Source organism: Bacillus cereus group sp. BceL291 (assembly GCF_051776705.1).
Taxonomy (GTDB): domain Bacteria; phylum Bacillota; class Bacilli; order Bacillales; family Bacillaceae_G; genus Bacillus_A; species Bacillus_A cereus.
On sequence record NZ_JBPWAP010000014.1, the window covers coordinates 1 to 57,671 of the forward strand.

Here is a 57,671-nt window from a genome sequence, read left to right on the forward strand (position 1 = left end):
GGTCGGCAACACTCTATCTACAAATTTAAGTATCTCATAAAAATAGATACTCTTGGGTTTATAGGTACATCCCGTCCCTAAAAAACCTAACTTAATCATACGAGGAGGTGATACACATGGCAATTGAAACAATCGTAATGGATTTAACTTTACGTCTTGTCTTAAACAACGGATTAGATAAGAACGGCAAAACAGTTTTCAAGAGCAAACAATTTAAACGTGTTAAAACAAATGCGAGCTTAGATCAAGTACACAATGTAGCTCATGCTCTAGCTTCCTTACAAGCATCACCACTTCACGCTGTACAACTTGTAAGCACATCAGATCTTTCTAAACTATAAAGTAAAACTCGGATCAGTGGGGATTTTATTCATCCCCGCTGATTATTAGCCCGCAATTTAACCGGCAGACCCAAATCCCGTAAATAGCGGGATAAATACAAAGGAGGGAATAACACATGCAAGTACTAGAGTTGATTTTCGCGAAGGAAGATGGAAAAACAGTCGTTTTTTCTATCGATACGCCCATCACACCAATCGATGCACAAGTCGTAAATCAAGTAATGGATACAATCCTTGCCTCATCTGTATTTTCATCCATTGATGAAAATACAAGAAAAAAGGGAGCTCGCCTTGTAGAAAAAAATGTATCTGAAGTTCCCATTACTCTATAAAATGAAAAAGACGAATCTGCATCATTTTGCAGATTCGTCTTTTTTCTTCGGCATTTCAATCGGGATAAAAATCTTTGAAAAACCGACGCATACATACTTATAATGTTCTTCCCCTATATCAAACTCAGTCGTATATGTTGAGAAGAATATATAATCATTTCGCTTCGTATAATGATCAATTAATAACCCAACTTGTGGCTCAACATACTTTTTCGCTAACTTTTTACCGGCCGATGCCAAGTCGCCAAGGAGACCCTCTTCATTCTCTTTTTGAACTTCATCTAGCTTCTTACTCACATCATTACGCTTCATAAACTGTTTCGCTGCCCATTCTGTATATTCGCCCTTACTCGGATTACTGTTTGCTAAATATACTAGGAGAACGACAACTAAAGCCATAATAATATACTTTTTCTTCATACTATATCACCGCCTACTCTTTTCTATTTTCATATATATGTACAAGCGATGCAAATTAGAAAGACTATCACCTATTGATTGTAAACGAATAGACAAAATTTACAATATGAAATAGAATATTAACAGTAAATTTACTTAATTTATATATAATTATATTCGGAATAAAAATTATAAGGGAGGATATAGAATTATGGATAATGAAAACAACATTTTTATTTCTAGTTCTACAATGATGCTTGAACCATGTAAACACCCTTATTACCGCACAAAAATTATCGACAGTAGCGGGAACCATCTTTACTCCTGTCAAACTGCTCTCCAACTTATACAGAAATCTTGTCTAACAAATATTCATTCTACTTATCAAGGGAGACGTAATGCCGTAAAAACAAAATTTAAATTCAAACAAAACGTTCCAATTCCGATCAATCATAGAGAATATATTTGTGCTTTCCCAACAGAATCTCCTGCTTCTCCAAATTGCATTTGGCTTTTCTTCAAACATGTTCATACAATAGAGTTTTTCAAAAAAGCTAAACAAGCTAAAATTCATTTTTCAAATGGAGCTACCGTAACGATACAAATTAGTCCCCATAAGTTAAGCCAGCAATTATGGAAAGCTGGATATGTATTATCCCAAATGAACATGCAAGATTCATCACCTTAATAACAAATAGAATGGAAGGTAGTATTTCCTTACCTTCCATTCTATTTTCTATTTTTATCCTTTTACACTATCCCGCATTTTCTCGATTGCTTGCCGATACATCCATCTTACTTGATAATATGTCATTTCCGTCTCTAAAGCGATTTCTCCCATCGTCTTCCCTACAAAAAAACGTTCAAAAATAATATACTTCTCCTTCTCGTCTAACACACTCATAAAATCCTTCACTCTTATTTCAACATCTTCAAAATGAAAGATATCCTCATACTCTCCTACACATACACACCTCTCCTCCACTGCGAACTCTTTCTTCAATCTCTCTAATATATAACCTCGCACCGTTACAACTGCATATGCGGGAAAACTCCCTTTCTCTGCATCATACCTTTCATACGCATACCAAAGACCAATTAAACCACATTGATAATACTCTTCATAATCTTTACGAATACCTAATTTCTTTATTTGATTTACAATCATACCTTCATACAAAACAACTGCCTCTTTAAAAGTCGCTGGCTTCACACAGTACCCGTTTCGAAAAGGTATACCTTTCTAGTATTCCGCGGTACCTTCACAATATAAAAATAAAGAAAAGATTTCATTGTGAGTAATTTTAAATACTACCAACGGAATTTGAAATTACACTAGATAGTATTTGAAATTTTGTTGGTGGTATTTGAAATAGGGGTAAAAATAAAAAAGGTGACTCCTTTAAAGAGTCACCTTTTTATTTTATTTCCTTATTGGAACATACCTTGTAAAGCGCCCATTCCAAGAGTTAAAACAAAGAAAACAATAGTAATAATTGTTGCCTGCTTTTTAGTTAAACCTGCTGTAATTTGAAGACCTAGCCATGTAACTGCATATCCCCAAATTGTAAACACTTCAAATTTACTTACAATGCCTTTTACAACACCACTACTTGAAGCAAAAATTGGCTCTAGGCCAGTGTACATTTCTTGACCTGATCCACCTAAAATATATGCTAAAATCGTATTTATTAATAAACCTAGTAATGAAATAACACTTGAATATACAGTAATCGCTAATAATTTTTTATAAGAAGTATCATTGCTTATAAATACCATTAACACTTTATACACCACGGCACTAAGTAGAAAGACAAATGCCATACTAATAGCAATTACCCCAAATCCCATACCATATGTCATTGCAGCTGAAACAGTAACACCTAATTCCTTATTAAGCTTAATTGCTTCAGGTGTTAGAGAATATACATAAGCAGCAAATCCCCCAACAAGCCCAGCTATTAAAACAAGTAGCCAAAATGCACCCCAAACTGCATTACTCGTCTTCATTCTCTCAAACTGCTCACTTGGAGAAGTAATCATTCCTAATAATGATGGCTTCTTCGCACCTACATCTTGCGTATTAATATTAGCTTCCATTATAACGCCTCCTTCTATTTATATAACCCGTTCTAACGGGCGGTTCACTTCCTCATATAGAGGCTACGAACCGCCCACTAGAACGGTAATGTGTAGTTCTACTACACTATTAATTACTCATAACGCAATGCTTCAATTGGATCTAATTTCGCAGCTTTGTTCGCTGGAATTAATCCGAAAATAATACCGAGTGTCATCGAGAACAGTACGCCTCCAACGACAACTTCCCATGAAACGAGCGGTGGCCATTTCGCGAATGTAGAAACGATATATGCTCCGCCATACCCAAGACCAATTCCGATTAAACCACCTAGAAGTGTTAACATAACTGCTTCAATTAAAAACTGTAATAAAATTTTACTACGCGTTGCTCCAAGTGCTTTACGTACACCAATTTCACGTGTACGCTCCGTTACAGATACGAGCATAATGTTCATAACACCGATACCACCAACGACTAATGAAATACCAGCGATACCACCGATAATCATTGTCATAATACCGGTCATCTTCGAAATACCTTCTTGAATTTCTTTTAAATTCATAACTTCATATTTACCAGTTGCATCAGTTGGTTTACGACTATTTAAAACATCTGCAGCTTTTTTACCTGCTTTTTCTAGATTATCTACATTTTTTGCTTGAACAGAAATATTTTGAATTTCATCTTTTCCATACAGTGTCGGCCATAATGAAATTGGAACTAGCGCTTCTGATGGTCCCATTCCCATAAACTCATTATCTGATTTGTAGACACCAATAATTTGCATCGGTTGACCTTTCATTTCAATAATTTTACCGACTGGATTGGTATCCTTAAACACCTTTTCTTCCATTTGTTTACTAATCATAACAACGTTATTACCTTGATCCACATCTGATTCTTGTAAAGAACGTCCCTTTAACAACTTTACTTTATTTACTGCAAAGTACTCACTATCTAATCCAGTAATACTCACCATTTCTTTTTTATCTTCAATATCAAGTGGTTCCATGGTTGAATTTGTTGTTACCACATGTGCGATTTCTGGAATTTTTTTAATTTCAAAAATGTCTTCTTCAGTTATCTTCGGTGCTTCTACCATTCCCATACCGAAAGGATCGTTTATATCTGCACTATAATGAATCGGAACCGTTTGATTACCTGCCCCAACAAACTGGGATTTCAATGCAGCTTCCCCGCCTTGCCCAATTGCAACGACAGTAATAATCGAACCTACCCCGATAATAATACCGAGCATCGTAAGAGCTGAACGTAGTTTATGAGCTAAAATAGAAGATAGGGCAATTTTTATACTATCTAGTAAACTCATACCGCACACCTTCTATCTTCTGTAACTTTCCCGTCCCGCAGTACAATGCGGCGAGAAGAATACGCTGCTACTTCCTCTTCATGCGTAACCATAACAATCGTCGTACCTTCTGCATTAAGCTTCGTGAAAATATCCATAACTTGCTCACCAGACTTCGTATCAAGTGCACCAGTCGGTTCATCGGCCATAATGAACGTTGGATTATTCGCAATCGCTCTTGCAATCGCTACACGCTGCTTCTGTCCACCTGATAACTCATTTGGTAAATGATGCACGCGATCTGCCAATCCAACTTTACCTAACGCCTCCAAAGCACGCTTGCGACGCTCCGCTTTCTTCACGCCACCATATACGAGCGGAAGCTCAACATTTTCCACTGCGGAAAGACGAGGTAGTAAATTAAAATGCTGAAATACAAAGCCAATATATTCATTACGAATTAAAGCAAGCTTTGACTCGTCTGCTGTTAAGATATTCACGTCATTCAGCATATATTCGCCTTCTGTTGGACGATCTAAACAACCGATAATATTCATAAGCGTCGACTTACCAGAGCCAGACGGTCCCATAATCGAAACAAACTCACCGCTCTGAATCGTTAAACTAATACCATGCAAAATCGGCACCGCCAATTTTCCTTGATAATACGTTTTAGCAATATTATTTAACGTAATCATTTCTCTTTCACTTCCATTCCGTCATACACATCGTCGGAAGGATTTTTAACCACCTTTTGCCCCACTGTTACGCCTTCTACAACCTCTGTCCAGTCCCCATCAGTAGAACCTTTTTTCACATTTTGTTTACGAAGCTTACCTTTATCCTCAACATAAACAAATGCATCATCGCCTTTTGCTACAATGCTCTTACTTGGGACAGCAATCATCTTCTTATTCTCTAAGTTTACTTGCAGAGAAACGTGGTAACCTGGAGATAAACCGTCTTGGCTATCAAGACTTGCTTTATATGTATATTGAGACATATTTTGAGTTGCTTCACCCATGCCGCCAGCTTGCGCCATCTCTGCACTCGTTGGGAACTCACTTACCTCTGTAATCTTACCTGTCCACTTCTTCTTATTATTTGCTTTCGCCGTTACAGTGAATGTTTGATCTTTTTGAATTTGTGACTTCTGAAGCTCAGTTAACGTACCTTGAACTTGGAATGGATCTTTAGAAGCTACTTGTAAAAACGCTTTTCCTTGACCACCTAACGCTTGAGATGAGCTTTGTGCCGCATCTTTATCTAACTTTTGAACAACACCAGCGAAATTACTATAAATCGTAAGTTCTTTCTGCTTCTTACTTAACTCTTCTTTCTGCAACTTTCCTTTTTCTTTCTCAAGGTCAATTGTTTTTTGCCCTATCTCTAACTCGTTTACTTGCTCGTCCATCGGATCTGTTACTTCTTTCCCAGCTCCGCTATCTTTCGCCTTCTTAATTTCTTTCTTCAACGAATCAATCTTCTTTTTCCCTTGATCGTAACGCATATCTGCCATCTTCTGATCAAGCTCAGCTTGCTTCATTTGAAGATTAATCTCTTCATTATCATAAGAGAATAACTTCGTACCTTTTTCTACCTCTTGCCCTTCTTTTACCTCAATATCTTTCACTTTCCCTTTGGCCGGATCTGCATAGAAGCTTTCAATATTACCAGGCTTCACCTGACCAGAAATTAACTTCGTATTATTCAACTTACGCTCTGTCACTTTCTCAAAACTTACAGCATCAGCATTTGTTGATGCACCCTTCTTTTTACTTTGCATAACAAAAATATTAATTGCCGCTACAATAACAATTAGTGCAATAACCCCAATAATAATCCATTTCTTCTTCTTGTTTGGAGTACGAACCGTATTTGGTAACATATTCTCTCTCCTTTTTATAACTTAATATTTTAATATAAAAATTGTATAAAACTTTCTGAAAATAGATTACATATTATTACATTGTTTTTACAAAGTTTTACACATCCATTTATATTGTAACAAAAATTCCAATGATTAGAAATATGACATTATATCTTTTAAGATAGATTTAAGGAAAGGAAAAAGGATAATTTAAATTGAATTTTCAAGTACTTTTTATATGAATGTAAGCCATCTTTTATTAATAAACTTCTTACCAAGATAAATTATTAAAATCATTTTTGTCATATATATTTGACATTTCATCTATTCAATTATAAAATGTCACATATAAATGACATTTTGGTACACGAGGTCTACAACCATCAATGGGAGGGTTATATTTGAATAACGTTAAACAATATCGAAAATCTGAAGGGCTATCGCAACTAGAGTTAGCTAAAAAAGTTAACGTGGCGAGACAGACAATAAATTTAATTGAAAACAATAAATATAATCCCTCTTTAGCCTTATGTATTGAATTAGCAAAAGCACTAAAAACAGATTTAAATAGTCTATTTTGGGAGGGAGATTAAATGATGAAAATTGAATGGAAAGAAAGAGTTTATAATAGTTTTGTTGGAACACTAAGTGAGAGAGATGAATATCAAAAACAAGAAATCAATAAAGAGTTATCTGTAGCTGGAATTGGTTTATGGTGGTTAAATATGTTGGTAATGCTTATTATGTTACTTGTTGATACTATGAACCACACAATATCTATAGGAACTATATTTATTTTTCTATCTAATATGATTTACGCTAATTATTTAGCCTTTAAATTCAAGAAAAAAGGTTTAAGTGATACTGAATGTGCAACAAAAGAAGAATATTTACAACACAAGAAAAAATTAAGAAAAGCTGGCTTAAAAGCAGGTGTGCTTTGGGGCTTTCAAATGTTTGTTTTTATGAATTATATCCTTCCCTATGTAGGTTCAGAGGAAATCTCTATTTCTTTATTTAAGGTTGTAATTTTCATCTGTGGGGGCGGATTTTTCGGTATAACCATGTATCTATTTGGTTTATGGAATCTAAAAAAATTATATTAATTAACAAAAATCATTTATATATTAAACTGCAATTTTTCATACTGTTTGTTTTTTCTAATATAAAAGCTATCCAATCACACACAATTGGATAGCTTTTCAAACAAAATATTACGCTACTTTAGGATCTTTTCTCTCATGTCCACGTTGAACAATAAATAAGAAGATTGTTGATAAAACCGCACCTGTTAATAGTAAGATGAAACAACCATCCCAGCCAGAACTATCAACAATAACACCAATTGCTGCGTTAGCTACAAGACTTCCGCCTACATAACCGAATAGACCACACATACCAACTGTCGTACCTACTGCAAATTTCGGTACTAATTCCATCGCACTTAAACCGATTAAGAACTGTGGTACATAAATTAAACAACCGATAATAGAAACTGCAATACTTACAACAAGTACGCTAGTTGCTTGCCAATATATAAACGTACCAATAACAACTCCAACCATACTAATAATACATAATGGCATACGTTTTCCTTTAAATAATTTATCACTTAAAAAGCCAACGATTAATGAACTTGGAATTGCCATACCTTCAAAGATTGCATATGCCGCATGCGCTTCTGCTTTTGAAAATCCTTTAACTGTCGTTAAATAAAGTGGAACCCAGTTAATAACACCGAAACGAATTAAATAAACAAAAGCATTCGCAATACATAAGAACCATACAAATTTATTTTTCACTACATACTTCATTAAAATTTCTTTTGGTGACATCTTGTTAGCATTATCTGCTTTTTCAAGATTTTCATAGTCATTACGATACTCATCAATTGGAGGAAGACCTTCAGATTCTGGTGTATCCTTCGCATTGATCCAAACAAGTACTGCAATTACCATTGCGATAATCGCAGGGAAAATAAACACGCCGCCTTGCCAATGATTTTCACCGAAAATACCTACACCAATTCCGACAAGTGGTGGCACAAGCATTCCACCAACGTTATGTGAAATATTCCAAAGGCCTGTTTTCGTACCACGTTCTTTCTTCGAGAACCATTTCGTCATAACAATACTACAAGGTGGTGCTCCCATACCTTGTACAATACCGTTAACAACGAGTAATGTAACAATCATCCCAAATGATGATGCAAAACCGAAACAAATATTTACAAGCCCTGATAAGAATAAACCGACTGCGATAAAGCGCTGGGCGAAAGCTTTATCTGATAAATTACCCATAAAGAACTTACTAAATCCATAAACAATTGCCATTACTGAGCCTAGTAGACCAATTTCAGCTGTACTAAAACCATATTCTTGTACTAAATACGTACTTGATAACGTAAAGTTACTACGAACTAAATAATAAGCAGCATATCCAACTGAAATTCCGATTAACACACGAATACGTAGTAATCGATATACACGGTCGATCATATCCGCTGGCAATCTTTCAATTGCAGGTGCTGGCTTGAGCCATTTAAACATATATTTCCGTCTCCTTTTCTCACTTCAGAGAGAGACGCTGTCTATTCCATATCTCGATTATTCCGCTATTTGATATATTTTGGTTCGTCCTTCTAACCGGCTGTCCTTCTATTTCTTTCTCATTCTTCGCAAACATCGTTGGTACGCCAAACGACACTTTTTCTAAAATATGCCCCGCTTCTTCTGATAAACAATAATCAATAAATAAATCCGCAATAATACCACTCGGTGCACGTTTTAGTTTCGAAATCGCATTAACAGATAACCCTGTTTGCTCAGGTTCGTTACTTAAAATCGGAAAGCCTTGTTTTTGAAGCATTCTCTGATCTCCCATAAAGTTGATGCCTATCATATATTCACCGCTCGCAACAAGTTCTGCTGGGATGTAACCATTCACTGTTACTTCTCCAACTTGTTCTGCCAGATTCTTCACATATCCCTTCGCTTCCTCTTCACCTAACGTATCAATCAGTGATTGGAAAAACGTATATGCTGTACCTGAAACATTTGGATCGGGCATGACAATCTTTCCTTTATATATTGGATTCAATAAATCTTTCCATCTTAATGGATACGAGAGACCGAGCGGCGCTATTTCCTCGTTCCACCGCTCTTTATTAATCGCAATTGCCAGCTTCTCCACTTCATAACCGTACCAATAACCATCTTTATCTTTAACAGTTTTTGAAATACGATTTGCGTGTTGGCTTATCACAGGAATAGAAAGATTTTTTTGCTTCATCATTTGATGCGCATCTACTGTACCGCCAATAATAATATCCGCCTTCGGATTTCCAGCTTCTTCTTCCACTCTACGAAGAAGTTCTTCTGTTGAAAGACGAATAAATTCATACGTACATCCACGTGGTTTACAAAATGATGAAAGTAACGCTTCACCAACTTCCTCACGAGCCGCCACATACGCAACAATATGACGATCATCCAAAATAGGGAGACCATTTTTACTATATTTAATAGAGGTTGTATCTCGAGAGCAACTAGACATCGCTCCTCCAATTACTAGCAAAAAGAAGAAAAAGGCTATCTTTCTCATGACGCATTCTCCTTTACGAATAACTCTGCTAGAGAGCCTTTCATATACATGACATTTCCGTTATTATCACCGAGATATTGCACAACAAAGTACGATGGATACACAGAAATCGTAAGAATATCTTCACGATCATTCTTTACACGCTTACCTGTTTTATAAGCTGTAATATAAGCAATCGGTTCATTCTGCGATTGTAATAACTTCTGAATTTCTCCGTAATCTGTAATTTGCTTTGCGGACCGAATAGAATCAAGTATGTGCGTAAGATTGATAGTACGTACCACATCGCCTTGACGTACTACGACATCCTTTGCTGAAGCAAAGAAATCACTAATACGCTCTGGCGTGTAATACAGGCTTAATAAATACGTTTGAAGTGCTGAAATCATCGGATCCATGCCATTCTTTCCGTATACATTTTCCCCATACTGGAACAAGTCACCTACTGCAAAAGTACGCTTATGTCCATTCAAGTACGTTACTTCTCCAGTAAATACTTGTTCTTGGCTCTTAACGTCCCCTGGCTCTATTCGAATTCGGTCAAAGAATGAAACAATCGTATGCAAACGAACTTCATCCGTTACAACGATTTCTCCCCACTTTTCATGTCTTACTTTCACTTCAATTGGAAGAGATTCATTCACCCTTTGTAAAACGGCTTGTTTATCATTTACAATGTTGATTCGATTATAGATTTGCTTCTCCATAACATAAAACAAAACAAGAGAAACAATCATACAAATGACAAACATAAGAATTTGAAATGATAGCCTTTTCATTTCTGCCTACCTCCAAGATAAAAAAACGTTGTTTCGAAAATACCGCATAATTGTTTCATAAATGTATCATTTAACCGCTTTCAAGTTTTTTATGTCTTCCATCCTTCTCGGAAGCAAAAATGTAATGAATATTGTAGTACCTATTTTTTCACTACTCTCAATCCGCATGCTTCCGCCCTGCTTATTCATAATCTCCTGACAAATATACAAACCATAACCATTCCCGTAACTAGAAGGAAGTGCCTTTCCTTTCGGAGACTCATTCCACTCTGCAAGCACCACTTCATCTATACCGATCCCATCATCATGAACAAAAACCTTCGCCTCATGCTCATTTACAATTACATTCATACGAATGTGCGAAGCATCACTATACTTAATTGCATTATCAAGCACATTTAAGAAAATTTGCTTCGTCTTATCAAAATCCGCAACAACATGTACATCCGTTAACTCATTTATCACTTCAATTTCAAATTGATTTAGGCGAGGTTTCACAATTGAAACTGCTTCTTCTGCCAATTCCTTTATGTTCACAACTGTAGGAGACACTTCAAACGTACTCGTCCCATATTTCGAGGACTTAAGCAGTTCCTCTACAAGTGATAATAAACGCTCACTTTCCACAGCCACATAACGAAGACTTTCCTGTACATCTTCTTTCGATTGTAACTTCGGAATTAAATCAACATAACCGATAATTGCCGTTAGCGGTGTTTTTAGCTCATGCGTAATGCGGTCTAGGAAATCTTTCTGCTTCTCTTTCTCCTCCTGCAATTGCTTAATATGCAGCTCAATTCCATCGGCCATCGCATTAAAAGATGCTGAAAGCTGAGCGATTTCCACGTACTCATTTAACTCAATCTTACTCTTATAATCACCATTCGCGAGCCTCTGTGCCATTTGTCTCAACTGATCAATTGGTTTATGAAGAGACTTCGCCAAACGAATCGCAAAGAAAATACCGGTAGCTACTAGGCAAAGAGACGTCATTAAGAAAGTCCAGCTCACATTTGTTAAAACTTCCTTCTCACCCGTTAACTCATTTATAAAACGAATACTTCCAATGACATCGTTTCCATAATAAACCGGGCTTGAAAACAAAAGAATGGGAGCGGGATCCGCCTCCTCAAAAACATAAGACTTCTTCCCCTTCAAAGAACTCTCAATGTCGATGTTACGGTGAAGCAATGCTCCTTTTTGTGTATCTGCAACAACATCGCCATTCTTCCCAATCATCTGCACACGGACATCCATACGCTTCGCTAAATACGACGCAATTAAAAGGGAATTCGGACCAAGCGTATCCACTTCTGCTTCCTTCTCTAAATAATTCATCGTATAAATTTGTGCTTCTACACTTAACTTTTCTAAAGAATCTGCTGCGTTATGATACATATTCTTTTCTAACGTAATATAAACAACTGCATATAAAAGAACAAAAATCGGAATTAACAGCCCAACTATTCCAAACACCATATTTCGTTTTAAAGACATACCATCACCACTTAACAATCCAGTTTATAGCCAACGCCATAAATTGTCTTAATATATTCTCCGCTCGTCCCAAGCTTCTTGCGAAGTCTCTGCACCATAATATCAACTGCTCTCGTATTTCCGATATACTCAAATCCCCATACTTTCTCAAGTAACTCATCCCTCATAAACACACGCTGCGGATTTGAAACAAATAACTGACATAAATTAAACTCTCGGTACGTTAACTGAATCTCTTGTCCACTCACATGTACCTTTCTTTCCTTAGGACAAATCACTATCTCTCCAGCCTCAATTACTTCATGACTTACAGCCGCCTCCGTCTTCTTTACACGCCGCGCCATATTCTTAACCCGAAGAATAAGCTCCGCATAATTAAACGGCTTCGTCACATAATCATCAGCACCAAGCTGCAAGCCAAGCAACTTATCATTCATCTGACTCTTTGCCGTTAACATCAGCACCGGAATATCCCTATCCCTCTCACGGAACAAACGAAGCAACTCATACCCATCCGTATCCGGAAGCATAACATCCAAAATCAATACATCCGGCCCTTCATTCCATCTCTCTAAAGCTTCTCTCCCATCAGCCGCTGCCAATACTTCATAACCTTCCATCTCCAACTGCATCCGAATCAAATTACGAATACTCGATTCATCATCCACCACAAGTATTTTCATCATTCTCCTCCTTCCACCACGTATTATAGTACAGTTTAGTATAGCAAAAATCCTATAAAAAAAGAGAGGGTATTGTCGAACATATTTTGTCGACGATACCCTCTCTTTCACTTACTATATTTATTTAGCATATCCATTCGGTTGCTTTTGATGCCAATTCCAAGCATGTTCAATGATTGTCTTAACATTTACATAATTAGGATCCCATCCTAACTTCTCTTTCGCTTTCTGAGAAGAAGCAACTAAACGTGCTGGATCGCCCGCACGGCGCGGTGCTACTTCAGCAGGAATTTCATGATTTGTAACCTCACGTACTGCATCAACGATTTCTTTTACACTGAAACCATTACCATTTCCTAAGTTATAGAAATCACTCTCTCCGCCGTTCTGCAAGTCTTTAAGCCCTAAGAAATGAGCCGCTACTAAATCTTCAACATGAATATAATCACGGATACAAGTACCGTCTGGTGTATTATAATCATCACCAAACATCATAATCTTCTCACGTTGACCTAAAGCCACTTGCAACACAAGAGGAATTAAATGTGTCTCTGGGCGATGATCTTCTCCAATAATACCACTTGGAGTTGCACCAGCCACATTAAAGTATCTAAAGATCTTATAACGTAAATTTGAAGCCTGACTATACCAATGAAGCATCTTCTCGATTGCTAACTTCGTTTCTCCGTACGTATTCGTTGGATTGGTCATAGTTTCTTCAGTAATAAGATTCACATCTACCTCACCATACGTTGCTGCAGTAGAAGAGAAAATAAACTTATCTACCTTAAACTCATCCATCACTTCTAACAAGCAAAGGGCACCATACACATTATTATTATAATATTGAAGGGGCTTCTCCATACTAACTCCAACTAAAGAATCAGCTGCAAAGTGCATAACCGCCTCAATATTTTCTTGTTTAAAAACATCCCTTAAAAATGATTTATCACGAAGGTCGCCATTATAAAACTTCGCGCCTTCCGTAATTGCATCTTCATGACCAGTCTGCAAGTTATCTACTACTACTACAGATAAACCTTCGTCTATTAATTTTTTCACAGCGTGAGAACCGATGTAGCCAGCTCCGCCACAGATTAGGATTGAGTTCATTTTCTTCCTACTTTCTATACATCTAACCTTGTAAATTAAGAGTCATTAACTCTAATGGATTAAATCATAAGCATTTAGCTCAACATTTTTTATAATTCACTATCCATGTATCCATTTTTATTATTTGATTGCCATTTCCAAGAGTCAGCACACATTTCTTCTAATCCGCGTGTTGCCTCCCAGCCTAATTCACGCTTTGCTTTCGATGCATCAGCAAAACATACTGCCACATCACCTGGGCGACGCTCTGTAATTTTATAAGGAACTTTCTTGCCCGAAACTTTTTCAAATGCTTCAACCATCTCTAGTACACTATAGCCCATGCCTGTGCCCAGGTTGTAAGCATCTACTCCTGTTGTACTCAGTACTTTCTCAAGCGCCTTTACGTGACCATTTGCTAAGTCCACAACATGGATGTAATCACGGACTCCTGTTCCATCTTTCGTTGGATAGTCATTTCCGAATACGCTTAATTCTTTTAACTTACCTACCGCTACTTGCGTTACATATGGCATTAAGTTATTTGGGATTCCATTTGGATCTTCTCCGATACGCCCACTTTCGTGTGCACCAAATGGATTGAAATAACGAAGTAATGCAATACTCCATTCTGCATCTGCAAATGCTACATCACGCATAATTTGCTCAATCATTAATTTCGTTTGACCATATGGATTTGTTGCACTTAATGGAAACTCCTCCGTAATCGGTGACGTTTCCGGGATACCATATACAGTTGCAGATGAACTAAAGATTATCTTCTTTACATTATGTTTCTGCATTACTTCACATAGCACTAACGTGCTTGTAATGTTGTTGTGATAATATGTTAATGGAATCGCTACTGACTCCCCTACAGCTTTAAATCCTGCAAAGTGAATAACTGCTTCAATTGAATTTTCTTCAAAAATTGCGTCAAGCGCTTCGCGATTTAAAACATCTTCTTTATAAAACTTAAATTGTTTTCCTGTTATTTCTTTCACTCGATTTATAGATTCTACCGAGCTATTCGAAAGATTATCCACTACTATAACTTCGTAACCGCTATTTAGTAATTCTACACATGTATGACTACCAATATATCCTGCTCCACCTGTTACAAGTATTGCCATAATTAAACCTCCAATATTATTAAACCTTAATAAAAAAGAAAACCATTTATCCTTTATTAAAACAAATGATTTTCTTCTCACAGATTTTATTTAGCTATGAAATAATCCGTTACATATTGAGCCCAAACATCATGACCTTTAGCATTTGGGAAACCAAATTCTTCTTGTAAGTACGGTAAAATAGCCTTTGTTGTTGCATCCGGCCATGCTCCCCAATGATCAATATATGTATAATTATTTTGCGTCGCAAATTGTTTTAATGCTTCAATCGATTTCGGATAATTCTTCGCACCATACACTGGATTTGATGGTTGAATCATAATCGTAGCACCCTTTGCACTAGTAGAAAGTGCTTGAACGAACTTCTGTGTATTCACAACAGAGTTCCCATTACCAGTTTTACCATTATCAGTAATAAACGGCGGTTCAAATAAAATCACATCTGGATTCTCTTTCCCAATCTCTTTATCACGTTTATTCGTAATTAACTCTTCTGTGCTTTCACCCTTATATTCCTTTACAGTCACATTCCATAAACCTTTACCATAAGCAGTTTCTAAATTCGCAGTTAACTTAGCTGCCCAAGCACTTTTTTCAGATGAAGAAGCTTCGTCACCAACAATAACAAGGTTTACTGCCTTTTTATCCTCAGCGGCTTTCTTTAACTTCTCTTTCACTGCATCTGGCAAGTTCTTCGCGTATGCCTCATTAAAAGATGATTTCGCATCTTGTTTTTTCTCTTCTTTTTTCTCTTCTTTCTTCGCTCCGCTATCTTTCACTTCATCCTTTGTTTTCGTTACTTCACTCGTTTGTCCTGTTGCATTCGCAATCTTCTGATTCCAGTACAATTTACCGCTCACAATCGAAGCGACAAACAATACAAAAATAACAAGGACAAGTACCGCTTTCTTATTCATCGATTCACCTCATCTATTAATCTCACAATATATAATACTAATATAAATTCACGCAAAAATAAACCCAACTCCTTCCAAAGGAGTTGGGTTGTTACATATTACTTAGTTAATTCAAGATGCGCTTTTAATTTATTCGTTAAATCTTGTTTTGCTGCATCTGGAACATAATAGTACCAAATACCATCGGCGGCTTTGTGGCCGTCACCTGGGATTTGAATCTCTTCACTATTCTGCATGCAATCTTTATAATTCTTTTGAATATCAAACATTTGATCTTGCGTTAAACTTGTTTTTACGTTTTTCTCAATTGCTTTTAATACATCACCGTAACTTGCTAGAGAAGATACACTTGCGCCCTTTTTAATTACAGCTTGAATAACTTGACGTTGGCGCATTTGACGACCGAAGTCACCGCGTGGATCTTCATAACGCATACGAGTATATTTTAAAGCTTTTTCACCATCTAAATGAATTTCCCCTTTAGCAAAGTGTGTATCCCTTGATGTAAAATCTAAATCGTTATTTACATCAACGCCACCAACAGCATCCACAATATCTTTAAAACCAGCCATATTCACTTCAATGTAATGATCGACTGGTACATTAAGAAAATTCTCCATTGTTTTTACAGCCATATCAATACCACCAAAAGCATAAGCATGGTTAATCTTATCTTTTTTACCTTTACCAATGATTTCTGTATAAGTATCACGGGGAATACTTGTAATCTTCATTGATTTCTTTTGAGGATTCAAAGTAAATAACATCAATGAATCAGATCTTGATGTTTCACTTTCTCTTTGATCTGTTCCCATTAATAAAATAGAAATAGGCTTTTTATCTGCAACATCTACTTTTTGATCACGTTTTTCAGACTTATCACGTTCTAGCGGTTTATGCACCGCATCTAAAGTATTAGATACATTAGAATAAACGCTATATGCATATGCACCACCTGCAACGATAAGAACACCAACAATACCTAGAATCCAAAATATAATTTTCTTTTTCATATTTTATACCTTCTTTATATTCTTATAATCCATTTCATATCTTAATTTATCAGTTATCCATTAAAGTAGTCAATCTTATATTGTCAAAATTTATTTACTTCCTCTACGGACCAACATATTTTTTATAATCTGGACACAATCCATAAAATACTTATCCTTAAGTATTCCCAATGAAATAAAATAAAAAATAACACTACCTATTATAGTAAATACAGATGAAAATATCCCTTTAGGGCTAAATATTATATACGGTACTACAATTGTTATAATAGATATAAAGCAATATGATAAGTAATTCTTTGAAAACAACCTAGAATTCATACCCAATCTTCTTAAAAAGAAATAATAAACCACTAACTTAGAGAACTCTGTTAATACAAATGTAATTGCTGCACCAACGACAAAATACTTTGTTGTCAAAATAATATTTGCAATAACATTAATAACTAAGGCTATTATCATGGCATATATGGATATATGTTCTTTGCTAGCAGAATACAAATAATATGCATAAATTGCTACCAGTGGCATTATTACTAAACATACTGATGTAATTTGTGATACTATTATAGCGCCTGAATAAGATTGCCCAAAGAGAGTATTTATTATTAAATCCGAATATAAAATAAAACCAATGCACGCTGGTATTGAAACAATGCCTAAAAAATGTCCACTCTTATTTAAGATTTTCTGCTGTGAGCTATGGTCATCATTGCTATTCAAATAACTAAGCCTTGGTAATAATACAGCAAACGCATTTGAAACAATAGCTACTAACATTGTTGTCATTTTTATACCCACATTATAAACTCCTAGTTTTGCCTTTACAGCAATGGTTCCTAAGAGAACTGAATTTAATTGTAATGTAACTGTACTTATAAACGAAATGACTAATGCTAAAAGCACTGGTTTTAGGTGGTTTTTTAAAGATAATTTTCCTTTTTTCAGTTTAACAAACTTTAATAAATACCAACTGTTTAAAGAGGCCGTCAGCATAAAACTCCCCAAATTTAATACAACATATAATAGGTAATCATTTTTTTCTTTGATGAATATAAATACACAAAGAACAAAAATAATTTTCACCACAAGATCACGTGTTGTAATATATTTGAATTTTTCTATACCCACAAAAAACCATTGAAAAGTAAATAAATTAGTTAACATTGTTAATCCCGTAATAAAGAAGATGAGAAATTCACTTCTCATTTCTGTATTATTAAATAAAAACGCTCCGTATAAACACAACATAATAATTGTCAATACTAGTTGTATAATAAATAATTCTTGAAATTTCAAACTTAGTTTTTCTTTATCATTACTAACTATAGCTATTTCACGTGTTGCATATCCAATTAATCCTGTTCCCGCAAATACGGCAAAAATAGTTACTATACTAGTTGCATAATTAATAGTTCCATAGTTTCCTGGTCCTAATACTCTCGAAATATAAGGAAAAGTTATAAAAGGTATAATTAATAATACTATTTGATTTATAAAACTATAAATTGTATTTCTGGTTAAACTACTCATGATTTATGACACATCTCTCATGTTTAATATTTTCTGCACTTAGTTCTCAATTAAAGAAATTACTTTTTTCATATTTTCTCGATTAATTGTTTCAACCTCTATACTTCCTTTACTTGCCCTACATTTAAAGGAATGAATATCGCTAGTTAACTGCTTTACCCCTTCGATAATACCTTCTGTTGTGTTATCTACAATCAAACCATACTCACTTTCACCAAGTATGCTAACCGTTCCAGTCCTTGTTGACACCACTGGAACCTCTAAAAGAATTGCTTCTGCTACAACTAAGGAATACCCTTCAACTCTCGATGAAGATATAAAAAACTCACTATTTTTAATATACTTATATGGGTTTTCCGTAAAGGGAATAAATACAACATCATTTACAACACCTAAATCAGTAGCTAAATTTTTTAAATTGTTCTCTTCATAACCACTCCCAATAATTACCAACTTTATATCTTTCAATTTCCCTTCTTTACGGAGTAATGTGTATGCTGTAATTAACCTATCAAAACCTTTTTCCTTAACCAACCGTCCCACAGAACAAATATATTTAAAATTCAATTCACATTTCTCTTCAGATAACTTTCTAATACGATCACAATCTATAAAGTTTGGAATAACAAAGCTATTTTTATGATATTCCTTAAAGTAGTTTTTGTATCCATCTTTTGATTGCTCCGAAACAAAAACCATACTGTTTACATTATTATACGTTTCAGTTTCCTTTGAATGGCTTTCAAAAAATTTTTCGGCATGATTATGCCTACTTAAATCTGTATGAATCCAGCCAATGCGTTTTGAAGATTTGATATATTTTGAAGAAGATACTATTTTTATTGGTAATCCCTCAACAAATCCTATTTCGATATCATATGTTCCTTTCACACGTGTACCTATAATTTTCCTTATATAATTTGCACTAATTTTTTCAAGTAATCTAAATAAATTAGTGACCACAATACGATTTAGAATTCTATCACTAATTTTTCTCGATTGTGCATTTATATTGAATAAACTAATATGATTCACCCTTCTGGAGAGCTGATTATCTAGTTTATTTTTACAAAATGTAAAAATTGTTATGGAATACTCTTTATTATTTGATAAGTTATTTGCAACATCTATAAGAACCCTCTCAGCTCCACCTGCTCCTAGTTGTCCAATAACAAATAAAATCTTTTTCAAGAATTTTCCTCCTATAATTCCAACATACTAAATTAATTTTCATTTTAAAAATCCCATTTTGTAATGTTTTTCTCATTTCTTTTTTCGTTAGTAATATTACCACCTAAAGTATAACTTTCATGAAACAAATGATTTTCTTACATTCCTTTTCTGTTTAATAATGAATTTACTTGTTTTACTAATTGCTTTAGCAGAATTCCCAGCAATCATTGTATTAGATGAGATATTCTTATAAACACTTCATAACTACTTCTAAAATCTAATTTTCTTTTAATTTTTCATTTTTTCTTTAAATTTATATTAGACTTTCCCTATAAAGTTTTTTCCACCCTACTTATATTTACTACTATTACATTTTATAACCATTAATTACTTCTATAATTCTTTCTAATTTCTCCTTATTTTCATTTAACACCATCTTTTCTCCCAACAACGCCTTCCTAGCATATACAGAATTCCTATCCATTACTTCTTTAATTCCTTTTATTATTCCATCTGTATTATTTGAAACTACTAATCCAAACTCTCCGTTATTCAAAATACTAGAAGCCCCTGTATCCGTAGCAACAACTATCTTTTTTAGTACCAATGCTTCTAGAACAACTGTAGGATAGCCCTCCACCCTAGAAGATGAAACGAAAAATTCACTATTTTTAATATACTTATATGGATTTTTACTAAATGGTACAAATATAATATATTCTTCTAATTTTAACTTTCTAACAAGTTCATTTAGCTTATTTTTATCTTTTCCACTACCTATGATTAGCAGTTTAAGGTCTCCAATTTCTCCTTCCTTTTTTAATTTATAATAACTTTCAATTAAACGGTCGAATCCTTTTTCCTCACTCAATCTACCTACACTACAAATATATTTAAAATCAAATTCAATTTCCTCTTTAGATAAAGACATAATCCTTTCTATATTTAATATATTTTTTAATACATATAAATTATCTTGATTTCTAATTCCTTCGAAATACTCCAAGTAACCCACCTTAGATGTTTCCGAAACAAAAATTAATTTATTCATACTTGAATAAGTATCCAATTCATTAATTTTATTTTTAAAATACGCTCTACAATAATTAAACCTCTTCAAATCTGTATGAATCCAACCTATTTTCATTGCAGAGCTTTGTGACACAAATTTTATAGGGAATCCTTCTAAAAAAGCTACTTCAATATCAAATGATTCTTTTAAAAAAATACTAATAAACTTTCTCATTTTAGATGGACTTAAAATCTTAAGCAATTTAAGAATTAATCTTATTTTAATTTTTGATATTATATCTTGGTTAGCTAAATCTACATTAAATAATTTCACATGTCTTATTTCTTTATCTAATTGATCATCTAATATACCACTACCAATTGTAAAAATTGTTATATTATATATATTTTTTTTATTTAATGTATTTATTAAATCTATTAGTACTCTCTCTGCTCCCCCTCCACCTAAATAAGGGATTACAAATAATATATTTTTCATTGTCTTCAACCAACCTTATAGAATTAATTTCTATTTTTCGGAAACTACCTATGCAAACTATAATAAATTATTCAATAGATTACCACATCTACGTAAACTTCTATTTTCAATCTATTATTTTATATCTATTTCTTTTAAAAACTCATGAAATCGATACTCTATTTTGTCCCACTCATAATTTTCCACTGTTTGCGACAACTGTAAAATATCATATTTACAAATTTCTTTAGACACTTTTTCTATTCCTTCAACAATACTATTAATGTCCTCATTAATCAGTATCCCATTCCTATCATTAATAATTTCTGCATTGGCTTTTGTATTAGTTCCTATACATACTATTCCATTAATAATATATTCATATGTTTTAGTAGGAGGTTGTACATCATAATAATCCGTAATGGGGACATAAGAGAAACCTACCGCAGCTTCCTTAAAAAGGTTTATTATTTCATCATGATTTTTTCTACCGTGATATTGAATATTCCCCTTATTTTTAACGTTCTCTATTGCTTCCATAACTCTTTGCTGATACTTTTCCGTGTATGCAGAACCAACTACATCCAAGCTAGTTTGAATTTGATTGTCGTTTTTTGTACAAAAAATATCATATGCTTTAATAACATTTTCAAGATTTCTATTTTCAAAAGTCCCTACATAAAGAAATTTTATTTTCTCTGTATTCACTTTTTTCTCCCTAATATCCACAATACGATCTGCGCCTAAGGGTAATAATGTATATTTAGATATCTGTAATTTTTTCGCCAATAAATCTGAAATAACTGTTATATGGTCAAAGAACTTCGTAGACCATTTCATAGCATTATCATAAAAATGCCTTTTCTTTTCACTGGAAAACACCGCTCCAGTTCGAATATCCATAATCCAATTTGCTTTTGAGGTGAATTTTCTCAATAACAGAGGAATACACCCACAGTATTCTATTGTCCCACTAACGATAATCCAATTATATTCTTTTCTATTCTTTAAAATGAATTTAATTATCTCTATATTATATTTTAGATAATTTATTATTCTATTTTTACTAATGTTAATGTACTTAACATTAACATTTTCCGGGAGATTTACTCTCAAACGGTTATTATCAAAACATAAAATATCAACATGGACGTTATGTTTCGATAAATAATTCACCATTTTTAAATAGTCCGTATTATATCCATACTGCCCCTTTGGAATAAGTAACATTTTTTTCATATTTATATACCTCTTGAAATTCCTTACAAATTTTTAATTATACAAAAAGGTAGCAATGAATTATTTTTGCTACCTTTTTGTATAAAAATCATGATTAAATTTCTAAAATCCCTATATTTGATGCGAGCGATTATTTGTTAAATTAATTTTGACTATCAAATAAGATAACCAAAACACAGGAACAATTTCCCAATATAATATATTGTCAACCATAAATAATATTGTAGTGACTAAAAAGAATCCAATTGTTTCTTTGCTAATCTTAAATAAATTATAGAAAATAAGACAATAGATTATTAAGAATAATCCTCCTCCTATAATTCCATAATCAAGAAATTCATTTAAAAATACATTGTGTGCACCTTGGAAATAAATATTTATTTTGTATAAATACCAGTTATCTATTACACCATTAGGATGTTGTCTTAGTAAATCCAATGCACCTTCCCAAATATACTTCCTAGATCCCCAGCTACTTAAATCCCGCACGTCTGCAGTATAATTAAATACTATGAAACTACATATAATTGCTCCTAAAATCGTAACAAGAACAATAAGGTATCTAAAATATTTATTAATTTTTTTATACTCAATAAATGTTACCATTAATACAACCATCGCTCCAATGGACATTATTGAATTTGTCAAAACAACGTTAATAGCTAATATTATTATCCCTATCCAACGTATTTTTACATCTAGATGAGAATTAGTTTTAAGTATAAACATTCCTGTTAAACAATAAAATGCATATTTCGTTTTTTGCGAAAAAACTGATTGAAATCTAACCTCACTAAAATAGTGCATCATTGTATTTTCGTCAAAAACAGTAAAATATGGTGAACTGAATCTGATGCCCAGCCCATAGATTCCTTTTATATATAGAAAAATACCTATTAATCCCATAGCTATAAATGAATAACTCACCATCTTAGACAATTTAATAGAAAAATCATCCGTCCATGAGAAGGTAGTAAGCATAAGTATAAAAGTAAATATATATAAATTATCAAAAAACACCTTATATATTGACTTATTTTCTAATCCTATGTATAAACCTATAAAAAAGGTAAATAACATATATGTTATTAGAAATAGTATCAGAGTCAATTCCCTTTTGGGTAAATTAACTCTTAAACTTCCTACCTTTAATAAATTTAACAAAGTATATGCAATATACATAAAGCATAATATACCAGAAGGGTATATATATGTGTTATTAAATCTATTACCTACTATAAAGAAAAACGAGGATAAAAACACACCGTATATAATTAATTTATTCATTACTATATCCTATCCATTTTATTTTCCTTGAACTATTTTAATTGCGTATAAATTATACTCATATTGTTTCCTTGTTAAAAACAATAAATAATTCTACTTTATAAACGATTTTCAAAGTGAAAAATCTTTTTCATTATTCCTTATCTAATAGTTAACCATATACTTCAGTAATACACCTTTATTTCTAAATACATTATTCTGTTTCTAATAACAAAATTACCATTACTATTTAATATAAATATCCATTTGTTTTAAAAAACCTAATAATGTAACTACTTGATCTTTTTCGAGAGTATTTCCTTCTCTAAATAAAAACTCACAATCTTTTCTTAGGCTTTCTTCAGTTAATAAGTTAATATTTTCATTATATTTTTCCTCATAAAAATCTCTTAGATTTTTATTATTTTGATACCAATAATCCATCGGATGCATATGTTTTTTTGAACTTAACTTTAAGCCTAATTTATTCTTAATTAATTTTACTGCCGCCGCCGGAACGCTCGTCCATGGAACTGGTATGCCTTGAACTGTAATCGTCTTTCGATTAATTTTCCCTTTTACCTTTTCATAAATGAAATCTGCTGCTTCAGGATAAAACTTATTTATCCACTCAATGTAAATCTTATGTCCGCTTCTATACTCTAATGGCAAAGATAAACAAAAATCTAGAAAATCTACATCTAAAAATGGCGATGTTGTTTCTGTATAGAGAAACATAGGTTTTAGTCCTATATTTACTCCTGTAAAACCTCTATTATAAAATTTAAATATCTCTTGATCCTCTAAATGTACAGCTTTCTCTTCAGTGTATTGAACCCTATCCAGCAGTTTAGTGGAATATGCTCCAGATCCAGGTTTGAAATTTTGTTTCCTTCCCTGATCATAAAAAGTACCAATTACTACATCTCCAAGTTGTCCTGTATGAACAAGGCCATATTCTTTTAAATTAAGATTACTAAGCATACTAAGTGTATGAGAAATGGTACATGACTGGCTTCTAGCACCGGATATCTTAACTGATTCATCAAAATACTTGTAAAGATATGTACCATTATCTAAAGCTTTAAACATCCATTCACTTTTTAGCGTATCAGTAATTTCTTTGGGCACCGTCTCGTCTAAATAATCAGTTTGTGAAAACGTGTAATTCAGCATATTGGTGTATCCCATATTATGCCCCACCCAAGCAGTCATTCGAGAATCTAAGCCACCACTTAGAGCAACTAGATGTTTATATCCATATTCCAAATCTTTCTCAAAAACCCTTTTCACAGCATTTCTAAACAAAGTATCCAGCCTAGCTAAAGCCTCTTCTTTTGAAATACTAATAGGAGTATTATCAATGGCATAATAACACTCCTTTTCGATAGTACCATTAGAATATTGAATATAGTGCCCTGGTGTTAACCTATATACATCTTCAAATAACGTTTCATTACATAGTACATGAGAATGTACCATTAAACTATAAGCTGCATTATTATTAATCTTAAACTGTCTACTTGTTTGTTCATGAACCATCTTTATAAGAGATTTAAAATCAGTTGAGAAATAGAAAACTTGGCTTTCCTTACATAGGTAATAAAAAACTTCCTTATCACCAATATGATTTGTAAATACGTTTAATTTATTCGTCTCCTTATCCCAAAAAACTCCTGCAAAAGTCCCCCTGAATTGTCGGAAGAAAGTTTCAGAATCTTCAATTGACATCTTTTTAATTAAGTTTAATATTTCATTTTCACTAACATCATACTTTTCACATAAATCATGCTTGTTTAAAACTACTCCATCAATGGCAATAAGATTCTTCTGATCACTATAAAAAGCTTTATCGAAACTAAACTTATTCACAGCATTCCTAAAAATTTTCCCATATATTCCAGAACCCTGAATTTCAATTTCTTCTTGTATTAAATCACTGCTTTTATCTACAATTTCATACATATCCAGCTCATTATTTAAAACACTTTTATTATTTGAAATAAAACCAAAGAATCCTGGCATCATTTTCAACTCACTTTAATCAAAATTTTATTTATATTTTTTTTTTACAATATCTTCATACAAACCACACATCTTATCTAATGAGTTGTAGACATTATATTTTGTACGTATTTTTTCTGCATTATTTTCGCCTATTTTTTCTATATGTGACTTATTATTTAACAAATAAATAATATTATTAGCCAATGTGCTTATATCTCCCGGTTTTATCACAAATCCATTATCTTCTTCTACAACAGAAGCAATAGAACCAACATCGGTAGATATAACAGGTAAACCGTAACTCATTGCTTCTAATATAGACATCGGCATGCCTTCATTATAAGATGGTAGTACATAAATGGCACTTTTTCGATAAATTTCTTCTATCTTAGTCTCATCTGATATCCAACCTGGAACAACAAACAAATCTTCTAATTCCATTTCAGCAATTTTCTTTTTGACCTTATCGATTTCTCCATCACCGGCTAAAACAAATTTATATTTGTTATCTATTTTTCCTTTTAATTTAGCGCCTACCTCAATCAAATCATATGTACCTTTTCTTTGAGAAAGCACTCCCATTGTTGTGATATAAACTGCATCCTGGGAATTGCTGCTGACGTTTTTCGGAAAAACTGCATTATCTAAAGAAACCACTTTCGCTGTACTAATTGATTTATAGTATTCTTTCCACTGCTCTCCTAAAGCTAATATCACGGTTACCTTGTTTAATGCATCCACAATATCTTTCTTTCTTTTATCCGAACTTTCATTATAAAAATCTTTAAATTGAGAGCCATGCATATGTAATACAATTGGAATACCATTCTTATGCAACATCTTTATAATTTTACTTTTTCGAATAAAACTTCCTCTATACGACATATGAATATGAGCTATATCATATTTCCTTTTTAGTATATTAAGTTTAAAGAACAACTTTACATATTGAATGATAAAATAAACTATATTTACAAAATGATTACTACCATAATAAGTTGGAAAATATTCTAAATCAGTTTTCTCATTAAGGCCCGCTTGTATATAGTTCTTTACCACTCTGGTAATCCCACCTGTTACACGTATGTGAGATCCAATCATGATAACTTTCATTCGCTCACCTATTTCTATATATTTTTAGTTATATGCATCATAGAGTCTTTTTTAAAAACGTCTCAAGTATATCAATAATATTACTAGTATTAGATTGATATTTTTTGAAATTCATTTCTTTCACAACATCTAATGATTTTTCTAGTTCTTTAACATCTGAAATTCCATATATTAAGTTTGAATTTGTGAATTGCTCAATTATTTCAAATTGGTGATTGTCTACATGTTCACCATATTCTACAGTTCGAGGAACACCTATTACTTTCTTTTCTTGTTTTACCCCGTTTATAATAGAACCTGTTCCTCCATGAGTAATCACTATTTCACTTTTAAACATTAAATCCAAAAATTCTTCTTTATTTAAAAATTTCTTGTATGAGTAATAACGTGGTTCGTATGTTGAATAACCAATTTGAGCAAACACTTCATCTGGTTTTATTTTTTTTTCTTCAACTAAACGATCAACTTCTTCTAACAATCTATTAAATTGGAATTTTTGGGAACCTACTGTTACAAAAATCAATATATTCCGCCTCCATAAGTTGCATCTGGATAAAATTGTTTCATATCTTCCCATTGCACTAAGAATAAATCTGCATACTTATACATCAATTTACCTGTAATAGTCGGTGAAGTGATTTTAGAGAAGGATTCTATAAAAATTAATTTCTTCTTAAACAACTTAGCTAATAAACACATGGGCACTGTCGCTAATGCTCCAGTAGAGATAACAACATCCGGTTTCTCTTTCAATAAAATAAATATAGACTGAAAAACTAAAATAATAAATTTAAAAAAGAAGGAGAATTCCCTTCTATTAATTTGAATGACATCATAAGACTTAATGCCTTTTGAATTAAATTGGTAATTTGTCTTCTCTGTCAAAATAAAACTATCATGATCTTTCATCATTGGATGTAGCATCATTAATTGCTCTAGATGTCCCCCTGATGAAGCAGCAAAACATATTTTCAATATTCCCCCTCCTTCATATACCTTATATAATTACTACTAACTTTTTTACAAATCTCTAGTTAAAAATTACAATTTAAACTAAACCCTTACACTGCTTCTTTTAATAGCTTCTCTTCCTACTGAAAAATAGTTTATATCACTATTCTTCACAGCTTCAATTCCAAAACAATTTCTGCCATCATATATATTTGGATCTTTCATTTCCATTCCAAATTTTTCTAATGGTATAGATTTAATTTCATCCCATTCCGTTAAAATAAATACAATTTCTGTATCTTTAATCGCTTCTATTACTTCATTCACATATTCTATTGTACTAGGTAAGATTTTCTTTGCATTATCAATTGCTATTGGATCATAAGCTTTTACATGCGCACCCATTTCTATAAGTTCTGGGATAATAACTAATGAAGCTGCTTCTCGCATATCATCTGTATTAGGCTTAAAAGTTAGTCCTAATATACCTACTTTTTTTCCTTCTAATGTCCCAAAATCCTTTATAGCCTGATCAAGTAACTTCCTTTGTTGCTTATTGTTAAATTGAATAACCGAACTTAACAAGCTAAAATCATAGTCTACATTTTCTGCGATTTTTTTAAGTGCCTTTGTATCTTTTGGGAAACAAGAGCCCCCATAACCAATTCCAGCTTTTAAGAATTGATTACCAACACGGCTATCTAATCCCATTCCAAGGGCTACCTTCTCTACATCAGCACCTACTTTTTCACATACGTTAGCAATTTCATTAATAAAACTAATTTTTGTAGCTAAAAATGCATTAGAGGCGTATTTAATCATTTCAGCACTACAAATATCGGTTTCATATATAGGAATACCAAAAGGTTTATTAACCTTACGCATTACTTCTAATGCTTCATCACATTCAGCACCAATTACAATACGATCACCGTTGAATATATCATAAACGGCAGATCCTTCTCGAAGGAACTCTGGATTTGATACTACCTCAATTTTAATACCTTCCACTAATAACTCTTTTAATCTACCTTTAATATAATGATTAGTTCCTACAGGTACTGTACTTTTTGTTACTACTATAATATCTCGTTTTACATTTTGAGCAATTTGTTCTATAACTTGATTAACATAAGTTAAGTTTGCTGTTCCATCTTCATTTTCAGGAGTACCTACCGCTATATAAATGACTTGAGCTTCCTTAAATGCTGTTAGATGGTCTGTAGTAAAATTTAAGCGTCCAGCCTCGATGTTTTTCAGCATTAACTCATCTAAACCAGGCTCATAAATTGGTGATTGTCCATCTTGCATTTTCTCCACTTTTTTTTCATCCATATCAATACAAGTAACACTATGTCCTACTTCTGATAAACCTACACCTGTCACTAGACCTACGTATCCAGTCCCTACTACCGCTATATTCATATTAAAAATCTCCCTTGCAGACATTTTATACTTAAATACAAGTTAGTGTACCAACTACCACTTTTTAAATCTGACCTATTAATTGAACTATTCATCAATAGGCATCTTTTGAACCAACTAAAACTAATACCGTCTTTAATATTAACTTACAATCAAACCTAATATTACGCTTTTTAATATAAGTTAAATCTAATTCCACCATCTCTGCAAAACCAACACTATTTCTCTCTGTAACTTGCCATAGTCCTGTACAACCTGGTGTAACAAGCAATCTCTGTTTATCATACAAAGTATATTCTTTTACCTCTCTTGGAAGCGGTGGACGCGGTCCAACTAAACTCATTTCACCTTTTAGTACATTTAATAATTGTGGTAATTCATCGATACTCGTTTTCCGAATAAACTTGCCAATTTTCGTGACACGGGGGTCTTCTTTCATTTTAAACATTGCCCCTGATACTTCATTATGTTCTAATAAATCCTTTAATCGCTCTTCTGCATCTGTCACCATGGAACGAAATTTATACATTCCAAACTCCTTTTCATTTTTCCCAACACGAACCTGCTTAAAAAGAATGGAACCCTTAGGATCTTCTAACTTAATAAGTAACGCTATAACAAGTAAAACAGGAAAAAGAAAAATAAGACCGCATAATGAACCTAATATATCTATTACACGCTTCATAAATAAATAAAACACACTCTGATTTATCTCTTCAGCAACAAGCATTCTTTGTTCTTTTACAACTCCACTTGATACTTTAGTTAAGGCCAATGCCTTTTCACCTCACTTTAAATATGTACATTTTCTTTTTTTACAAGTTCATTCATATAACTTATTAACTCTTCCCTTAAGGATTCATGTTGGAGTGCCATCTCAATTGTCGTCTTAATAAATCCAAACTTCTCCCCAACATCATAACGAATCCCTTCAAAGTCATAAGCAAACACACGCTGAATTTCATTTAATCGTTGAATCGCATCTGTTAATTGAATTTCGCCGCCTGCACCTGTTTGTTGATTCTCTAGAAACATAAAAATTTCTGGTGTTAATACGTAACGACCCATAATAGCTAAGTTTGATGGTGCTGTTCCTTGCTCTGGCTTCTCTACAAATTGACGTACTTGATAACGACGATCATTTTGTTCAACTGGATCGATAATACCGTAACGATGCGTTTCATTTTCTGGTACTGTTTGTACACCTATAACAGATGATTGTGTTTCTTCATATTGATCCATTAATTGACGCAAACATGGCGTTTCTGCTTGCACAATATCATCACCAAGTAATACCGCAAATGGTTCATTTCCAATAAATTTACGTGCACACCATACTGCATGCCCTAAACCCTTCGGTTCTTTTTGTCTTATGTAATGAATGTTAATTTTTGAAGAAGCTTGTACTTTTTCAAGCATTTCATACTTCCCTTTTTCTAAAAGGTTTTGTTCTAGTTCAAATGAATGATCAAAATGATCTTCAATGGCACGTTTACCTTTTCCAGTAACAATAATAATATCTTCAATTCCTGATTCAATCGCTTCTTCTATTATGTATTGAATTGTTGGTTTATCAACGATCGGTAACATTTCTTTCGGCATCGCTTTCGTTGCTGGTAAAAATCTTGTCCCAAGACCAGCAGCTGGAATAATTGCTTTTCTTACTTTTTTCAATTATACTCCCCCTATAAATCTATTTATTTGCATGTAACAATAACAAAAACCCTACCTATAGAGTCATTTTTATAACTCCATAGGTAGAGTTTCTATTACAAATAAATTATGGGCATCTAACCCATCCTCACGCCATACTCCCGACGACAAGCGTCTAAGGTAGGCATGAAATAAAATTTCTACCCACAGCACGACCGAGTGCCCCCGTTGATAACGGTTAGGAGACATCACCAATTCTTTATTTAAAAAATACCGAATAATTTTTTGCGACGAATTTGTTCTGGATCTTCTTTATAAATTGCCTTGCCGCTAATTAATAAGTACGGATTTTCTTTCAAATCACTCATAACATTCATCCCGAATTCTTTCTCAATTAATTCATAGCTTTCCGCTAAATGAAATCCTCTTGAAGTTGTATTATGTGCATCTGAAGCGACCATATGTGTTAAATTATGTTCCACAAGCTGTAGTGAGAATTTTTTGATTTTTTTGCCAAACTTCCCAAGTAAACTACCTGCTGTTACTTGCGTTAATGTCCCTTTATTTACAAGGTTATATAACTTATCTGGCCGCTCGATTAACTCGGCATTACGTTCCGGATGAACGATAATTGGAATCATTCCCTTAACGCGCAGTTCATATAATAGTTGTTCAGCATAACGAGGTACGTGATTCGATGGAAATTCAATGAATATATATTTATTTGTTTCATTTAAAGTAACAATTTTACCAGTTTCATAGTCTTCTAATAAATCACCATATAATCTGATCTCTTGCCCCGGTAAAATAGTAAGCGGGATATTATGTTTTTGTAGTTCATCATTCAGTTGTTTTACTCCATGAATAATTGAGGTACGTTCATTTATATATTTTCCATTTTGATGATGTGGCGTTGCGACAATGGTATGTATTCCTTCTGAAACGGCTTGTTGTGCCATTGCCAAACTATCTGTTACTGTCTGTGCACCGTCATCGATACCAGGTAAAATGTGACAATGTAAATCTATCATTTGTTTCATCCTCCCTCTCTCATATAAAAATCTTTTTTCCCTTGAATATGAGAGATTTCTCATGTTCAAGGGAAAAAAGGAGATATGTTTCAACCATATCTCACTCTTTTAATTAGTTTGCACCGTAATAATAATATAAGCCTTCTTCACGTTCACGATCGTTTAGAACAACACCTAATAATTTACCTTTAGCCGATTCTAACAATCCCTTTGCTTTTACTGCTGTTTCTTTCTCTGTTGATTCACTACGAACAACAAGAATAGAAGCATCACATACATTTGCCATAATTTGCGCATCGGTAACAGCTAAAATAGGTGGCATATCAAAAATAACTAAGTCGTACATGCTGTATGCTTGTCCAAGAAGTTCTTTCATTGATTTTGACCCTAACAATTCAGCTGGATTTGGTGGGATTGGACCACATGCTAAAAAGCTGAGGTTATCTATAGATGTCGTTTGTACACATTTCTCTAAACGTTCACTATATGTTAATACATTCGTTAGTCCAAAAATATTATCTACTTGGAACATTTGATGCATCGCCGGCTTACGCATATCAGCATCAATTAATAATACTTTCTTTCCTTGTTGAGCAAACACAACTGCCATATTAGCTGTCGTTGTCGTTTTCCCTTCACTTGGATTCGCAGATGTTACCATTAATGAATGTAAATTCAAATCAACAGCTGCAAATTCAATATTCGTTCGAATATTACGATATTGTTCTGAAATTGGTGATTTCGGTTGTTGATGAGCAATTAATTGACGACGTTGACGATGATTCTTTTTCTTTTTAAATAAATTAAGAGCCAATTGTTTGTCCCCTCACTTTTCTTGATGATGGAGCGTGTGATTTTACGTTCAATGTTTCTTCATCCATACGAGCGACAATACCTAACACTGGTAAGCCAAGTAAGCTTTCTACATCTTCTTCTTTTTTCACTGTGTTATCTAAGTATTCTAGTAAGAATGCAAGACCAATTGAAGCCATTAAACCAATAACGAAAGCAATTGCTACATTTAGCATTGGACGTGGTTTAATTGGAGATAGATTTTCTGCAACTTCTGCTTTTGATAACACTGTTACGTTATCAACACTCATAATTTTAGCAACTTCACCTTTAAACACTTCTGCAGTTGTATTAGCAATATCACGAGCTAATTTTGGGTCTTTATCTTGCGCAGTTACCGCCACTACTTGTGAGTCTTTCTCATTAGCTACTTCAATTTTATTGTTTAGCTCTTGTACTGTTATATTTAAACCTAGCTTTTCTTTCACTTGATCCAAAATAACTGGGCTTTTAATAATAACCTTGTATGTATTTGTTAATTGAATATTTGTTTGTACCTCATTGTATTGAATAGCTGCACCTTCTTGCTTCTTCTGGTTAACAAGAATCTGCGTCGAAGATTGATAGATTGGTGTCATAAAGAAGAAGCTAATGATAGCACTTACTATAGCTGCACCAAATGCGATTACGAGGATCATTGCTAAACGTTTTTTTAAGATATGAAATAACTCTTTTAAACTAATTGTTTCTTCCATAAGTTCCTCCAACTTTCTAAAATTTACACATAGGAAAAATTATAACATATAATCTTACATTTTTTTATTTTAGTAATATCTATGTACGATTGTTATTTAAAAACATATATAATCTTACAAAATAATCTTAAATATGACAACACATTCCATCAATTCGCCAAAAATTCTATTGCATTTTGTTTCCTTATATTTTAATAACAAATTTTTAAAAACCCAAAAAAAAAGTTAGCGAAAAATTGCTAACTTTTAAAAAATACTATTTCATACATTATTTTCTAATAATATCCATACGATTCTTGTTCTTCTCTTTTATCGTTTAATATAACACCAAGTAGCTTTCCTGACGCTTTATCTAATATTTGTTTCACTTTTATTAGTTTATCCTTTTCAGTTTTTTCACTTCGTGCTACTAATACAACACCATCGCATTTATTAGCGAGTATTTGTGCATCCGTAACGGCCATTACGGGTGGTGTATCAATTAGAACAATGTCAAACATCTTATATGCCTCTAGAAGCACTTCATCCATTTTACGATATCCAAGTAGCTCTGCTGGATTTGGTGGGATTGGACCTGCTGACATAATATATACGTTCTCTATATCCGTTTTTTGAATACATTGCACAAACGAAGTCTGTCCTGATAATAAATTCGTTAATCCATTTGGACTATATGCAGCGAATAAATTTTGCAATGTCGGCTTACGTAAGTCTGCTCCAATTAACAATACTTTTTTTCCTTGTTGGCCAAAAACAACCGCTAAGTTTGCGATTGTCGTTGTTTTTCCGTCACCAGGATCTACTGAAGTAACAATGATAGAACGAATATGGTTATCTACAGATGTAAATTCAATATTTGTACGGATATTACGGTATTGTTCCGCAATGCGTGATTTAGGCTCTTTATGAGTAATTAGTTGTCTTAATGGCTTTCTTTTTTTTCTCCCGAACATGTTATGATCTCCTTTTTTTCAAAATACAACATTTTCCCCTTTTTTCTTTTATGCCCGATATGCTACGCCAATTTTTTATTTACTTCTACCGTTAAATTTCTCCATTTCTTGTCTCTGTAATCCATCATAACTAATCAGAATAACCTTTGTCCTATCTTATACCTTCTATAATGTGACAATGATATCTCTATTTTTATCGCGTTATCATTTATCTTAATTCCAAGATATTTATAGCGTCATCATATACAAATTTCCATTTACTTATAGTTAAAATTCTGGTTATTATTAATTTTAAAACTTCTAATAAAACAGTAATAAAAAAATCCTTCTGCACATGTAGAAGGATTTTTCAGTACTATCTATTCTTTTTTATCACCAATCGCAAATGTAATTTCTGCCTCACATGCAACTTCACCATCTACTGTTGCGATTGCTTTTCCTTTTCCAATTGGGCCGCGTACGCGTGTCATTTCTACTTCTAGACGAAGCTGATCACCTGGGCGTACTTGTTTTTTGAAACGGCAATTGTCAATACCTGCAAAGAAAGCAAGTCTTCCGCGGTTTTCTTCTTTCTTTAATACTGCAACTGCTCCGACTTGTGCTAATGCTTCTACAATAAGTACACCAGGCATAACTGCATAGTCAGGGAAGTGTCCGTTAAAGAATTCTTCATTTGCGGATACATTTTTAATCCCAACCGCTCTTTTGCCTTCATCTACTTCTAATATTTTATCAACGAGTAAAAATGGATAGCGGTGAGGAATGATTTCTTTAATTTGTTCTATATTTAGCATGTAACAATCGCCCCTTTTGTAATATTGGTCTTACCACTTGGACATATTGCTATTATCCCATTTTGTTTATTGTTTGTCATTACAAAGTAACATTTTATATTTAGCACAACTTCCTAAAAAAAATGCACACACTCTATTCCATTAAAATAGTTGCACATTTTTGCAACTGACACGGAGGTGGAAAAGAGTGTATGCCCAAATTAGGGAAAGGCAATATGTATTGAAACATTATTTGCCTTAATGTCGTATTCGACTCATTATATTATAAACGTTTTCAATTAAGGAAATATTAAATTTAACCATATATATGAATATTTTACCTGTTTCCTTCATATTTCTCTATTTTTCTTCCATTTTCGCAAAAAAACAAAATAAAAAAATAAAAAAACAAAAAAAGAACTAAGGCATTAGCCTTAGTTCTTTCAAATTATCTCAAAGCACGCTTTGGTAATCTGTCGATATTCTCTAACATAATACCTGTACCAACCGCAACGCAGTGCATTGGGTTTTCAGCAATTAATACTGGTACTTTTAGTTCTTCTGCTAGAAGCATGTCGATACCGTGTAGTAAAGCTCCACCGCCTGTTAGAATAACACCGCGGTCGATGATATCTGCAGATAATTCTGGTGGTGTGCGCTCTAATACACCTTTTGCAGCTTGTACAATAACAGCTGCATTTTCTTTTAATGCTTCTGTAATTTCTTCAGAGCATACTGTAATTGTACGTGGTAAGCCTGTTACCATGTCACGTCCGCGAATTTCAAGTTCTTCGCTACGTGCACCTGGGAATACTGTACCAACTTTAATTTTAATATCTTCTGAAGTACGTTCTCCGATTAATAGCTTATACTTACGTTTAATATAGTTTAAGATCTCCATATCAAACTTATCGCCAGCCATTTTGATAGAGGAAGAGGTAACAATATCACCCATAGATAGTACAGCGATATCTGTTGTACCTCCACCAATATCAACAACCATGTTACCGCTTGGTTGGAAGATTTCCATACCAGCACCAACTGCGGCTACTTTGGGTTCTTCTTCTAAAAATACTGTTTTACCACCTGAACGTTCAGCAGCTTCACGAATTGCTTTTTGTTCTACTGATGTAATATTTGTTGGACAACAAATTAAAATACGAGGTTTTGAAAAGAAGCTCTTTACGTCCAATTTGTTAATGAAATACTTTAACATTGCTTCTGTAATTTCGAAGTCTGCGATTACACCATCTTTAAGTGGACGAATTGCTACAATATTACCAGGCGTACGTCCCACCATGCTTCTCGCTTCTTCACCTACTGCTAATACTTTACCACTATTACGATCAATCGCCACAACAGATGGCTCATTTAATACAATACCCTTACCTTTAACATGAATTAATACGTTAGCCGTACCTAGGTCAATTCCGATATCTCGCGCAAACATTCCCGTTTTTTCCTCCTCGATATTCAAAATCAGGTTACACCCGAATTCTTTTCACCTAATTTCTGATTTTATCATAAATTTAACAGAAACGTAATATTCGCAAAAAGAATTCTTCTGAAAAATATTACCGAATGTGAACGGAATGTTTGCTACTGTAACATTATTGACGTACAGGCTTCTCTACATCTTCTTTTCTATACTTTTGTTTTGTTGCTTCTCCCCCTCTTAAATGACGAATAGACTTATGATAATCAAGAATTTCTTTCACTTCATTTGCGAGCTCTGGATTAATTTCTGGTAGACGTTCTGTTAAATCTTTATGGACTGTACTCTTTGATACCCCAAATTCCTTTGCAATGACACGCACTGTCTTTCTTGTCTCCACGATATACTTACCAATCTTGATAGTTCTCTCTTTGATGTAATCGTGCACACCACTCGCCTCCCTAATTTGGATGTGAGAAGGGTGAAATGAGCCTCGCTGCATACGACTAAGAAGTAAGTGTGAGTGCTGTTTGTAAGCGTTAAACATTCTTGGATTTATAATGAAATGATTCACGATTTCTCACCTCAAACACTCTCTTTGCTTTGGTTTATACCATTGTATTGCCCGCACTACTGATATATGCTACATGTTCACTATTTTTGCGGACTAAGTTAAGAAAAATTACGTTTTTTTGTGAGAAATACGTTAAAACTGACTATTATAGCGAAAAAAAATGACACCTTATATATAAGGTGTCATTCTTCTCGTTCCAATTCTTCTTCTAACAATTGATGGTGGGGAACCTCTTTCTTACCGGCAATGTAATAATATAAAGTGAATAAAACAAACAATAAAATAATAGCAGTCGACAGAACAAACAAAAATGACACAGTATCCCCTCCCTTTTGTAATATATATTCGAGAATCTCGTCATTTTTCCTTGTTATTGCAACTTTTTTCTCGAAATTGAGTATTTTTATATAAAAATAAAAAAATCAACTCCCCTAGTGGGAACTGATTTTTTCACTTCATTATTCTTGTGAAGAAGAATCGTTAGATGATTCTGTAGAACCATTTGTTGATTTTTCTTCTTTCTTCGGTTCTTCTTTTTTGTCACTAGTTGAACCGCTTGTTGATTTCTCTTCTTTTTGAGACTTGTCTTCTGTTTTACTTTCAGGTTTCGTGCTCGTTGACTTCTCTTCTTTTTGAGATTTGTCATCAGCTTTTTTACCAGAAGCATTCGTAGCCTTTGCAGCACCTGCATCAGCTTTAATTTCTGTTACTGATTTATTTAAGTAACGTTCAGGGTTCACAGCCACATTGTCTTTACGTACTTCAAAATGAACGTGAGAACCTGCCTCTTTATTCATTGCACTTAGACCGGATGTTCCTAATACTTCACCTTGTGCAACTCTTGCACCCTTTTCTACTTTCACACTGCCTAAGCTTTGATAAGATACCGCTACACCATTTCCACTATCAACTGTTACAACATAACCAAGAAGTGAATCTTTTTCAGCTTTCGTTACTGTACCACTTAAAGCAGCAGCAACATTGAATTCTTTTCCATTCTTCGCAGCAATGTCAATTCCTTTGTTCGGGGAATATGTGTTGTTATAAAAGACAAGTGCTTTTTCTTGTTCCGCCTCAGTTGCTGCATCTTCATAGAATTTCTTCTGTACGACTACTTCCGCATTCGCGGCAGCTGGCATTTTCACTACTTCTGAAGATTTTGTTACTGGTACTGCTGGATCTTCCGATTGTGTATACGGTGTTGCTTGATCGTGGTTTGGAGTCTTCTTCGGATTAGCTCCTTGGAACCATAGCGCAACCATTAAGATTACCGCTGCACAAGCAATGTATAGTGCCGGAAACACCCATCTTTTTTGAAATAAATGTACTACCTTTTGCGACTTTTTATTATTTCTTCCTCGCATTCCATCATCACCTCAGCAATCATTTTGAACAATATTCACGTATCCTATACAACGTATAACTAATTACTTTTCGACAAAATCTGTAAAAATATGTATGAGAATTGCAAAATTTCCGAGGAAATGATAGAAAAAAGAAAAAACTGAGCACTTTTGGCTCAGTTTTTAATCTAATTGTTTCTTTTTATATACGATTAAACATACAAAGAGCGATATAATAAGCCAAACTGCAACATTTAATACATGCCCACTAATACTACCAAATCCCGTCCCACCTACTAAACTGTTAAGTGCTTTCACAATATTAGATGTTGGAAGATATCCAATCATCGTCTTAATTACTTTATTTTCAACCATTGGCTCAAACTGTACAGCCAAATACATCGTCATTAATATCGGCATTCCAATTATTGATGTTTGTGGTACAGATGCAGCTAACAATCCAATCATTGTTCCAATCACAATAAATAAAATTGTTCCACATAAGAAAATAAATCCTAGCAATAATAGATTTCCACTGAATTGATCCAAAATAAATAAGTTCACAATACAAATGCCCAATGTCAAACATGCTGTTAATATACTTTTTCCAAGTAGAACTTCAACCGAAGATGCCGGTGATAGCATTAATACACGCAATGTATGTTTTTCTTTTTCTTCTGCAATTACCATAGATTGAACAAAGCCTGCGACAAATAGGAAGGCCGTTATAGTAGTAATGCCTAACATTTCCTTTCCCGCTCCAAATCTGCTAAACAAAAATGAAAGTATAATTGGTAAAAATGCCATTAACAACACTTGTGAATTTGTCTTAAAATCTTGTACTTCTTTTCTAAAAATAGCTGATACACGTCTCATTGAAAATGTCATTATAATCCCCTCCCAGTAACTTCAATAAAGATATCGCCTAAAGTTGGTTCGTGTGAATGAATGGATAGTAATTCTCCTTTGTTCATCCATTCTGAAATACGTTTTGCACCTAATTCATCTTTTTGTACTGTTTCTTTCTTCTTATCCTTTAACACGACTTGTATTTGATCTTTCGCGTATTGTAAGCGAAGGTTCTCCGGTGTATCAAGTGCTACAATCTCTCCGCCACACAGGAAGGCAATGCGGTTACAAAGCGTTTCTGCTTCGTCCATGTTGTGAGTCGTTAAGAAAATCGTCGTTCCTTCTTTATTTAAGTCTTTTAAGATTTTATGAATATTTTGTACGTTTACTGGATCAAGTGCAGATGTTGGTTCGTCTAAGAAGAGAATATCTGGTTTATGAAGGATTGCTCTTGCTAGTGTGACGCGTTGCTTCATTCCCTTTGATAATTTTTTTACTGGTGTTTTTTTATCATCTAATAAATTCACTTGTGCTAGTACTTCATCGATTCGTTCTTTTTTGCAATCATATAAGTCACAAAATAATAGTAAGTTATCATAAATGCTAAGTCTTTCATATAAGCCGCTGTTATCTGTTAAAATACCAATTCGTTTGTAATCGATGCAACTTGGTCCTGTAATATCTTTCCCTAATACTCTTACCGTTCCAACACTATGAAGCAATTGAGAAGTTAAAATTTTTACTGTTGTCGTCTTACCAGATCCACTCGGTCCAAGGAATCCGAATATCTCTCCTTGCTTCACCTCAATATTTACATTTCGAAGTGCCGTTTTTTCGTTGAAACTTTTCATTACATCTTTCATTTCAATTGCCAATGTCATTTCTTCATCCCCTTTGTTTTTCTTTTTTATAGATGAAAGTCGCTTTAGCGCTTTTCGTTCGTTTGTTTCGCTTTCTTGACTCAATCATATGAAAAACAAAGGGTAGGCGCATTAAAATACCGGTAAAAGGAGTATTTTTACCGGTGAATGAATCGCATGTTGAGCTTATTGGAGCACTTTTATAGTCCAATAACACCTTTTAATTCATCCATTCGTCCTTTTGAAAGCGGGATTGAACTTTTTCTTTCGTCGTCTAAAATTAAGCTAAAACTGTTACGAGTCCAAGTAATCACTTCTCGCACTCTTTGTAAATTCACAAGGTACGAGCGATGACATCTAAAGAAACCAAAACCTGTTAACCTTGCTTCTAGTTCACCTAATGTTAAAGCGCATACGAAATCTCCTTCACGAACGTGAATATGTGTTACTCCGTTTTGTGTTTCAATGAAATGGATTTCCATCGGATCAAGTAAAATGATTTTATCGTTCACCTTCGCAGGTATTCTTTCTAACTTCATTTGCGGAATTATTTGAACGACCTTCTCTTCATCGACTTCTTCCACTTCCTCTTGTTCAATTTCTACTTTTTTCACACCATCGTTGTTTAATATGTATACATCCTCTGTTAACGAAAGGGCATCCGATAGGAAAGATGACGTAATAAAAATTGCCTTTCCTTGTTCTTTCATTTTCATAATTGCTTTCCGAATAATAACCGTACTCTCTATATCTACATTTTGCTCTGGTTCTTCCAAAATGATTAAATCCGGATTATGAATCATAATTCGTCCTATATGAAGACGGCGCTTCTCTGAAAATGACAATTTTTCTATTTTAACGTTTAGTTTATCTAGGAGACCAACATACTGTACGACTTCTTCTATACTTACCTTTGATTCATAAAGTCCTAATAGAAACTTAAAGTATTCCTTCACCTTCAAACGATCATATGCTTCATCTTTCAAAAAACAAAAGCCGATGCGGAAATAATTTTTCTTTCCAATTGCTTCCCCTTCAAACAGTACGTTGCCAGTTGAAGCTTCTTCTTCACCAATAATAATGCGGTGTAACACTTTAGCTGTATGATTATTGCATTGCAAAACAATACATTGTCCTTTTTCAACCTTTAGCTCAATTTCCGGTAACTGGTTCGTCTTCCCTAACTGTTTCAACTCTAGTAACGCCATTTCATCTCCCCCAAATGCCTTTTTATCCTATTATATCAAACAATTAATGGAAAATTATGATATTTTAAACAGAAAAAAATAGGTGCCAGAGTTCTGACACCTATTTCTTCACCATCAGTTTTCCTTCATAATCATTCATCGTCTTTATTTCAACGCCTTTATAGTAATGAGCGACGATATCTGTATATTTCTTTCCTTCCGCTGCCATGCCGTTCGCCCCGTATTGACTCATACCAACGCCGTGACCGAAGCCTTTCGTTGTAACGATGATTTTATCTCCTTGTTGTTTCCACGTGAAATCAGAAGAACGTAAATCTAACTTTTCACGAACTTCTTTTCCTGTTAATGTTTTTCCTTGAAAAGCTACATCCTTTACGCGCTTTCCTTCCGTAAGGTCTTTAATATTTCCAACCTTCCCGTCTGCTAGCACTTTCACACCGAGACGTTTTTGAAAATCAGCTACTGTAAATGTTTGCTCGCTCGTAAACTTTGGAGAGGCTTGATCCCACGGACTATCTACACTTTTCAAGTACGGATAATCATTTCCCCAATAGTCAGCTGCATTTTCTGTTCGGCCATTACTCGTTGAAAAGAAGGATGCTGAAATTGGTTTTCCATCATACGTTAAAACTTGTCCTGCTGTTTTCGAAACGGCTTCTTCGATTTTCTTCAAATTATTTTCGTAGTTATTACCCCATTGCTTCTTCAATTCATCTTTGCTTTTGTACACTTGATCTTTCACCGTATCTGTCACGTCCGCATTATTTTTCTTTCCTCCGCTTAGCATACGTTGTACTACAAATGTTCTCGCTGCTAATGCCTGCGCCTTTAGTGCCTCTATTTCAAAACTGGCATTCATCTCAGAAGCTACTACACCTGTCACATACTCCTCCACTGGTAATGTTTCTACCTTCTTCTGTTTTTCGCGATATACAGCAACTTGAACAGCTGTATCTACTTTTCCTGGAGCTGGTATGCTTTCTATCGCTGGAGGAGTTTTAGAGGCCGTTTCTTCCCCTACTTTTGCTTTCGCAAATGGAATAACAAGGGCTGCAGGTACAATGATAACGAGCGCTATTAAGAGCGCTACTGTAATAAAAAGTGGCTTTGAAAATTTCATCCTATTTTCCCCCAATATAAAAGCTTTACTCCATTCATTCTTATGGAACAACTCTTTCTTTTAGAACATACTTAAGGGGAAGAGTATAAAACAGAAATTTTCTAAATATTTTTACTGGTACGTGCATAAGTATAGAATTTATTGACTATAACAGTAATAACCAAAAAAATAGCCCCTATGTCAAAAGACATAGAGACTATTTCAATTAAGCGTGAAGATCAGAAACTTCTTGTTCTTTCACTTCTTCTACTTTTTCGTTTACACGTTCAATAGTTGCACCTAATGCAGCTAATTTCTTATGGAAGTTTACATAGCCACGGTCAAGATGTTTTAACTCAGTTACACGAGTATAACCTTCTGATACTAAACCAGCTAAGATTAATGCAGCTGCAGCACGTAAGTCAGTTGCTGCTACTTCAGCACCTTGTAAGCTGTTTGGACCGTTCATAATAACAGAACGACCTTCAATTTTAATATCAGCATTCATACGACGGAATTCTTCAACGTGCATAAAGCGGTTTTCGAATACCGTTTCTGTAATCATGCTTGTTCCATCAGCTTGTAGTAATAATGCCATCATTTGTGATTGCATGTCTGTTGGGAAACCTGGGTGAGGCATAGTTTTAATATCAACCGCTTTTAACTTATCTGGGCCGATAACACGTACACCTTCGTTTTCCTCAATAATTTTAACACCCATTTCTTCCATTTTCGCTGTAATTGAGCGTAAATGTTCAGGTACAGCATTTTCAATTAAGATGTCTCCACCAGTAATTGCTGCTGCAACCATGAATGTTCCCGCTTCAATACGGTCAGGAATAATAGAGTGGTTTGCACCATATAATTTATCAACGCCTTCGATACGAATCGTTCCAGTTCCAGCTCCGCGTACTTTCGCTCCCATCGCATTTAAGAAGTTAGCTAAGTCAACGATTTCTGGTTCTTTCGCTGCGTTTTCAAGAATTGTTGTCCCTTTTGCTAATGTAGCTGCAGACATAATGTTTTCTGTCGCGCCTACGCTTGGGAAGTCTAAGTAGATTTTAGCTCCTTTTAGTTCTCCCTCAACATATGCCTCAACAAAACCGTTACCAACCTGTACTTTTGCTCCCATTGCTTCGAAGCCTTTTAAATGTTGGTCAATTGGACGTGAACCAATTGCACATCCACCAGGAAGTGCAATACGAGCACGACCGTTACGTGCTAATAATGGTCCCATTACTTGAACAGATGCACGCATTTTACGTACATATTCAAATGGTGCTTCAATGTTTAGTTCTTTAGAAGAATCGATTGTTACTTGATTATTTTCAAATACGACTTCAGCATTTAAATGACGTAATACCTCATTAATTGTGTATACATCAGACAAAACTGGTACTTCAGATAGTACATTCTTTCCATCACTCGCTAATAGGGCTGCAGCGATTATAGGTAATACAGCATTTTTTGCGCCCTCAACACGCACTGTGCCGTTTAACCGCTTTCCGCCACGGACGATGATCTTTTCCAAATTATTCCCCTCCGTGTCCTTTTTTCAGTATCTATTCACTCAATACTCAGAAGTTATGATCGGTGTGCCAACCACAATTGTATCTTTGTTGTCTGTAGAACGTATTGCTATTTGCACATTTATTTTCTCTCTATTTGTTGAAAGAGCGTCATCCCACTTTTTATTGTATGCGGAGACTGACACAAATGCTCTTTCTTCTACTTGTTCGATCGCTCTTGCTGAAAGATCTTTCAAAACCTGATTGGTTTTATTTTGCAAAACACCTTCAATCTTATCATTCAGTACACCTTGAACACAAGTGTAAATTATAGGTTTTTCACTAAAAATTTTATTCATGTTTTGAACATACTTCGGGTCCCATTTCGCCCCACTTATTTCAAAGATAATGAAAGTGTTTTCTTTAGTATTTTCTTTACTCCAAGTTACTACTACTCGTTCTTCATAAGAAGAAAGCTTTTTATAGGAAGTAGCTTTATATCCATCTGGAGATTGCTCTACTTCCCACTTTTGAATATTTGCCTTTTCCTTCACATCGTTTAACAACTTTTGAAACGTATGTATGTTAGAAATTGTTTTTGTTTCTCTCGCTAACCATGACCATTTTTCTACTTTAGCATCATTTTTCTCTAAAGCCTTGATCATGCTCTCCATTTTCTGTTCATCGCTTATCGGTTTCATCTCTCTATATCCAACCAAAAATAAAACAACACTAAGTGCAACAATAAGAATGGCTTTAAGCTTCAATTTCATCCCCTCCTATCCCCATTGTTAACGGAGATTTGAGGTTCTATACACTTACTTTACTAAATACGTTAAACTCTTCGAATAGCCTAAATAATCAAGGAAAAAGTTACTTACAGATGTCCCAATTGCAATTGTAATTAAGATGAGTAATACTCGCGTCTGCAGCACTTTTCCGGACTTCATTAAACGCTCAATGTGAATGCCTTGTAAGGCCCACCACGTAATGGTAATAAACAATAAATGCGAAACAATGGCAATCAGTGCTTGTTGCCCTAAAAGTTGTGCCAAAAAATCGACCCCTTTTTACTCAGCTACTACTTATGAAAGAATATAAAAACGATACCATAATAAGTAGGAGCTACACTTTTTCAAATGCACATAGACATCTTACATTTTACATCGTGATTTTCTTTCCAAAAACGTATATCTACATTACAAGTTAACACAAAATAAAAAGCGCAGAGTACTGACTCCACACCTTTTATTTTCACTATTGTACCACGTTCCCTAAGAAGAAGAAATCTTTCATTAATGGAAAATATTCATAAAAGAAATTGTACCCAATCATCGGCATAATCCCTAGTATTACAATCGAAATTGCACAAAGACTCATAACAACCTTTATATTTAACGGTAACCGTATTCTCTCTTCTGTCTCTCCTGTGCGGAAAAACATTTGTTGTAAAATACGGAAATAATATACGAATGAAACGACTGTCGTACCCATCATAATCGAAGCTAGTACGTAATGTGCTGGCTCTACATGAAGCGCGCCTAAAAAGATATTAATCTTTCCAATGAAGCCAGCCGTTCCTGGTATCCCAGCCAACGATAAAATAAAAATTGTCATCATAATCGCTGCAAATGGCGACCTTTTATATAAACCTGTGAAAATCGTTATATTTTCCTCATCATTTTGTAAGATTAAGCCGTGGATGATAGCAAATGCACCTATATTCATAAGCATGTATGCCAGCATATAAAACCACATGCTATCCATCGTAAATGGTGATAATGCCACAAGTGGAACGAGTAAATACCCTGCATGAGCAATGCCCGAATAAGCAAATAAACGCTTTATATTGTATTGTTTTAACGCAACTACATTCCCAACAATCATCGTAATACTTGCTAACACCGCGATATATATACTCATATGCCCATATAAAGATTGCATATCTCCTTGTATTAATACACTTGCAAAAACCATAAGGAACAAACGAATAATGAGTAGGAAACCAGCAATTTTAGAAATCGTTCCAAGAAAAGCAGTAACTGGTGTAGCCGCTCCTTCATACACATCAGGTGCCCACATATGAAACGGCACTGTGGCAATTTTAAATGAGAGACCGACTAGCAATAAAAGAAATGCGAGAGCTAACAATAACTGAATACCACTAGCGAGTTCCCCAGTGAGTACCTTTTGCATATCTACAATGTTAGTTGAACCTGTAATACCGTATAAATAACTCATTCCGAAGAGCGTAATCGCCGTTCCAATTCCTCCGCTAATGACGTATTTCATTGCCGCTTCATTTGATGCACGGCTCTTTTTTCGTATTCCTACTAAAATATAAGAAGAAAGTGAAAGTAACTCCAAACCAACGAAAAGGGTAATGAAATCAACACTAGAAGCCATGAACATCGCACCAAGAAGTGCCATTAAAAATAAGTAATAATATTCACCCTTATCTTCAATTGGATTCTTCTTATCATCGCTCATTGCGGTGCATAAAATAAGAGCTGAGGCACCTAATAGCAATGTTTTAAACCCTTTTGAAAATCCATCTAACACAAACGATCCGTTTAAAATATCTCCAGCTGGTTCGCTATATAGCGTAATTAATGACACAATTGCTAATACGATAGCAGCAATCGCACCAAAAGCTACATATCTATGGTTCAGCTTAAAAAACAAATCACATATGGAAAGAAGGATGGCGGCGCCGAGAATAATAAATTCTGGCACCATTAGATGCCACGATAAACTAAGTAACGTATTCATATCCATCCTACTTCACCCCCAATGTTTTCAATGTATTTTGAAGCGGATCCCCTAGTATTTCTGGCATAACTCCAATTGCAATAATACAAAAGATAAGTAGTAAAACAGGGACATACTCCCATCCGTGTATATCAGTTTTTGCTTCCCACTCTTTCTTTCCAAATGTCACTTGAAGTGTCGCCCTTAATACATATACAGCGGTTAAAATGATGCCAATCACACCGACTGCAGCAATGACGGGCTCTCCTTGAAATAAACCGAGAAAGGCAAGAAATTCACTAACAAACCCAGACATCCCTGGTAATCCAAGCGAGGCCATTCCTCCTGCTAAAAAGAATCCGCTAAGTATCGGTACACTTTTCGCAAGTCCGCCTAGCACCGTAATATCCGAAGTTCCAAATCGTTGTTCTATAACACCCAGTAGAAAGAAGAGCAAGGCTGCAATTAAACCATGTGATACAACTTGGAATAGCGCTCCTTGTGTACCAAGTGCATTAAGTGACGCAAGTCCCATTAACACAATTCCCATATGCGAAATACTAGAGTAAGCCAGTACTTTCCTAAAGTCCGTTTGGATGAGCGCTAAAAAGGCACCGTATAGTAGATTAATTACGCCTAATATCGCAATTAGCGTTGCAACATCGTGAAAATATTCCGGGAATAGCCCTTTCCCGAAGCGAATAATACCGTACGCTCCAATCTTTAGCAAAACACCCGCATGAAGCATAACTACAGCTGGATGCGCTTCTATGTGTACATTGACCATCCAGCGGTGCAACGGAAAAACAGGTAGTTTAATTGCAAAAGCAATCATTATGGCAATAAATACACTAAGCTGCAAGCTACTTGGGATGACGAGTGCTCCCTCTGCGTTTATGCTTCTTAATATCTCTTTCAGCTCCACAATATTTGTTGTACCTGTTTTCGCAAACAAAATTGAGAAAACAATGAGCAAAATAGCTGAGCCAATACCGTTATATATTAAATAACTATACGCAGCCTTTTCACTCGACAATTTTCCCCACTTTCCAATTAATAAGAACATTGGTGGCAACGTAATTTCAAAGAAGATAAAAAACAACATTAAGTTTTGAGCAGCAAAGACGCCGAGCATTCCTATTTCTAGCATAAGTAACAGCATATAAAATGCTTTTAAATTTCTTTTAATAGAAAAGGCTGCAATTGCTGCAAGCGTTGCTAGAAGAGCCGTCAGTACCATCATGACAAGCGACAAACCATCAATACCGAGCTCGTAATAAATAGAAAACCACCTTTTATCTACCGCTGTAAAATCGCCGAACTTAATCCATTTCACCTTCTCATCAAATAGTGACAAATTCTTTCCAGAAGCATATGTACAAGCGAGGACGATAGCGATTCCAAATGGAAGTGCCGTCCCAAATAAGCCAAGCGCTCGCACTGTACGCAATTCCTTTTTCGGTGTTAATACAAGCAATAAAATTCCTAAAAGCGGGGAAAAAATGAAGAACGTTAACAACAAATCATTCATCGTAAATCCCCTCCCGTATAGAGCAAAATAATGACGAGTACAGCGAGTGAAACTGCCGTTACAGTACCGTACACTTGTACATTCCCATTTTGAAGTTTCGATCCAAGATTACTTGTGCCTTTAACTACACTTGAAATTAAAACTGCAATTCCTTCAACTACATACACTTCAAATAAGCGAAGCACATGAGCGATTCCTTTCGTAATAGGGATCACCGTCATGTTGTATAGTTCATCCACATAATATTTTTCTTTCAAAAGATTATAAAGCGATGTTTCCGTACCCCCAGCCCAATTTCTAGAAATTGATTTCTTGCAATATATGAAATATGCAAGAGCGATTCCCGCAAATGAAACGAGTGTCGCAACAATTATAATCCAAACTGGTCCATGCGCTTCTTCAACCTTAAACCCTACATCTTTCGTCAACCAATCTCCGAGAAATGTCCCAAACCATGGTGTATTTATATATCCTGCCACTACCGCAAGAACGCCGAGAACAATCATTGGATACGTCATAACGCGAGGCGATTCATGCACTTCTTCCTTCGTCTTCGTTTCTCCAGTAAAGACAAGAAAGTATAGGCGGAACATATAAAATGCTGTTAAAAACGCCGCAATTACCGCTAAAGTAAATAAAACGTAATTGCCATTCATCCACGTCGCCGCTAAAATTTCATCTTTGCTGAAAAAACCGGAAAGCAGCGGAACACCGCTAATGGCAAGGGTACCTATTAAAAATAGCGTACCAGTTACTTTCATCTTCTTCTGTAAACCGCCCATTTTATTAATGTTTTGCGTATGCACAGCATGAATTACACTTCCTGCTGCCAAAAATAGTAGTGCTTTAAAAAAAGCGTGTGTCGTTAAATGGAATATACCAGCTACATAACCGGCAGAACCTAACGCGAGCATCATGTACCCGAGCTGGCTAACTGTAGAATAAGCAAGCACCCTCTTTATATCTGTTTGCACAAGACCGATAGAGGCCGCAAAGATTGCAGTGAAAGCTCCAACGATTGCCACTGTCTGCATCGCCACTGTACTTGCTGAAAACAGAGGAAACATCGTCGCTACTAAATATACGCCAGCTGCGACCATCGTCGCCGCGTGAATAAGTGCCGAAACGGGCGTTGGCCCCTCCATTGCATCTGGCAACCACGTATGCAGCGGGAACTGACCTGATTTTCCCATCGCCCCGATAAAAATTAATATCGCTGTTATTGTAATCATGTAAGGAGGTAGATCCCCTGTATAAATCGCCCTAAATATTGCGTCATATTCAAAACTACCTGCGTACCAAAAAATTAAAATCATCCCGATAAATAAACCAACATCCCCAATACGGGTCATAATAAAAGCCTTTTTTGCAGCAGCCTTCGCTTCTTCTTTAAAGAAATAAAAACCGATAAGTAAAAATGAACCAAGGCCAACTAATTCCCAAAATATATAAAGCTGTAATAAATTCGTTGATATAACAAGCCCTAACATCGCAAATGTAAAGAGTCCTAAATATGCGTAAAAGGTTGGTAATCGTTCATCACCTTTCATATAACCTTTCGAATACACATGTACAAGTAGACTCACAAGCGTCACGATAAATAACATTAAAGCTCCTAATGCAGTCACTTCAAAGCCGAATGATATATCCAAATCTCCAGCTCTAAGCCATACCCACTTATGCTTCACGCTTGCTTCTGAAAACCTTTCTATTAACACAAGTACCGCAAGTATAAAGGAGAGAAAGACGAAAAAAATACTAAGTACGCTGCTTCCTTCTCTAATTTTCTTCCCGAATATAATGAGTAACAAAAACGAAACGAGTGGGAAAAGCGGTATGAGCCATGCATAATCGATCATTGTTTCCTTCCCCCTTTTTCGGTCACAATGCTATCCTTTAAGCGTATCCATTTCATCCACCTGAACTGTCGTACGATTGCGATATAAAGCAATTAAAATAGCGAGTCCTACCGCCGCTTCCGCTGCCGCTACAGCCATCGTAAACAGTGAGAAAATTTGACCTGTTAAATTCGGAAATAAGCCTAATTTACTAAACGCCACTAAGTTTAAATTGGCAGCATTCAGCATTAATTCGATACAAACTAATACGATTACTGTATTCCGCTTTGTTAAAGCTCCAAATAGACCGATGCAAAACAAAATAATCGCAAGTGTTAAATATGCAGAAGCTGGAACGCTACTCATTGGAATCCTCCTCTTTCTCGTCCTTTTTCGCAAGTATAATTGCGCCAACGAGTGCTACAAGTAAAATAACTGAAGTTAGTTCAAATGGAATAATATATTTTGAATAGAGAAGCGTACCGATTTGAAGTGTGTTGTTTTCATGGAGAGGTAAACTTCCTTGTGTGCTTTCATTTGCAAAATCAACATTATTAACAGCGAAATACATAACCGCTCCAAATGCTACAACTGCAAAGAAGATAATCCATTTTCGAAGAGTAAGACGCGATTCATTTTCCGCGTTATGTTTCGTTAACATAATGCCGAAAATCATAATAATTGTGATTGCACCAGAATAAAGTAAAATTTGTGCAACGCCTATAAATTCGGCTGATAAAAGAAAATACAAACCTGCAATGCTGAGAAATGTCAGAACGAGAGCTAGCATCATGTGCATAACTTTCGTTAAGTTCAACATAAGAACACCGCCGATAATTGCAGACAAGGATAGTATAAAGAATGCTACAAACTCGCCATTCATGCCTTATTCTCCTTCCTGACATTTTCGTCGTTTTCGTCAAGCCACTGCAAATTTTTAAATAAGTCATCACGTGAATATTCCGCGAGTTCAAAGTTATTTGTCATGACAATTGCCTCTGTCGGACAAACTTCTGTACATAAATCACAAAGAATACAAATTTCAAAATTAATATCATACGTGTCGATAATTTTTCCTTTTTTCGTAGGATCCGGATGTTTCTTTCCTGTTAACTGAATACAGTCTGTCGGACAAATGTTAGAGCACTGATTACAAACAATACATTTTTCCGGATAAAATTTTTGAATTCCTCGAAAACGGTCTGGCAACGGCAACGGTTGATTTGGATAATCATACGTTACCTTCTTCTTGCTCAAATTACTTAATGTATATTTTAATCCTTTAAATAGTCCTTTCATCTCTTACTGGCACCCCCCTCATAGATTAGAAGAATAACTCCTTAATCAATGCCGTTAAGAAAATATTTGCAAGTGCAATCGGCAATAATACTTTCCAACCAAACTCCATTAACTGGTCACCTCTTATACGCGGGAACGTAACGCGGAACCAAATTAATAGAAAGACTACACTGCTAAATTTCAAAGCAAACCATACGGCACCTGGGATAAATCCAAGAAACATGACTGGATTCCATCCGCCTAAAAAGAGCACTGTAATTAACGATGCCATCCCGAAGAAATATACGTACTCTGAAAGCATGAAAAACGCCCAGCGAAACCCTGAGTATTCCGTATGATATCCAGAAACAAGTTCTGACTCCGCTTCTGGCAAATCGAATGGCGTTCTATTTAACTCTGCAACTGCTGCGATTAAGAAAACGACGAAGCCAATTGGCTGTACGAAAATGTACCAAACCTTCTCCTGCGCCGCTACAATCTCATTTAAATTCAGGCTACCAGCTAGCAAAACGATACCAATTACACTCATTACGAGCGGAATCTCATAAGAAATCATTTGCGCCGCCGCACGCATCCCTCCTAAAAGGGAATATTTATTATTCGATGCCCATCCCCCAGTTACAACACCTATCGTCGTAATACCGGAAACAGCGATATAATAAAGTAACCCGACTCCAATATCTGCAAATTGAAATTTATCAGTGAACGGGATAACTGCAAGCACCATAAATGCTGGTGCAAATGCAATGACAGGTGCTAATATAAACAGCGGTTTATCTGCTGCTTTCGGAATACTATCTTCTTTCAATAATAGTTTTAAAACATCAGCTACCGTTTGCAGTAAACCAAATCGGCCTCCAACCTGGTTTGGGCCAATCCGCCCTTGCATAAACCCCATCACTTTCCGTTCTGCCAAGATTCCATATGTAACGAAGCCAAGGACTGCAAATAGTAGAAGTACCGCTAATCCGAAAAAAATGAAGAAATTCGTCCAGCTTGAAGGTGATTGTAAGAGCGTCTCAATCATTAGCCATCAACCTCCCCAAGTACAATATCAACTCCACCTAAAATCGTAATTAAATTAGCGATGTTTTCACCTTTCAATAACTTTGGTAAAATTTGCAAGTTATAAAAAGATGGCCTACGAAACTTCAAACGGTACGGCTCTTTCTTTCCGTCACTAGCGATATAACACCCAATCTCTCCGCGCGGCGATTCGATACGTACAAATGCTTCTCCCTTAGGTGCCTTAATAATTTTTGGTACTTTTGCCAGCACAGCTCCATCTTTCGGGAACTGCTGAACCGCTTGCTCAACAATCTTTAAAGACTCCTCGCTTTCTTGCATTCGGCAAACGTAGCGATCCCAAGCATCTCCCACGCTTCCAACAGGAATATCAAAATCAAAACGATCATAAATCGAATACGGCTCATCTTTGCGAAGATCCCAGTTTACTCCAGTGCACCGCAAATTTGCTCCGCTTAAAGAATACGAAATCGCTTCTTCCGCGCTATATATACCAACGCCTTTCACACGATTTAAGAAAATCTCATTACCGCTAACAAGATCATGATAACCTGCCAGTTGCTCCCTCATATACGGAACAAACTCTTCCACCTTTTCAATCCAACCATCTGGCGCATCCCACTTCACACCACCAACTCTCATATAGTTAAAAGTAAGCCGTGCCCCGCATAATTCATTTAATAAATTTATAATCATCTCTCGTTCACGAAAAGCGTACAAAAACGGGCTAACCGCTCCTATATCAAGAAGATTTGTCCCCCACCAAACGAGATGGCTGGCAATTCTTCCTAGCTCCATCGCAAGTACTCGCAAGTATTCGGCACGCTCTGGAATTTCAAGCCCCATCATCGTCTCTACAGCATGGCAAATGACGTAATTATTCGTCATAGCTGATAAATAGTCCATTCGATCTGTATAAGGGATAATTTGCGTATACTGTAAGCTCTCAGCGATCTTTTCCGTCCCGCGATGTAAATACCCAATAACAGGTGTAGCTTCTTTAATAATTTCCCCGTCAATCTTAATTACGAGCCTGAACACACCATGTGTACTCGGATGCTGAGGTCCTACATTCAAAAGCATCTCTTCCGTGCGGATCATAGCTACACCTCCACATCATACGGTTCATAGTCTTTTCTAAGCGGATATCCTACCCAATCCTCTGGCATTAAAATACGTGTTAAATTCGGATGCCCTTTAAATATAATGCCGAGCAAATCGTATGCTTCTCGCTCCGGCCAGTCAGCCCCTTTCCAAAGCGCTGTCACAGATTCGACTTGCGGCGTTTCTCGGTCTAGCTTTACCTTCACCGCTACCGATTGTTTCTTACTATATGAAAACAAATGAACATACACTTCCATATGTGTCACAAAATCCGTCGCATGTAGCTCTGACATATAATCAAAAGCAAGTCCCTCATGGAATCGCAGTGACTCCATCACTTCATAATATTTTTCGGGATCCACCACAAGAGTTGGCACATCCTTTGACAGTTTATTAATGTAGGAATCTACTAATACACCCTCTCCTAACTTCTCCCTAATAGCCTCAACATACTGATTTAAATACGGCTGATTTACGGACAGTTCTTCCTGCTTCGGCTCATCCTCTTTCTTACCTTCAGCCCCCTTTGTCTTCGCTCTTGCAGCCGCTGCTGCTTTCGCTTTTTCTTCTTCCGTTACTTCTTCGGTTCCTTCTCTTTTCTGCTTCGCTAACGCTGCCGCTTTTGCCTTTGCGGCGGCTGCTGCCTTCGCCTTGGCTTTCGCTTTTTCTTCTTCCGTTACTTCCTCGGTTCCTTCTCTTTTCTGCTTCGCTAACGCCGCCGCTTTTGCTTTTGCAGCTGCTGCTGCACGTCGTTTTGCTTCTTCTATAGTAATATCATCTTTTTTTGGTAGCGCTTTCTCTTTTTCTTGATCTTCTTCCTCAAGCTCACTTATTTCCGCCTCGTGTTTCGCTACAAGGCGTTTTCTCGCTTCTTCTTTTGCACGCCTAGCTGCTTCTTTTTTCAGCTCCTCTAAATCTTTATTTGGATTGCTCATTTATTCGTCACCTGCTTCCCGGTCTTTGCTTCGTAACGAATTTTTTCTTTTAATTTATTAATTCCATAAATTAAAGCAGCTGGATTTGGGGGACAACCAGGAATATACACATCAACTGGTACAATTTGGTCTACACCTTTCACAACAGCATATGAATTTACATACGGACCACCTGCTGTCGCACAAGATCCCATCGCAATAACCCATTTCGGTTCGGGCATTTGATCATATAAGCGCCGAACAATAGGAGCCATCTTCTTCGTTACCGTTCCCGATACAATCATGACGTCCGATTGCCTTGGTGAAGTCCGAAAAAATGACCCAAATCGATCTAAATCATAATGTGATGAACCTACTCCCATCATTTCAATTGCACAGCACGCCAGTCCGAATGTCATCGGCCATAAAGAATTGCTCCTCGCCCATCCTTTCAACTGTTCCAATGTAGAAAAAAAGATATTTCGTTCTAATTCTGCTCGCTCATTTGGATGTAATTCCTCAAAATTTATAACCATTGTAACACCTTCTTTTTCCAAGCATACGCTAATCCAACTAGCAACATTACAACAAAGATGAGCATTTCAATTAATGCAAATAAACCTAGCTTGTCATACGCAACAGCCCAAGGATATAAAAATAAAGTTTCTACATCAAAGATCACAAACAATAAAGCGAAAATATAATAACGAGCATGAAACCGAATATTTGCATCATGAAAAGGCTCAATTCCACTCTCATACGTCGTCGCCTTTGCTGCACTTGGTTTATTTGGGCGCAGCATCCTTCCTAATGTAAGAGCCACTACCGGCAGCAATATACCTAATAGCAAGAAAATCAAAACGATCATATAACTATTTTTATATACACTTGCCATTGTGAAACCCTCCCCCCTAAATTAAGAACAAGTTCACATAGTAAACAATATGTCCTAGTTGCAGTAATTATTATTTTTAAATTTTTCTAAATAATGCAACTATTCTAACCATTATAGCAAACTTCAAATTCCTATGTCGATATGTTGGGAGGCAGAAACAAGAATTATTAAAATCTATCTTTACAACTTGCTATAATTGTGCAAAATAAATATAAACTTATATATGCTTTTCAAGAAACCGTAGGTGATATAAATGAAAAAACAAACACATGTAAGTATTCTTATAAGCATTGTATTGCTGTCTATAACGCTTCACTATGTAGCGATGCCTTTTCTATATGAATACTCATTTTCTTTTCAGCTATTAATCGGAACGAGTACCCTATTAATTGATATTATCGCTTGTAGTTATATACTTTATTTTTCAAACATGAAAGAAGGGCTATCTCGTTTATTTTGGATCATATTATCTGTTGGAGCTCTCTCTTATTTTATCGGTGATATAGTCGTTGCCTATCAGCGTTTAATTGTAAAGGACTTCTATACGTTCGTTGATCCATCTGACTTTTTTTACTTACTTTTTTTAGTTAGCTTTACGTTTGCCTTTCTATACGAAATCATTTATAACCGAGATTTATTAGAAAAACTTTTTATGCTATGTGATATTTGTATTATCGTTACAGCCCAATTTACTTTAAGTTACTACTTACTTATTGAACGAACTATTCATATCTTTACAACATCCTATATCGACATATTTGTTCAACTTACCTATCCAATGGCTGATTTACTCTTTCTCTTAATAGGAATCAACCTTTTATTCAAACCACTATCCTTATTACCTAAAAAGGTCGGTGCACTTCTTGGCAGTGCTTTAATTTTATATGCTACTACAGATGCGATTTATGCGTATATAAAATACTTCATACCAGAGTATTCTATGTTTACAGTTACTCCTTTCTATCAAGTAACCTTAGTACTAGTAGCAATCGCCTGTATTCTCCATACAAAAAAGCCTGAAAAACAAGAACAAGTACTACTAACACCTAAAATTGGTGAATCAATCCGATTATCATTACCGTATATTTCGGTAGTAATGCTTATTGTTTTCATATTAGTTGAATACGTTTTTGCGCCTATTATAGTAATCGGACTTATAATAACTTTCTCCTTCGTTCTCATACGTCATAGTTTAGTTCGAAAACAAAATAAAATATTATTGATTGCTCAAATGCAATTCAACTCAGAACTCGAGAAACAAATTAAACTACGTACAGAAGATTTAGTAGAACAGAAAAATGAACTCTATCATAATCAACAAATGTTTAAATCTTTATACGAGCATCATCCAGATCCAATCTTCACATTAGATTTGTACGGTAATTTTCTCAAAGTAAATAACGCTGGTACTACTTTACTCGGTTATCAAACGAATGAATTATTAAACCAGCCTTACTATTCACTCATATACGAAGAAGATTTAGAAGAAATGATTAACGCCTTTCATCGCGTGAAAAAGGGGGATTCTATCTCTTTAGAAATACGGGCGTACCATAAAAACAGAGATATTTACTACTTGCACGTTACCGCCGTACCGATCTTTTTAAAGGAGAAAATTTCTGGGGTTTATTTAATGATTAAAGATATTACGGAAAGCAAACAACAACAAGAACAAATTAATTTCCTAGCATACCATGATACTTTAACAGAGCTTGCAAATCGACGTGCATTTCATCAACATTTAGAACAGGCAATTGCACGAGCAAAAATATCGAAAAAGCCTTTTGCTGTTATGTTTCTCGACCTAGACCGTTTTAAAGTTATTAATGATACCCTCGGTCATCGAGTAGGAGACCTATTGCTCATCGCAGTAGCAAAAAGGCTCGAAAGAATAGCAACATCAAATATGAAACTCGCGCGGCTAGCTGGGGATGAGTTCACAATCCTTATCGAGAATTACAAAAAAAAGCCAGATGTCCAAAAAATAGCTGATATGATTGTAGCGGCCATGAATGAGCCATTTGAAATCGAAAATCAACATTTACAAATTTCACCGAGCATCGGAATTGCAATATATCCTGAAGCAGGTGAAGATGCGCTATCCATTTTGCAGCATGCTGATATGGCCATGTACGAAGCAAAGAATAAAGGAAAAAACGGTAGCTCTCTTTACACGAAAGAACTATATAAAAAAATGGAACGAAAAGCTCGAATTGAAAAAGATTTGCCAATC

The 57,671-nt window shown here is 35.0% G+C and carries 60 protein-coding genes (1 of these 60 running past the window's edge); 6 read left to right on the forward strand and 54 right to left on the reverse strand.

Going from position 1 to position 57,671, the window contains the following annotated elements; genetic code table 11:
* The first annotated feature begins 116 nt into the window (after nt 1-116).
* Both ACS2CR_RS11595 and ACS2CR_RS11600 read left to right on the forward strand, forming a co-directional pair.
* A complete protein-coding gene (locus ACS2CR_RS11595) occupies nt 117-341 on the forward strand; it encodes a DUF1659 domain-containing protein (protein ID WP_000963861.1) in 225 nt (74 codons plus the stop codon).
* Nucleotides 342-457: 116 nt separating this feature from the next.
* Nucleotides 458-673 carry a DUF2922 domain-containing protein gene (locus ACS2CR_RS11600; protein ID WP_001197593.1) on the forward strand — a complete coding sequence of 72 codons (216 nt, stop codon included), beginning with the start codon at nt 458-460 and terminating at the stop codon, nt 671-673.
* Nucleotides 674-694: 21 nt separating this feature from the next.
* Here the strand turns inward: ACS2CR_RS11600 and ACS2CR_RS11605 are convergent, their stop codons facing one another.
* On the reverse strand, nt 695-1,093 hold the full coding sequence (locus tag ACS2CR_RS11605; RefSeq protein ID WP_000731405.1) for a DUF4359 domain-containing protein: 399 nt from the start codon (nt 1,091-1,093) through the stop codon (nt 695-697).
* A gap of 190 nt (nt 1,094-1,283) precedes the next feature.
* Between ACS2CR_RS11605 and ACS2CR_RS11610 the strand changes: the two genes are divergently transcribed.
* A complete protein-coding gene (locus ACS2CR_RS11610) occupies nt 1,284-1,760 on the forward strand; it encodes a competence protein ComK (protein WP_000368309.1) in 477 nt (158 codons plus the stop codon).
* 54 nt (nt 1,761-1,814) lie between these two features.
* Here the strand turns inward: ACS2CR_RS11610 and ACS2CR_RS11615 are convergent, their stop codons facing one another.
* From ACS2CR_RS11615 to ACS2CR_RS11635, 5 genes are all read right to left on the reverse strand, one after another.
* Nucleotides 1,815-2,285 carry a sigma-70 family RNA polymerase sigma factor gene (locus ACS2CR_RS11615; RefSeq protein ID WP_053513773.1) on the reverse strand — a complete coding sequence of 157 codons (471 nt, stop codon included), beginning with the start codon at nt 2,283-2,285 and terminating at the stop codon, nt 1,815-1,817.
* Between the two features lie 218 nt (nt 2,286-2,503).
* Nucleotides 2,504-3,172, reverse strand: coding sequence for a Yip1 family protein (locus tag ACS2CR_RS11620; protein ID WP_044584993.1), 669 nt, complete (start codon nt 3,170-3,172; stop codon nt 2,504-2,506).
* A 113-nt stretch (nt 3,173-3,285) separates the two neighbouring features.
* Entirely contained in the window at nt 3,286-4,485 is a 1,200-nt protein-coding gene (locus ACS2CR_RS11625) for an ABC transporter permease (RefSeq protein ID WP_006922891.1), read from the reverse strand.
* On the reverse strand, nt 4,482-5,162 hold the full coding sequence (locus ACS2CR_RS11630; RefSeq protein WP_000631624.1) for an ABC transporter ATP-binding protein: 681 nt from the start codon (nt 5,160-5,162) through the stop codon (nt 4,482-4,484). Before ACS2CR_RS11630 ends, ACS2CR_RS11625 begins: the two co-directional genes overlap by 4 nt.
* The gene (locus ACS2CR_RS11635; RefSeq protein ID WP_153602921.1) at nt 5,159-6,352 is read right to left on the reverse strand and encodes an efflux RND transporter periplasmic adaptor subunit; all 1,194 of its coding nucleotides are present in this window, start codon (nt 6,350-6,352) and stop codon (nt 5,159-5,161) included. The genes ACS2CR_RS11630 and ACS2CR_RS11635 overlap by 4 nt, the downstream gene beginning before the upstream one ends.
* Nucleotides 6,353-6,735: 383 nt before the next feature.
* Between ACS2CR_RS11635 and ACS2CR_RS11640 the strand changes: the two genes are divergently transcribed.
* Both ACS2CR_RS11640 and ACS2CR_RS11645 read left to right on the forward strand, forming a co-directional pair.
* Nucleotides 6,736-6,927 (forward strand): helix-turn-helix transcriptional regulator, encoded by a 192-nt coding sequence (locus ACS2CR_RS11640; RefSeq protein WP_001067016.1) that lies wholly within the window; start codon nt 6,736-6,738, stop codon nt 6,925-6,927.
* Nucleotides 6,928-7,440, forward strand: coding sequence for a DUF3278 domain-containing protein (locus ACS2CR_RS11645; protein WP_000975590.1), 513 nt, complete (start codon nt 6,928-6,930; stop codon nt 7,438-7,440).
* 108 nt (nt 7,441-7,548) lie between these two features.
* On the opposite strand, the gene ACS2CR_RS11650 is transcribed toward ACS2CR_RS11645, so the two are convergent.
* The 48 genes from ACS2CR_RS11650 to nuoA all read right to left on the reverse strand — a co-directional run bounded on the left by ACS2CR_RS11650 (nt 7,549) and on the right by nuoA (nt 55,438).
* Nucleotides 7,549-8,883 (reverse strand): MFS transporter, encoded by a 1,335-nt coding sequence (locus ACS2CR_RS11650; RefSeq protein WP_000477602.1) that lies wholly within the window; start codon nt 8,881-8,883, stop codon nt 7,549-7,551.
* A 19-nt stretch (nt 8,884-8,902) separates the two neighbouring features.
* Nucleotides 8,903-9,937 (reverse strand): ABC transporter substrate-binding protein, encoded by a 1,035-nt coding sequence (locus tag ACS2CR_RS11655; protein ID WP_001225639.1) that lies wholly within the window; start codon nt 9,935-9,937, stop codon nt 8,903-8,905.
* Nucleotides 9,934-10,716 carry a DUF3919 family protein gene (locus tag ACS2CR_RS11660; RefSeq protein ID WP_000826622.1) on the reverse strand — a complete coding sequence of 261 codons (783 nt, stop codon included), beginning with the start codon at nt 10,714-10,716 and terminating at the stop codon, nt 9,934-9,936. The genes ACS2CR_RS11655 and ACS2CR_RS11660 overlap by 4 nt, the downstream gene beginning before the upstream one ends.
* A gap of 66 nt (nt 10,717-10,782) precedes the next feature.
* Nucleotides 10,783-12,213 (reverse strand): HAMP domain-containing sensor histidine kinase, encoded by a 1,431-nt coding sequence (locus ACS2CR_RS11665; protein WP_153602920.1) that lies wholly within the window; start codon nt 12,211-12,213, stop codon nt 10,783-10,785.
* An 11-nt stretch (nt 12,214-12,224) separates the two neighbouring features.
* Nucleotides 12,225-12,896 (reverse strand): response regulator transcription factor, encoded by a 672-nt coding sequence (locus tag ACS2CR_RS11670; RefSeq protein ID WP_000699553.1) that lies wholly within the window; start codon nt 12,894-12,896, stop codon nt 12,225-12,227.
* A 120-nt stretch (nt 12,897-13,016) separates the two neighbouring features.
* On the reverse strand, nt 13,017-14,009 hold the full coding sequence (gene galE / locus ACS2CR_RS11675) for a UDP-glucose 4-epimerase GalE (protein ID WP_053513771.1): 993 nt from the start codon (nt 14,007-14,009) through the stop codon (nt 13,017-13,019).
* A gap of 89 nt (nt 14,010-14,098) precedes the next feature.
* Nucleotides 14,099-15,121, reverse strand: a complete 1,023-nt coding sequence (gene galE / locus ACS2CR_RS11680; RefSeq protein WP_016110995.1) for a UDP-glucose 4-epimerase GalE — start codon at nt 15,119-15,121, stop codon at nt 14,099-14,101.
* A gap of 86 nt (nt 15,122-15,207) precedes the next feature.
* Nucleotides 15,208-16,038 (reverse strand): SGNH/GDSL hydrolase family protein, encoded by an 831-nt coding sequence (locus ACS2CR_RS11685; RefSeq protein WP_053513700.1) that lies wholly within the window; start codon nt 16,036-16,038, stop codon nt 15,208-15,210.
* A 98-nt stretch (nt 16,039-16,136) separates the two neighbouring features.
* A complete protein-coding gene (gene tagU / locus ACS2CR_RS11690; protein WP_016110997.1) occupies nt 16,137-17,051 on the reverse strand; it encodes a polyisoprenyl-teichoic acid--peptidoglycan teichoic acid transferase TagU in 915 nt (304 codons plus the stop codon).
* Between the two features lie 90 nt (nt 17,052-17,141).
* Nucleotides 17,142-18,584: a flippase gene (locus tag ACS2CR_RS11695; protein WP_053513702.1), complete on the reverse strand. Its 1,443-nt coding sequence runs from the start codon at nt 18,582-18,584 to the stop codon at nt 17,142-17,144.
* 39 nt (nt 18,585-18,623) lie between these two features.
* Nucleotides 18,624-19,775, reverse strand: a complete 1,152-nt coding sequence (locus ACS2CR_RS11700; protein WP_053513704.1) for a glycosyltransferase — start codon at nt 19,773-19,775, stop codon at nt 18,624-18,626.
* A gap of 349 nt (nt 19,776-20,124) precedes the next feature.
* Nucleotides 20,125-21,267 carry a glycosyltransferase gene (locus ACS2CR_RS11705; RefSeq protein ID WP_053513706.1) on the reverse strand — a complete coding sequence of 381 codons (1,143 nt, stop codon included), beginning with the start codon at nt 21,265-21,267 and terminating at the stop codon, nt 20,125-20,127.
* A gap of 114 nt (nt 21,268-21,381) precedes the next feature.
* On the reverse strand, nt 21,382-22,485 hold the full coding sequence (locus ACS2CR_RS11710; RefSeq protein WP_053513708.1) for a glycosyltransferase: 1,104 nt from the start codon (nt 22,483-22,485) through the stop codon (nt 21,382-21,384).
* Nucleotides 22,486-22,596: 111 nt separating this feature from the next.
* The gene (locus ACS2CR_RS11715; protein ID WP_080495950.1) at nt 22,597-23,772 is read right to left on the reverse strand and encodes an O-antigen ligase family protein; all 1,176 of its coding nucleotides are present in this window, start codon (nt 23,770-23,772) and stop codon (nt 22,597-22,599) included.
* A gap of 225 nt (nt 23,773-23,997) precedes the next feature.
* On the reverse strand, nt 23,998-25,779 hold the full coding sequence (locus ACS2CR_RS11720; RefSeq protein ID WP_053513712.1) for a hypothetical protein: 1,782 nt from the start codon (nt 25,777-25,779) through the stop codon (nt 23,998-24,000).
* 24 nt (nt 25,780-25,803) lie between these two features.
* On the reverse strand, nt 25,804-26,871 hold the full coding sequence (locus ACS2CR_RS11725) for a glycosyltransferase family 4 protein (protein ID WP_016111004.1): 1,068 nt from the start codon (nt 26,869-26,871) through the stop codon (nt 25,804-25,806).
* 37 nt (nt 26,872-26,908) lie between these two features.
* Nucleotides 26,909-27,394: a PssE/Cps14G family polysaccharide biosynthesis glycosyltransferase gene (pssE, locus tag ACS2CR_RS11730; RefSeq protein WP_000578429.1), complete on the reverse strand. Its 486-nt coding sequence runs from the start codon at nt 27,392-27,394 to the stop codon at nt 26,909-26,911.
* Nucleotides 27,391-27,846 (reverse strand): PssD/Cps14F family polysaccharide biosynthesis glycosyltransferase, encoded by a 456-nt coding sequence (gene pssD / locus ACS2CR_RS11735; RefSeq protein WP_000686464.1) that lies wholly within the window; start codon nt 27,844-27,846, stop codon nt 27,391-27,393. Before pssD ends, pssE begins: the two co-directional genes overlap by 4 nt.
* Before the next feature lie 78 nt (nt 27,847-27,924).
* Complete coding sequence (locus ACS2CR_RS11740) at nt 27,925-29,247, reverse strand: UDP-glucose dehydrogenase family protein (RefSeq protein WP_016111005.1); 1,323 nt, start codon at nt 29,245-29,247, stop codon at nt 27,925-27,927.
* Between the two features lie 94 nt (nt 29,248-29,341).
* Nucleotides 29,342-30,022, reverse strand: a complete 681-nt coding sequence (locus tag ACS2CR_RS11745; protein ID WP_016111006.1) for a sugar transferase — start codon at nt 30,020-30,022, stop codon at nt 29,342-29,344.
* Nucleotides 30,023-30,039: 17 nt separating this feature from the next.
* The gene (gene bpsC, locus ACS2CR_RS11750) at nt 30,040-30,921 is read right to left on the reverse strand and encodes a UTP--glucose-1-phosphate uridylyltransferase BpsC (RefSeq protein ID WP_016111007.1); all 882 of its coding nucleotides are present in this window, start codon (nt 30,919-30,921) and stop codon (nt 30,040-30,042) included.
* A gap of 242 nt (nt 30,922-31,163) precedes the next feature.
* Entirely contained in the window at nt 31,164-31,931 is a 768-nt protein-coding gene (locus ACS2CR_RS11755; protein ID WP_053513716.1) for a tyrosine-protein phosphatase, read from the reverse strand.
* Nucleotides 31,932-32,043: 112 nt separating this feature from the next.
* Nucleotides 32,044-32,745, reverse strand: coding sequence for a CpsD/CapB family tyrosine-protein kinase (locus tag ACS2CR_RS11760; RefSeq protein ID WP_016111009.1), 702 nt, complete (start codon nt 32,743-32,745; stop codon nt 32,044-32,046).
* On the reverse strand, nt 32,735-33,478 hold the full coding sequence (locus tag ACS2CR_RS11765; RefSeq protein ID WP_016111010.1) for a YveK family protein: 744 nt from the start codon (nt 33,476-33,478) through the stop codon (nt 32,735-32,737). The genes ACS2CR_RS11760 and ACS2CR_RS11765 overlap by 11 nt, the downstream gene beginning before the upstream one ends.
* Before the next feature lie 275 nt (nt 33,479-33,753).
* Nucleotides 33,754-34,431, reverse strand: coding sequence for a CpsD/CapB family tyrosine-protein kinase (locus tag ACS2CR_RS11770; RefSeq protein WP_016111011.1), 678 nt, complete (start codon nt 34,429-34,431; stop codon nt 33,754-33,756).
* A gap of 359 nt (nt 34,432-34,790) precedes the next feature.
* Nucleotides 34,791-35,225, reverse strand: a complete 435-nt coding sequence (gene fabZ, locus ACS2CR_RS11775; protein WP_000931959.1) for a 3-hydroxyacyl-ACP dehydratase FabZ — start codon at nt 35,223-35,225, stop codon at nt 34,791-34,793.
* 427 nt (nt 35,226-35,652) lie between these two features.
* On the reverse strand, nt 35,653-36,654 hold the full coding sequence (locus tag ACS2CR_RS11780; RefSeq protein ID WP_000457978.1) for a rod shape-determining protein: 1,002 nt from the start codon (nt 36,652-36,654) through the stop codon (nt 35,653-35,655).
* Nucleotides 36,655-36,814: 160 nt separating this feature from the next.
* A complete protein-coding gene (gene spoIIID / locus ACS2CR_RS11785) occupies nt 36,815-37,087 on the reverse strand; it encodes a sporulation transcriptional regulator SpoIIID (protein WP_000544012.1) in 273 nt (90 codons plus the stop codon).
* Nucleotides 37,088-37,395: 308 nt separating this feature from the next.
* Nucleotides 37,396-37,530 carry a hypothetical protein gene (locus ACS2CR_RS11790; protein WP_000008903.1) on the reverse strand — a complete coding sequence of 45 codons (135 nt, stop codon included), beginning with the start codon at nt 37,528-37,530 and terminating at the stop codon, nt 37,396-37,398.
* Nucleotides 37,531-37,671: 141 nt separating this feature from the next.
* Nucleotides 37,672-38,577, reverse strand: a complete 906-nt coding sequence (locus tag ACS2CR_RS11795) for a M23 family metallopeptidase (RefSeq protein WP_001214926.1) — start codon at nt 38,575-38,577, stop codon at nt 37,672-37,674.
* Nucleotides 38,578-38,739: 162 nt separating this feature from the next.
* Nucleotides 38,740-39,444 (reverse strand): ABC transporter permease, encoded by a 705-nt coding sequence (locus ACS2CR_RS11800; RefSeq protein WP_053513718.1) that lies wholly within the window; start codon nt 39,442-39,444, stop codon nt 38,740-38,742.
* A complete protein-coding gene (locus ACS2CR_RS11805; RefSeq protein ID WP_053513720.1) occupies nt 39,444-40,286 on the reverse strand; it encodes an ABC transporter ATP-binding protein in 843 nt (280 codons plus the stop codon). Before ACS2CR_RS11805 ends, ACS2CR_RS11800 begins: the two co-directional genes overlap by 1 nt.
* Nucleotides 40,287-40,465: 179 nt before the next feature.
* A complete protein-coding gene (locus ACS2CR_RS11810) occupies nt 40,466-41,473 on the reverse strand; it encodes a LytTR family transcriptional regulator DNA-binding domain-containing protein (protein ID WP_053513724.1) in 1,008 nt (335 codons plus the stop codon).
* A gap of 100 nt (nt 41,474-41,573) precedes the next feature.
* Nucleotides 41,574-42,593, reverse strand: coding sequence for a stage II sporulation protein D (gene spoIID / locus ACS2CR_RS11815; RefSeq protein ID WP_000672663.1), 1,020 nt, complete (start codon nt 42,591-42,593; stop codon nt 41,574-41,576).
* Nucleotides 42,594-42,798: 205 nt separating this feature from the next.
* Entirely contained in the window at nt 42,799-44,103 is a 1,305-nt protein-coding gene (murA, locus tag ACS2CR_RS11820; protein ID WP_000411274.1) for a UDP-N-acetylglucosamine 1-carboxyvinyltransferase, read from the reverse strand.
* A 39-nt stretch (nt 44,104-44,142) separates the two neighbouring features.
* On the reverse strand, nt 44,143-44,847 hold the full coding sequence (locus tag ACS2CR_RS11825) for a YwmB family TATA-box binding protein (RefSeq protein ID WP_374050071.1): 705 nt from the start codon (nt 44,845-44,847) through the stop codon (nt 44,143-44,145).
* 51 nt (nt 44,848-44,898) lie between these two features.
* Nucleotides 44,899-45,135 (reverse strand): DUF1146 family protein, encoded by a 237-nt coding sequence (locus ACS2CR_RS11830; protein WP_000057889.1) that lies wholly within the window; start codon nt 45,133-45,135, stop codon nt 44,899-44,901.
* Between the two features lie 202 nt (nt 45,136-45,337).
* Complete coding sequence (gene nuoN, locus ACS2CR_RS11835; RefSeq protein ID WP_002097922.1) at nt 45,338-46,852, reverse strand: NADH-quinone oxidoreductase subunit NuoN; 1,515 nt, start codon at nt 46,850-46,852, stop codon at nt 45,338-45,340.
* Nucleotides 46,853-46,859: 7 nt separating this feature from the next.
* Nucleotides 46,860-48,362 carry an NADH-quinone oxidoreductase subunit M gene (locus ACS2CR_RS11840; protein WP_053513728.1) on the reverse strand — a complete coding sequence of 501 codons (1,503 nt, stop codon included), beginning with the start codon at nt 48,360-48,362 and terminating at the stop codon, nt 46,860-46,862.
* Nucleotides 48,359-50,221: an NADH-quinone oxidoreductase subunit L gene (nuoL, locus tag ACS2CR_RS11845; RefSeq protein WP_053513731.1), complete on the reverse strand. Its 1,863-nt coding sequence runs from the start codon at nt 50,219-50,221 to the stop codon at nt 48,359-48,361. Before nuoL ends, ACS2CR_RS11840 begins: the two co-directional genes overlap by 4 nt.
* A 30-nt stretch (nt 50,222-50,251) precedes the next feature.
* Nucleotides 50,252-50,566: an NADH-quinone oxidoreductase subunit NuoK gene (gene nuoK, locus ACS2CR_RS11850; protein WP_000100079.1), complete on the reverse strand. Its 315-nt coding sequence runs from the start codon at nt 50,564-50,566 to the stop codon at nt 50,252-50,254.
* Nucleotides 50,559-51,083, reverse strand: coding sequence for an NADH-quinone oxidoreductase subunit J (locus ACS2CR_RS11855; RefSeq protein WP_001012812.1), 525 nt, complete (start codon nt 51,081-51,083; stop codon nt 50,559-50,561). Before ACS2CR_RS11855 ends, nuoK begins: the two co-directional genes overlap by 8 nt.
* Nucleotides 51,080-51,499 carry an NADH-quinone oxidoreductase subunit NuoI gene (nuoI, locus tag ACS2CR_RS11860; protein ID WP_000677191.1) on the reverse strand — a complete coding sequence of 140 codons (420 nt, stop codon included), beginning with the start codon at nt 51,497-51,499 and terminating at the stop codon, nt 51,080-51,082. Before nuoI ends, ACS2CR_RS11855 begins: the two co-directional genes overlap by 4 nt.
* 25 nt (nt 51,500-51,524) lie before the next feature.
* Nucleotides 51,525-52,526 carry an NADH-quinone oxidoreductase subunit NuoH gene (gene nuoH, locus ACS2CR_RS11865; protein WP_000573426.1) on the reverse strand — a complete coding sequence of 334 codons (1,002 nt, stop codon included), beginning with the start codon at nt 52,524-52,526 and terminating at the stop codon, nt 51,525-51,527.
* Nucleotides 52,526-53,626: an NADH-quinone oxidoreductase subunit NuoD gene (gene nuoD, locus ACS2CR_RS11870; protein WP_153602558.1), complete on the reverse strand. Its 1,101-nt coding sequence runs from the start codon at nt 53,624-53,626 to the stop codon at nt 52,526-52,528. Before nuoD ends, nuoH begins: the two co-directional genes overlap by 1 nt.
* Before the next feature lie 2 nt (nt 53,627-53,628).
* The gene (locus ACS2CR_RS11875; protein WP_153602557.1) at nt 53,629-54,564 is read right to left on the reverse strand and encodes an NADH-quinone oxidoreductase subunit C; all 936 of its coding nucleotides are present in this window, start codon (nt 54,562-54,564) and stop codon (nt 53,629-53,631) included.
* The gene (gene nuoB, locus ACS2CR_RS11880) at nt 54,561-55,079 is read right to left on the reverse strand and encodes an NADH-quinone oxidoreductase subunit NuoB (RefSeq protein WP_000236331.1); all 519 of its coding nucleotides are present in this window, start codon (nt 55,077-55,079) and stop codon (nt 54,561-54,563) included. The genes ACS2CR_RS11875 and nuoB overlap by 4 nt, the downstream gene beginning before the upstream one ends.
* Nucleotides 55,070-55,438 carry an NADH-quinone oxidoreductase subunit NuoA gene (gene nuoA / locus ACS2CR_RS11885; protein WP_053513735.1) on the reverse strand — a complete coding sequence of 123 codons (369 nt, stop codon included), beginning with the start codon at nt 55,436-55,438 and terminating at the stop codon, nt 55,070-55,072. The genes nuoB and nuoA overlap by 10 nt, the downstream gene beginning before the upstream one ends.
* A gap of 253 nt (nt 55,439-55,691) precedes the next feature.
* On the opposite strand from nuoA, the gene ACS2CR_RS11890 reads away from it, so the two are divergent.
* Nucleotides 55,692-57,671: the 5' portion of an EAL domain-containing protein gene (locus ACS2CR_RS11890; protein ID WP_153602556.1), read on the forward strand. 750 nt of this gene lie beyond the right edge of the window; the window shows 1,980 of its 2,730 coding nt (coding positions 1-1,980); the start codon lies at nt 55,692-55,694; the stop codon falls past the right edge of the window.

Excerpts from the sequence above, each read along its gene's own strand:
- ACS2CR_RS11595 (WP_000963861.1), top strand. The coding sequence starts at position 117 with ATGGCAATTGAAACAATCGTAATGGATTTAACTTTACGTCTTGTCTTA.
- ACS2CR_RS11600 (WP_001197593.1), top strand. The coding sequence starts at position 458 with ATGCAAGTACTAGAGTTGATTTTCGCGAAGGAAGATGGAAAAACAGTC.
- ACS2CR_RS11605 (WP_000731405.1), bottom strand. The coding sequence starts at position 1,093 with ATGAAGAAAAAGTATATTATTATGGCTTTAGTTGTCGTTCTCCTAGTA.
- ACS2CR_RS11610 (WP_000368309.1), top strand. The coding sequence starts at position 1,284 with ATGGATAATGAAAACAACATTTTTATTTCTAGTTCTACAATGATGCTT.
- ACS2CR_RS11620 (WP_044584993.1), bottom strand. The coding sequence starts at position 3,172 with ATGGAAGCTAATATTAATACGCAAGATGTAGGTGCGAAGAAGCCATCA.
- ACS2CR_RS11625 (WP_006922891.1), bottom strand. The coding sequence starts at position 4,485 with ATGAGTTTACTAGATAGTATAAAAATTGCCCTATCTTCTATTTTAGCT.
- ACS2CR_RS11630 (WP_000631624.1), bottom strand. The coding sequence starts at position 5,162 with ATGATTACGTTAAATAATATTGCTAAAACGTATTATCAAGGAAAATTG.
- ACS2CR_RS11635 (WP_153602921.1), bottom strand. The coding sequence starts at position 6,352 with ATGTTACCAAATACGGTTCGTACTCCAAACAAGAAGAAGAAATGGATT.
- ACS2CR_RS11645 (WP_000975590.1), top strand. The coding sequence starts at position 6,928 with ATGATGAAAATTGAATGGAAAGAAAGAGTTTATAATAGTTTTGTTGGA.
- ACS2CR_RS11650 (WP_000477602.1), bottom strand. The coding sequence starts at position 8,883 with ATGTTTAAATGGCTCAAGCCAGCACCTGCAATTGAAAGATTGCCAGCG.
- ACS2CR_RS11655 (WP_001225639.1), bottom strand. The coding sequence starts at position 9,937 with ATGAGAAAGATAGCCTTTTTCTTCTTTTTGCTAGTAATTGGAGGAGCG.
- ACS2CR_RS11660 (WP_000826622.1), bottom strand. The coding sequence starts at position 10,716 with ATGAAAAGGCTATCATTTCAAATTCTTATGTTTGTCATTTGTATGATT.
- ACS2CR_RS11665 (WP_153602920.1), bottom strand. The coding sequence starts at position 12,213 with ATGTCTTTAAAACGAAATATGGTGTTTGGAATAGTTGGGCTGTTAATT.
- ACS2CR_RS11670 (WP_000699553.1), bottom strand. The coding sequence starts at position 12,896 with ATGAAAATACTTGTGGTGGATGATGAATCGAGTATTCGTAATTTGATT.
- galE (WP_053513771.1), bottom strand. The coding sequence starts at position 14,009 with ATGAACTCAATCCTAATCTGTGGCGGAGCTGGCTACATCGGTTCTCAC.
- galE (WP_016110995.1), bottom strand. The coding sequence starts at position 15,121 with ATGGCAATACTTGTAACAGGTGGAGCAGGATATATTGGTAGTCATACA.
- ACS2CR_RS11685 (WP_053513700.1), bottom strand. The coding sequence starts at position 16,038 with ATGAATAAGAAAGCGGTACTTGTCCTTGTTATTTTTGTATTGTTTGTC.
- tagU (WP_016110997.1), bottom strand. The coding sequence starts at position 17,051 with ATGAAAAAGAAAATTATATTTTGGATTCTAGGTATTGTTGGTGTTCTT.
- ACS2CR_RS11695 (WP_053513702.1), bottom strand. The coding sequence starts at position 18,584 with ATGAGTAGTTTAACCAGAAATACAATTTATAGTTTTATAAATCAAATA.
- ACS2CR_RS11705 (WP_053513706.1), bottom strand. The coding sequence starts at position 21,267 with ATGAAAAATATATTATTTGTAATCCCTTATTTAGGTGGAGGGGGAGCA.
- ACS2CR_RS11710 (WP_053513708.1), bottom strand. The coding sequence starts at position 22,485 with ATGAAAAAAATGTTACTTATTCCAAAGGGGCAGTATGGATATAATACG.
- ACS2CR_RS11715 (WP_080495950.1), bottom strand. The coding sequence starts at position 23,772 with ATGAATAAATTAATTATATACGGTGTGTTTTTATCCTCGTTTTTCTTT.
- ACS2CR_RS11720 (WP_053513712.1), bottom strand. The coding sequence starts at position 25,779 with ATGATGCCAGGATTCTTTGGTTTTATTTCAAATAATAAAAGTGTTTTA.
- ACS2CR_RS11725 (WP_016111004.1), bottom strand. The coding sequence starts at position 26,871 with ATGAAAGTTATCATGATTGGATCTCACATACGTGTAACAGGTGGGATT.
- ACS2CR_RS11740 (WP_016111005.1), bottom strand. The coding sequence starts at position 29,247 with ATGAATATAGCGGTAGTAGGGACTGGATACGTAGGTCTAGTGACAGGT.
- ACS2CR_RS11755 (WP_053513716.1), bottom strand. The coding sequence starts at position 31,931 with ATGATAGATTTACATTGTCACATTTTACCTGGTATCGATGACGGTGCA.
- ACS2CR_RS11765 (WP_016111010.1), bottom strand. The coding sequence starts at position 33,478 with ATGGAAGAAACAATTAGTTTAAAAGAGTTATTTCATATCTTAAAAAAA.
- ACS2CR_RS11770 (WP_016111011.1), bottom strand. The coding sequence starts at position 34,431 with ATGTTCGGGAGAAAAAAAAGAAAGCCATTAAGACAACTAATTACTCAT.
- fabZ (WP_000931959.1), bottom strand. The coding sequence starts at position 35,225 with ATGCTAAATATAGAACAAATTAAAGAAATCATTCCTCACCGCTATCCA.
- ACS2CR_RS11780 (WP_000457978.1), bottom strand. The coding sequence starts at position 36,654 with ATGTTTGCGCGAGATATCGGAATTGACCTAGGTACGGCTAACGTATTA.
- ACS2CR_RS11795 (WP_001214926.1), bottom strand. The coding sequence starts at position 38,577 with ATGCGAGGAAGAAATAATAAAAAGTCGCAAAAGGTAGTACATTTATTT.
- ACS2CR_RS11800 (WP_053513718.1), bottom strand. The coding sequence starts at position 39,444 with ATGACATTTTCAATGAGACGTGTATCAGCTATTTTTAGAAAAGAAGTA.
- ACS2CR_RS11805 (WP_053513720.1), bottom strand. The coding sequence starts at position 40,286 with ATGACATTGGCAATTGAAATGAAAGATGTAATGAAAAGTTTCAACGAA.
- ACS2CR_RS11810 (WP_053513724.1), bottom strand. The coding sequence starts at position 41,473 with ATGGCGTTACTAGAGTTGAAACAGTTAGGGAAGACGAACCAGTTACCG.
- spoIID (WP_000672663.1), bottom strand. The coding sequence starts at position 42,593 with ATGAAATTTTCAAAGCCACTTTTTATTACAGTAGCGCTCTTAATAGCG.
- nuoN (WP_002097922.1), bottom strand. The coding sequence starts at position 46,852 with ATGAATACGTTACTTAGTTTATCGTGGCATCTAATGGTGCCAGAATTT.
- ACS2CR_RS11840 (WP_053513728.1), bottom strand. The coding sequence starts at position 48,362 with ATGAATGATTTGTTGTTAACGTTCTTCATTTTTTCCCCGCTTTTAGGA.
- nuoL (WP_053513731.1), bottom strand. The coding sequence starts at position 50,221 with ATGATCGATTATGCATGGCTCATACCGCTTTTCCCACTCGTTTCGTTT.
- nuoK (WP_000100079.1), bottom strand. The coding sequence starts at position 50,566 with ATGAGTAGCGTTCCAGCTTCTGCATATTTAACACTTGCGATTATTTTG.
- ACS2CR_RS11855 (WP_001012812.1), bottom strand. The coding sequence starts at position 51,083 with ATGAATGGCGAGTTTGTAGCATTCTTTATACTATCCTTGTCTGCAATT.
- nuoI (WP_000677191.1), bottom strand. The coding sequence starts at position 51,499 with ATGAAAGGACTATTTAAAGGATTAAAATATACATTAAGTAATTTGAGC.
- nuoH (WP_000573426.1), bottom strand. The coding sequence starts at position 52,526 with ATGATTGAGACGCTCTTACAATCACCTTCAAGCTGGACGAATTTCTTC.
- nuoD (WP_153602558.1), bottom strand. The coding sequence starts at position 53,626 with ATGATCCGCACGGAAGAGATGCTTTTGAATGTAGGACCTCAGCATCCG.
- ACS2CR_RS11875 (WP_153602557.1), bottom strand. The coding sequence starts at position 54,564 with ATGAGCAATCCAAATAAAGATTTAGAGGAGCTGAAAAAAGAAGCAGCT.
- nuoB (WP_000236331.1), bottom strand. The coding sequence starts at position 55,079 with ATGGTTATAAATTTTGAGGAATTACATCCAAATGAGCGAGCAGAATTA.
- nuoA (WP_053513735.1), bottom strand. The coding sequence starts at position 55,438 with ATGGCAAGTGTATATAAAAATAGTTATATGATCGTTTTGATTTTCTTG.